This is a genomic window from Streptomyces sp. NRRL F-5650, assembly GCF_000721365.1.
GTDB lineage: Bacteria > Actinomycetota > Actinomycetes > Streptomycetales > Streptomycetaceae > Streptomyces > Streptomyces ardesiacus.
In genome coordinates, this window is the sequence record NZ_JOGV01000051.1 from 1 (window position 1) to 53478 (window position 53478).

49 protein-coding genes and 1 tRNA gene are annotated in these 53478 nt (G+C 71.0%); 31 read left to right on the forward strand and 19 right to left on the reverse strand.

Annotated elements, in window-relative coordinates:
• Positions 1–244 precede the first annotated feature (244 nt).
• Entirely contained in the window at positions 245–994 is a 750-nt protein-coding gene (locus IG88_RS0132255; RefSeq protein ID WP_051852146.1) for a hypothetical protein, read from the forward strand.
• Positions 995–1345: 351 nt separating this feature from the next.
• Here IG88_RS0132255 and IG88_RS0132260 read toward each other — a convergent pair whose 3' ends face one another.
• The 3 genes from IG88_RS0132260 to IG88_RS0132270 all read right to left on the reverse strand — a co-directional run bounded on the left by IG88_RS0132260 (position 1346) and on the right by IG88_RS0132270 (position 3110).
• The gene (locus IG88_RS0132260) at positions 1346–1957 is read right to left on the reverse strand and encodes a hypothetical protein (RefSeq protein WP_234332400.1); all 612 of its coding nucleotides are present in this window, start codon (positions 1955–1957) and stop codon (positions 1346–1348) included.
• A 49-nt stretch (positions 1958–2006) separates the two neighbouring features.
• Positions 2007–2396, reverse strand: coding sequence for a DUF6354 family protein (locus IG88_RS0132265; RefSeq protein WP_031048995.1), 390 nt, complete (start codon positions 2394–2396; stop codon positions 2007–2009).
• A gap of 81 nt (positions 2397–2477) precedes the next feature.
• Positions 2478–3110, reverse strand: coding sequence for a hypothetical protein (locus tag IG88_RS0132270; protein WP_031048997.1), 633 nt, complete (start codon positions 3108–3110; stop codon positions 2478–2480).
• A gap of 563 nt (positions 3111–3673) precedes the next feature.
• Here IG88_RS0132270 and tap point away from each other — a divergent pair.
• The 7 genes from tap to IG88_RS0132300 all read left to right on the forward strand — a co-directional run bounded on the left by tap (position 3674) and on the right by IG88_RS0132300 (position 10060).
• Positions 3674–5851, forward strand: coding sequence for a telomere-associated protein Tap (gene tap, locus IG88_RS0132275; protein WP_234332401.1), 2178 nt, complete (start codon positions 3674–3676; stop codon positions 5849–5851).
• A 22-nt stretch (positions 5852–5873) separates the two neighbouring features.
• The gene (tpg, locus tag IG88_RS0132280; RefSeq protein WP_031049000.1) at positions 5874–6452 is read left to right on the forward strand and encodes a telomere-protecting terminal protein Tpg; all 579 of its coding nucleotides are present in this window, start codon (positions 5874–5876) and stop codon (positions 6450–6452) included.
• Between the two features lie 38 nt (positions 6453–6490).
• Positions 6491–8902 (forward strand): DEAD/DEAH box helicase, encoded by a 2412-nt coding sequence (locus tag IG88_RS0132285; protein WP_051852147.1) that lies wholly within the window; start codon positions 6491–6493, stop codon positions 8900–8902.
• Positions 8903–9026: 124 nt separating this feature from the next.
• Positions 9027–9248, forward strand: coding sequence for a hypothetical protein (locus IG88_RS43580; protein ID WP_158854140.1), 222 nt, complete (start codon positions 9027–9029; stop codon positions 9246–9248).
• Positions 9245–9526, forward strand: a complete 282-nt coding sequence (locus tag IG88_RS0132290) for an HU family DNA-binding protein (protein WP_031049002.1) — start codon at positions 9245–9247, stop codon at positions 9524–9526. Before IG88_RS43580 ends, IG88_RS0132290 begins: the two co-directional genes overlap by 4 nt.
• Before the next feature lie 198 nt (positions 9527–9724).
• A complete protein-coding gene (locus IG88_RS0132295; protein WP_031049003.1) occupies positions 9725–9931 on the forward strand; it encodes a cold-shock protein in 207 nt (68 codons plus the stop codon).
• A gap of 55 nt (positions 9932–9986) precedes the next feature.
• A tRNA-Met gene (locus tag IG88_RS0132300) sits at positions 9987–10060 on the forward strand.
• A 125-nt stretch (positions 10061–10185) separates the two neighbouring features.
• On the opposite strand, the gene IG88_RS0132305 is transcribed toward IG88_RS0132300, so the two are convergent.
• On the reverse strand, positions 10186–10464 hold the full coding sequence (locus IG88_RS0132305) for a hypothetical protein (protein ID WP_031049006.1): 279 nt from the start codon (positions 10462–10464) through the stop codon (positions 10186–10188).
• 408 nt (positions 10465–10872) lie between these two features.
• Here IG88_RS0132305 and IG88_RS40435 point away from each other — a divergent pair, with 408 nt between their 5' ends.
• Positions 10873–12423: a serine/threonine-protein kinase gene (locus IG88_RS40435; RefSeq protein ID WP_051852148.1), complete on the forward strand. Its 1551-nt coding sequence runs from the start codon at positions 10873–10875 to the stop codon at positions 12421–12423.
• On the opposite strand, the gene IG88_RS0132315 is transcribed toward IG88_RS40435, so the two are convergent.
• Positions 12372–13409 (reverse strand): hypothetical protein, encoded by a 1038-nt coding sequence (locus IG88_RS0132315; RefSeq protein ID WP_031049010.1) that lies wholly within the window; start codon positions 13407–13409, stop codon positions 12372–12374. The two genes, IG88_RS40435 and IG88_RS0132315, sit on opposite strands and share 52 nt — an antisense overlap.
• Before the next feature lie 316 nt (positions 13410–13725).
• Between IG88_RS0132315 and IG88_RS0132320 the strand changes: the two genes are divergently transcribed.
• Both IG88_RS0132320 and IG88_RS43915 read left to right on the forward strand, forming a co-directional pair.
• Positions 13726–14424 (forward strand): Abi family protein, encoded by a 699-nt coding sequence (locus IG88_RS0132320; RefSeq protein WP_051852149.1) that lies wholly within the window; start codon positions 13726–13728, stop codon positions 14422–14424.
• Positions 14425–14769: 345 nt separating this feature from the next.
• Positions 14770–16296: a hypothetical protein gene (locus IG88_RS43915; protein ID WP_063760659.1), complete on the forward strand. Its 1527-nt coding sequence runs from the start codon at positions 14770–14772 to the stop codon at positions 16294–16296.
• Positions 16297–16358: 62 nt separating this feature from the next.
• On the opposite strand, the gene IG88_RS0132335 is transcribed toward IG88_RS43915, so the two are convergent.
• Positions 16359–16853: a hypothetical protein gene (locus IG88_RS0132335; protein ID WP_051852150.1), complete on the reverse strand. Its 495-nt coding sequence runs from the start codon at positions 16851–16853 to the stop codon at positions 16359–16361.
• Positions 16854–17351: 498 nt separating this feature from the next.
• Between IG88_RS0132335 and IG88_RS0132340 the strand changes: the two genes are divergently transcribed.
• From IG88_RS0132340 to IG88_RS0132355, 4 genes are all read left to right on the forward strand, one after another.
• Positions 17352–18050, forward strand: coding sequence for a hypothetical protein (locus IG88_RS0132340; protein WP_031049026.1), 699 nt, complete (start codon positions 17352–17354; stop codon positions 18048–18050).
• A gap of 212 nt (positions 18051–18262) precedes the next feature.
• Positions 18263–20326: a hypothetical protein gene (locus tag IG88_RS0132345; protein ID WP_031049029.1), complete on the forward strand. Its 2064-nt coding sequence runs from the start codon at positions 18263–18265 to the stop codon at positions 20324–20326.
• A gap of 35 nt (positions 20327–20361) precedes the next feature.
• On the forward strand, positions 20362–20850 hold the full coding sequence (locus IG88_RS0132350; protein ID WP_031049031.1) for a hypothetical protein: 489 nt from the start codon (positions 20362–20364) through the stop codon (positions 20848–20850).
• 223 nt (positions 20851–21073) lie between these two features.
• Positions 21074–21274 carry a hypothetical protein gene (locus IG88_RS0132355; RefSeq protein WP_031049033.1) on the forward strand — a complete coding sequence of 67 codons (201 nt, stop codon included), beginning with the start codon at positions 21074–21076 and terminating at the stop codon, positions 21272–21274.
• Between the two features lie 368 nt (positions 21275–21642).
• Here IG88_RS0132355 and IG88_RS0132360 read toward each other — a convergent pair whose 3' ends face one another.
• Positions 21643–22002 (reverse strand): hypothetical protein, encoded by a 360-nt coding sequence (locus IG88_RS0132360; protein WP_031049034.1) that lies wholly within the window; start codon positions 22000–22002, stop codon positions 21643–21645.
• An 8-nt stretch (positions 22003–22010) separates the two neighbouring features.
• Positions 22011–22637: a hypothetical protein gene (locus tag IG88_RS0132365; protein WP_031049036.1), complete on the reverse strand. Its 627-nt coding sequence runs from the start codon at positions 22635–22637 to the stop codon at positions 22011–22013.
• A 218-nt stretch (positions 22638–22855) separates the two neighbouring features.
• Between IG88_RS0132365 and IG88_RS0132370 the strand changes: the two genes are divergently transcribed.
• From IG88_RS0132370 to IG88_RS0132385, 4 genes are read left to right on the forward strand one after another with little or no spacing between them, the layout of a single operon-like run.
• The gene (locus IG88_RS0132370; protein WP_234332402.1) at positions 22856–26695 is read left to right on the forward strand and encodes an SNF2-related protein; all 3840 of its coding nucleotides are present in this window, start codon (positions 22856–22858) and stop codon (positions 26693–26695) included.
• Positions 26692–27894, forward strand: coding sequence for a hypothetical protein (locus IG88_RS0132375; protein WP_031049038.1), 1203 nt, complete (start codon positions 26692–26694; stop codon positions 27892–27894). The genes IG88_RS0132370 and IG88_RS0132375 overlap by 4 nt, the downstream gene beginning before the upstream one ends.
• Positions 27895–27943: 49 nt before the next feature.
• Positions 27944–28246, forward strand: a complete 303-nt coding sequence (locus IG88_RS0132380; protein WP_051852152.1) for a hypothetical protein — start codon at positions 27944–27946, stop codon at positions 28244–28246.
• Positions 28247–28272: 26 nt separating this feature from the next.
• Positions 28273–28452, forward strand: a complete 180-nt coding sequence (locus IG88_RS0132385; RefSeq protein ID WP_031049040.1) for a hypothetical protein — start codon at positions 28273–28275, stop codon at positions 28450–28452.
• 43 nt (positions 28453–28495) lie between these two features.
• On the opposite strand, the gene IG88_RS0132390 is transcribed toward IG88_RS0132385, so the two are convergent.
• Positions 28496–29221, reverse strand: coding sequence for a SpoIIE family protein phosphatase (locus IG88_RS0132390; protein ID WP_031049041.1), 726 nt, complete (start codon positions 29219–29221; stop codon positions 28496–28498).
• Between the two features lie 121 nt (positions 29222–29342).
• On the opposite strand from IG88_RS0132390, the gene IG88_RS0132395 reads away from it, so the two are divergent.
• The 4 genes from IG88_RS0132395 to IG88_RS0132410 all read left to right on the forward strand — a co-directional run bounded on the left by IG88_RS0132395 (position 29343) and on the right by IG88_RS0132410 (position 33854).
• A complete protein-coding gene (locus IG88_RS0132395) occupies positions 29343–30722 on the forward strand; it encodes an HAD family hydrolase (RefSeq protein ID WP_324609019.1) in 1380 nt (459 codons plus the stop codon).
• A gap of 176 nt (positions 30723–30898) precedes the next feature.
• Positions 30899–31864, forward strand: a complete 966-nt coding sequence (locus IG88_RS0132400) for a DNA-processing protein DprA (protein WP_031049049.1) — start codon at positions 30899–30901, stop codon at positions 31862–31864.
• Positions 31861–32604, forward strand: coding sequence for a ComF family protein (locus tag IG88_RS44620; protein WP_234332403.1), 744 nt, complete (start codon positions 31861–31863; stop codon positions 32602–32604). The genes IG88_RS0132400 and IG88_RS44620 overlap by 4 nt, the downstream gene beginning before the upstream one ends.
• Positions 32605–32960: 356 nt before the next feature.
• The gene (locus tag IG88_RS0132410; RefSeq protein ID WP_031049053.1) at positions 32961–33854 is read left to right on the forward strand and encodes a nucleotidyltransferase family protein; all 894 of its coding nucleotides are present in this window, start codon (positions 32961–32963) and stop codon (positions 33852–33854) included.
• A 175-nt stretch (positions 33855–34029) separates the two neighbouring features.
• Here IG88_RS0132410 and IG88_RS44625 read toward each other — a convergent pair whose 3' ends face one another.
• Positions 34030–35538 carry a hypothetical protein gene (locus tag IG88_RS44625; RefSeq protein ID WP_234332404.1) on the reverse strand — a complete coding sequence of 503 codons (1509 nt, stop codon included), beginning with the start codon at positions 35536–35538 and terminating at the stop codon, positions 34030–34032.
• Positions 35539–35716: 178 nt separating this feature from the next.
• Between IG88_RS44625 and IG88_RS0132425 the strand changes: the two genes are divergently transcribed.
• The 3 genes from IG88_RS0132425 (at position 35717) to IG88_RS0132435 (ending at position 38545) form a co-directional block, all read left to right on the forward strand.
• Complete coding sequence (locus IG88_RS0132425; protein ID WP_031049055.1) at positions 35717–36709, forward strand: immunity 49 family protein; 993 nt, start codon at positions 35717–35719, stop codon at positions 36707–36709.
• Between the two features lie 338 nt (positions 36710–37047).
• Positions 37048–38058, forward strand: a complete 1011-nt coding sequence (locus IG88_RS0132430; RefSeq protein ID WP_031049057.1) for a hypothetical protein — start codon at positions 37048–37050, stop codon at positions 38056–38058.
• 160 nt (positions 38059–38218) lie between these two features.
• On the forward strand, positions 38219–38545 hold the full coding sequence (locus IG88_RS0132435; protein WP_037837186.1) for a WhiB family transcriptional regulator: 327 nt from the start codon (positions 38219–38221) through the stop codon (positions 38543–38545).
• 23 nt (positions 38546–38568) lie between these two features.
• Here the strand turns inward: IG88_RS0132435 and IG88_RS0132440 are convergent, their stop codons facing one another.
• On the reverse strand, positions 38569–40386 hold the full coding sequence (locus tag IG88_RS0132440; RefSeq protein ID WP_031049059.1) for an RNA-binding domain-containing protein: 1818 nt from the start codon (positions 40384–40386) through the stop codon (positions 38569–38571).
• A 175-nt stretch (positions 40387–40561) separates the two neighbouring features.
• Between IG88_RS0132440 and IG88_RS0132445 the strand changes: the two genes are divergently transcribed.
• The gene (locus tag IG88_RS0132445) at positions 40562–42625 is read left to right on the forward strand and encodes a hypothetical protein (RefSeq protein WP_031049062.1); all 2064 of its coding nucleotides are present in this window, start codon (positions 40562–40564) and stop codon (positions 42623–42625) included.
• Between the two features lie 50 nt (positions 42626–42675).
• On the opposite strand, the gene IG88_RS0132450 is transcribed toward IG88_RS0132445, so the two are convergent.
• Positions 42676–43704 (reverse strand): hypothetical protein, encoded by a 1029-nt coding sequence (locus IG88_RS0132450; protein WP_031049063.1) that lies wholly within the window; start codon positions 43702–43704, stop codon positions 42676–42678.
• Between the two features lie 251 nt (positions 43705–43955).
• Between IG88_RS0132450 and IG88_RS40710 the strand changes: the two genes are divergently transcribed.
• Positions 43956–44756: a GNAT family N-acetyltransferase gene (locus IG88_RS40710; RefSeq protein WP_063760660.1), complete on the forward strand. Its 801-nt coding sequence runs from the start codon at positions 43956–43958 to the stop codon at positions 44754–44756.
• A 38-nt stretch (positions 44757–44794) separates the two neighbouring features.
• Here the strand turns inward: IG88_RS40710 and IG88_RS0132460 are convergent, their stop codons facing one another.
• Positions 44795–46144, reverse strand: a complete 1350-nt coding sequence (locus IG88_RS0132460; RefSeq protein WP_234332405.1) for a helix-turn-helix domain-containing protein — start codon at positions 46142–46144, stop codon at positions 44795–44797.
• Between the two features lie 189 nt (positions 46145–46333).
• Between IG88_RS0132460 and IG88_RS0132465 the strand changes: the two genes are divergently transcribed.
• Positions 46334–46879, forward strand: a complete 546-nt coding sequence (locus IG88_RS0132465) for a hypothetical protein (protein WP_031049068.1) — start codon at positions 46334–46336, stop codon at positions 46877–46879.
• Positions 46880–46963: 84 nt separating this feature from the next.
• Entirely contained in the window at positions 46964–47803 is an 840-nt protein-coding gene (locus tag IG88_RS0132470) for an HNH endonuclease (protein ID WP_031049071.1), read from the forward strand.
• A gap of 213 nt (positions 47804–48016) precedes the next feature.
• On the opposite strand, the gene IG88_RS41935 is transcribed toward IG88_RS0132470, so the two are convergent.
• From IG88_RS41935 to IG88_RS41945, 5 genes are all read right to left on the reverse strand, one after another.
• The gene (locus IG88_RS41935) at positions 48017–48469 is read right to left on the reverse strand and encodes a hypothetical protein (RefSeq protein WP_199807525.1); all 453 of its coding nucleotides are present in this window, start codon (positions 48467–48469) and stop codon (positions 48017–48019) included.
• Positions 48470–48514: 45 nt separating this feature from the next.
• Positions 48515–49624, reverse strand: coding sequence for a DUF4262 domain-containing protein (locus tag IG88_RS0132480; protein WP_031049075.1), 1110 nt, complete (start codon positions 49622–49624; stop codon positions 48515–48517).
• Between the two features lie 162 nt (positions 49625–49786).
• Positions 49787–50260, reverse strand: a complete 474-nt coding sequence (locus IG88_RS40440) for a hypothetical protein (RefSeq protein WP_051842915.1) — start codon at positions 50258–50260, stop codon at positions 49787–49789.
• A 443-nt stretch (positions 50261–50703) separates the two neighbouring features.
• A complete protein-coding gene (locus IG88_RS0132490; protein ID WP_031049077.1) occupies positions 50704–50916 on the reverse strand; it encodes a hypothetical protein in 213 nt (70 codons plus the stop codon).
• Positions 50916–51134 (reverse strand): hypothetical protein, encoded by a 219-nt coding sequence (locus IG88_RS41945; RefSeq protein WP_234332406.1) that lies wholly within the window; start codon positions 51132–51134, stop codon positions 50916–50918. Before IG88_RS41945 ends, IG88_RS0132490 begins: the two co-directional genes overlap by 1 nt.
• Positions 51135–51917: 783 nt before the next feature.
• Between IG88_RS41945 and IG88_RS0132500 the strand changes: the two genes are divergently transcribed.
• Complete coding sequence (locus IG88_RS0132500; protein ID WP_158854144.1) at positions 51918–52868, forward strand: transcriptional regulator; 951 nt, start codon at positions 51918–51920, stop codon at positions 52866–52868.
• Here IG88_RS0132500 and IG88_RS0132505 read toward each other — a convergent pair.
• Positions 52827–53348, reverse strand: coding sequence for a hypothetical protein (locus IG88_RS0132505; RefSeq protein ID WP_031049083.1), 522 nt, complete (start codon positions 53346–53348; stop codon positions 52827–52829). The two genes, IG88_RS0132500 and IG88_RS0132505, sit on opposite strands and share 42 nt — an antisense overlap.
• Positions 53349–53478 lie beyond the last annotated feature (130 nt).

Sequence of the window (53478 nt, forward strand, 5' to 3'; positions counted from 1 at the left end):
TGAAGACCCGACACCGGGTATTCATCTCCGCGGAACGGCCGAATCGTCACACCTGTCCGACACGCCTGGAAGCCCTCAACAAGATCGTGTTACGAGGTCCAAGGACGGCCGGCCCTTCCGGGACTTCACGCCGCAGGAGGGCGACCCTTTCGCCGGGTCCATCAGCGTCACCCCCTCGGGCCGACTGCTGTGCACCCTCGCTGAGTACGGGGTCTGGAGGTTCGGAAGCGTCATCACCAACCTCGTGGGCATCGCCGAGGGAGCTCTGACCGCCGAGTCCAAGCCGGCCATCCGCGCGCTCGCCTCGCTCGACCCCGAGCCGGCACACCAGAGCGCCGTCGACCTGCGCCCGCACGCCACCTATAAGGGCGATCCCATAGGGATGGCGAACCGCCCACGCCCGGCCCTGACTGAGCTCGTCGCCGCCGAGGACCGCCTCTCCAAATGGGAGCAGTCCCGCCTCGGCCGACCGGTGCCGCTCTCCGACGACCTCTTCGTCGTCCCCTTCTACGCCAGGACGTTCCGAGGTGGCAGCCGCGGCCAGCCCTTCGTCTTCGCCCTCGTCAACGACCAGGGGGAGATGACCGGACGGCTCCACGGCCTGCATGAGTGGCGCGATTCGCCCTTCACCGGCTTCTGCTTCAACCTCGCGGCCGACCCGCACCGGGGCCACGCCTTCCACCTCAACCGCTACGGCCTCTACGCCTGGGACCGGGCAGGAGCGCTCCGCGCCAAGCTGGACACCGGCACCAAGACCTTCAAGTCGCTGACCCACTTCACCCTCGGAGCCTGTGCCCCCAACGGCGACCTGCTGCTGGCCCATACCAAGCAGCACCTGATCCTGCGCGTCCCTGCCCCCGACGACCTCACCGACCTCGCGGCAACCGTTGAGGCGGCACTGCGGGCGTACGGCCGACAGCGCACGGCCCTGAAGAAGCAGTGGGGCCCGGTCAACTGGCACTGGCAGCACTCCGCGCCGCTCCACCGCATCTGATCACCCGGCCGCCACCGAGCCGCCGTTGCGGCCGGGGTACGAGCCTGTCCGCCTTGGCACGGAGGGGTGAGGCCCGTCGTGGCGGGATCGGACCTGGCGCTGGGCGAACTGACCGAACAGGCGCCCGGGCGGCGTGAGCTCATCGAGACGAACGCCCGTGTCGTCGCGAAGCCGCCGGCCCCTCGCGGGGCAGCAGGGGCCGGCGGGCGGCCTGCCGGGATGCGACCGGCTGGCCCCCATGGCGCGCTACCGCCGGGCGGAACGTGCGCGGACCAGCTGCCTTACGGGTTCCAGGTCGGCCACGGAAACGTCGCACCGCGACTGTCCGCACCCGCGCGGCGCGGGGGCGGGTCAGGAGACATGCCAGTCCCAGAGCTGGCGGGCGCTGTCGAGGGTGGGGCACCAGGTGACCTTGCGGCCGTCGCGGCAGATCTCGCCGGCACCCGGCGCGCAGCGGCACACCACGCGGAACTGGCCGGCGCGCGCGGACACAACCGCCTGCACGATCCGTCCCACGTGTACTCCGTGGGCGAGATCGAGCCGGACGGCCGCGGCGATCTGCTCCGCGGTGACCACCTCCAGCCGGTCGACGGAGTCCAGCGTGCGGCAGATGCTGCCGTCGGCCTGAGCGGATGACTTCACTGCCACCCACCGTCCAAGCCGGACCACGGCACCGACCACTGCGGCACGCTCCTGCTCGGGGTATCGCTGCATCACCAGGTCACCCCGCCGGACGTGGGGAGCATCGGCCAACCGCCGGAGCGCGCTCACCACGACCTGTGCGCTCACGCGGTCCTCGAGCCGCGCGGACTCCACGGTCCACACACCCGGACCGGGGCCGGGCTTCATCAGCTCCCACTCGCCCGCCCGGCCCTCCACCCGCACGATGTCACCGGCCCTGTACGCCTCGTCCGCCGGCCGAGTTTCGGGGGCGGCCCGGGCCCCGGACTGGGCAATCGTCACCACCTATCCAGCTCCCTTCCAGCAGTGATTCCGCACTGCGGCCCCCGGTTCAGTCCTGGGTCTTCGCTGCCTCGGCGATGACCTCGTGATGCACGCGCAGTGCCGCGGTCGCGTACTCCATGGGCGAGGGGTTGGTGCCCTGTACGTTCGTCATTGCCGCCAGGAAGCGGGCGTAGAGGGCCTGGTCGGCGTCGTCGACGACGTCCTCGATCAGCTTGAATGCGCTCGTCGCGAAGCGCTTGAGGGCCATCGGCCGCGTCTTGCGGCCGGCCGTGCCCTGCTTGTCGCGCTCGACCACGCACTCGGCGTGGGTCTCGTTCACGTCGGTCACGCGCAGAATCCGCTCGCGGGCGACCATGTCGGGGGCCATGTCCTGCCACAGCTGTCCGGCCCGGACCGGGCCGACGGTGGAAGGGACGGGGGAGGGGCTGGTGCTCACGGGAACTCCTGAACGGGGACGAAGGGTTGGGTTGGTGCCAGGCGACTGGCGCGCCCGGCGACGAGCGTATGAGGGGGCGCGTCAGGCCGTGGTCCCGGGGGCGGGAGCCTTGAGGATGCGGAGGTTCTCCGCCTGGACCTCGGCGCAGAACCGGGCGATGAGCACCCAAAGCGGCATGGACAGCCCGTCGAGCTGGTGGAGCAGCCGGGCGGCTTCGTGGATGCCGTGCTGTGCGCGGACGACGTCCATCAGGTCCACACCGCGCGTCTTGCGCTCAAGGGACCGGCCGGCGCCGAGGATACGGTCGTGGGCCTCGCGGCTGACCGTCTCCAGTCGCAGCGGATGCGCCGGAGTGAACCGGGACGGCGGGGGCGGGGCCGGGTCGAACGCGGTCGGGCGGGCCGCGCCGTATCGCGTCGCCCACAACTCCACCATGTAGACCGCGGCGGCCTGCCAGGCGGCCTCGTCGTGCTCGCCGGTGCGCGCCTGGAACGTCGCGATCGCCAGGTCGAGGAGGACCTCACCACGATCCAGCCGCGCAGTGCCGTGGCAGAGGCGGAAGTCCTCCAGAGCCTTGGCGGCGTCGATCACGTGCACCTGGGCGGCGGGGGCGTGGTCGGTGAGACTGCGGCGCATCAGGATGTCGCCGGACTCCACGACGATCCGCGATCCCGGCGCGGCGGGCTCTCCCGGCTCGGGGGACCGGAAGGGCATGGCTGTCGTACTCCTCAGCTGTCGTGTCGGACGGGGGCGAGCTGCCGACGGGGCAAGGGGGCTGACTCGTACGGGGGACACCGCGAACGCGGCCGCGCCGACCGCCTGGCCAACCAGCCATCACACTACATATTGAAACTAGATTCCACAACAACTACAGTACACACTGAAACGAAAACACGACGCTTGCACCGTCGCACCGAGTACGTTAGATTCGCGTTAGATTTTGGACTTTGAGGGTGGAGGTGGAGATGGGGGGCAGCGACCCTGTGGCAGCGGTGCTCGAGCGAATCCGGTTCGACGGCCCGGTGCCACAACTGCCGGATCCGGCGGAGCGTGCCACGCTTCGCGAAGCATTCGGCTGGACCGTGACGCAGATGGGCCAAGCCGCCGGCGTGCGCCGCGAGACCGTGTGGACCTGGGAATCGGATCCTCCTCGCACGCCGCGCGGCGAGAAAGGGCAGCGCTACGCCAGGATTCTCGCCTACTTCGCAGCCGAACTGTCTCGCGCTGATGCGGAGGGCAGCTCCGCCACCCCCGAACCTGAACCCGAGGCTGAACCGGTGCCCGTTGCGGTCGCTGCGGAGGAGGCCCCTCTCGAGCTCGACTTCGACATCGAGGACCCGCCCGAACTCGACTGGCAGAACACCGAGTCCAGCCCGGCTCACACGGAGACGGCGGAACCCGAGTTCGACACTCCCGGCTCCTGGGTCGACCTGCCCGAGGGAGTCACCCGGCTATGCGTCCGCTGCGGGCACCCGACGTCGAGTGTCGTCGGTGGCCGGCCCCGCCACGTGTACCTCCAGGCCATGGCCGCCATGGGGATGCCCCGCTGCGGCGCCCGGCCCACCGCCGGGTCCGCGCCTGCCTCCGTCCCGCAGACCGATGCGGCCTCGGCGGCGGTCACACCGGCCTCCGCAGCCCCGGCTGCCGCTTCGGCCACTGCACTTGCCGCTGCCGCACCCTCCGCCCGGCCGTCGGCCGCGCCGCACCGCCCGGGCGCCGCGCCGGCTTCTCGCCGTGTGAACCGCACGGCGAAGAAGCGGGGCGCGAAGCCGGTGCCGCCGCAGTACGCCGACGGGCCGCTGGCCGTCCTCGACGTCACCGACGGCGCCCTGACCGCGCACCTCGTCGACGGCCGCACCGTGCCGTGCCCGGCCAAGACCCTCCAGGCCCTGGCCACGTGGGCGCTGGACAAGCGGAAGATCCGCCTGGGCGCGGCCAAGGTCCACGACAACGGCTTCGACCAGGACCCGCTCCTCGTCCTCACCGAGGGCGCTGTCGCACACTTCGGCCTGCCCGCCGACCTCGCGGACCAGGAAGAACTCCGCCTGCCGGCCGACCACAAGGCCGTCAAGGGCCTCATCAAGGCCGGGTGGGAGCTCACCAAGTCGGGGTTCGGGCCCTGGCCGAGGGTCTTCAAGCGCGTCGACGGCAAGCGCCACTGCGTTCAGCTCTTCCTCACGCCCTGGGGGGCGTTGGAGGACCGCGTCTGGGGGCAGGCAGGCGACCTGCCTGCGGGCGACCTCGCCCGGATGCTCGGCACCTACGCCCGCCTGGTCATCACCCCCCGCGGCACCGTCGCCGTCACCGGCGAGGAGCTCATGACCTCGCTGCGCCCGCCCACCAAGGCCGAGTGGAGCGAGAAGGAGAACAAGTACGTCTCGGTGAAGGCGCCCCACACCCTTCACACCGTCGTCGACCCCGCTCCGTGCGAGGCCCCCGACGAGCACCCCGTCGTCGCCGCTGACTACCCGGAGGAAGGCTCCCGGCCCGCCAGCGAGGCCCTCGACGAGGAGGCGTGCATCTGGGTCCGCCCCGCCGACCTGATCACCGACGCCGAGCGGGCGTGCACCCACGTCGTCGCGCTGGACGTGCAGGTGGCGTTCCTGGCGGCGTGCCGGCGCCTCCACGTCGGCACCGGCCCGGCCATCCACTACCCCCGCAACCCCGCCTTCGACCCCGAGCTTCCCGGCTCCTGGTACGTGGACCTGTCCCACGTCGAGACCGACCCGCGCATGCCCAGCCCCTTCACCTCCAGCGGCGTACGCCCCGAAGGTCCCGGCTGGTACGCCACACCCACCGTCGCCTACGCCGTCGAGCTCGGCGCCGACGTCCGCCCGATGGAGGCCTGGGTCCGTAAGATCCACAGCCCCTACCTCCAGCCCTGGTACGAGACGCTGCGCGACGCCTACCTGACCGTGATGGCCGACCTCGGCGTCACCAAGGACCTCGATGACGAAGCCTTCCTCGCGGCGATGGCCAGCTACAAGGACGGCGATCCGCTGCTGGTCACCCTGGCGAACGCCATCAAGGCCACCGCCAAGTCCGGAATCGGCAAGCTGCGCCAGCGCCCGAACATGGGAATCGGCCACGCCTTCGGCGACCCGTGGCCGGCCCTGAAGCGGGTCACGTGGCGGCCCGACATCCGCGCCATGATCCTGTCGAAGGCGCGGACCAACATGCACCGCAAGATGCACAACCTCGCCACCACGGCGGGCCGTTACCCGCTCGCCGTCAACACCGACTGCGTCGTCTACGCCACCGACAGCCTGTCGCCGCTGTCCCTCCTCCACGGCCCCGACGGCCAGCCGATCCGCGGCGGGTTCCGCCTCGGCGTCAACCCCGGCTCCGTCAAGCACCAGGGCTCCCAGACCATCGACTGGGCGCTGGACCTGCTCGCCGACGGAGTGAACATCGCCAACGAGATCAAGGACGACTCGCTCGTCCGCGTGGCCTGAACCCCAAGGAAGCTGACTGAACGTGGGACTGATCGAAGACCGACTGGAAGAGGCCGCCGAAACCGCCTACTCCCAGCCGATCCCCAAGACCCTGGGCGCCCGGATCCGTTTCCTGCTCAAGCAGGAGAAGGGCGTCAGCCGCGCCGAGGCCGCCCGCGCGGTCGCCGAGAAGATCGGCAAGTCCCAGCGCACCGTCGAGCGCTACCGCGACGACAAGATCAAGACAGCGAAGCCCGAGACCGCCGCTCTCATCGAAGCCGAGGTCAAGAAGCTCTGGCAGCCGATCGTCAAGGCGAAGAAGTTTCAGACCGCCGTCACCACCGGCGGCATCAAGGTCGACGTCCGCGGCAAGTTCGGATTCACCTCCCCCAAGGGAAGCACCAACGACCCGCGCTACCGGCGTCTCACCCGCCGCCTGGACGCCGCCACCGCGGCCGCCCTCTTCGAGGCCAAGGCGGCCGGCGCCTCCGAAGAAGACCTCGCCCAGCTGATCGCCGACGGATTGCGCGACGACTACTTCACCGACGGCGGCACCCGCGCCGGCTCGCTTCAGAAGGTCGAGCTAACCGCCATCGACCACATCCGCTTCAGCATCACCTGACCGCCGACTGTCCCCGGCTGAGAGGACCGGCCACCACCATGACCGCGACCATCACCACCCCGCCGCCCAGGATCAGGCTGCGCCCGCACCAGTCCCAGGCCGTCCACGCAGCGCACACCGCGCTGCGCCAGACCGCCCGGACCTCCATCGTGATGGCCTGCGGCACCGGCAAGACGTACGTCGCCGCGCGCACCGCCGCCCGCGTCGCTCCCCAGGGCACCCGCCTGGTGCTGCTGCCCACCCTGGAACTCCTCGCCCAGACCATCGACGACTGGCGCACCGCCGGCATGAGCGGCCCCATCCTCGCCCTGTGCTCCAAGCGCCCCAACACCACAGGCGAAGCCGTCGCGTTCACCACCGACCCGGCCGCCCTGACCGCGACCGTCCACCAGAACCCCGGCCTGACGGTCTTCGCCACCTACCACTCCCTGCACCGCGTCCAGGACGCCCACCACCGCTTCGCCCTCCCGCCCTGGTCGCTGATCGCCATCGACGAAGCCCACCGAACCAGCGGTCACCTGGGCAAGCGCTGGGCAGCCGTCCACGACGACGAACTGATCCCCGCCCACAAGCGCCTCTACCTCACCGCCACCCCCCGCATCTGGTCGGCCGGTGAGCCCGGAGACGACGAAGACGACTCGCTCGTCGCGTCCATGGACAACCCCAACCTGTACGGCGACACCTGCTTCCGCCTCCCGCTCGCCGAGGCCATCGACATGGACCTCCTGGCCGACTACCGCGTCGTCGTCATGGAAGTGCACGAGGCGACCATCCGCGCCCGGCTCGGGATCTCCGACAAGGCCACCGAAGCCGAACTGCGCCAAGCCGCCCTCCAGATCGCCGTCCTGCGTGCCATGGCCGAGCTCGACCTGCGCCGCGTCGTCTCCTTCCACCACCGGGTCGCCGATGCCCACGCCTTCGCCGGCACCCTCCGCGAGACCGCCACGCGCCTCTACGCCCTCGACGAGACCGGCACCAGCTGTCCCGACCCGGGCGAGCTGTGGGCGACCGGCCTCGACGGCAACCAGGACCCCGCCTACCGCCGCGAGCTCCTCGACCGGTTCGACGGCCGCCCCGGCGAGTTCCTCGAGCCCGCCCACCGCACCCTGATCGCCAACGCCCGCCTTCTCGGCGAGGGCGTCAACATCCCCTCGATCGACACCGTCGTCTTCGCCGACCCCAAGGAGTCGATCGTCGACACGGTCCAGGCCGTCGGCAGGGCGCTGCGCCAGAAACCCGGCCAGGGCAAGAAAGCCACGCTCATCGTCCCCGTCTACGTCGCCCCCGGCGAAGACGCCGACGACCTCATGGGCTCCAACCTGTACCGGCCGCTCTGGCGGGTCCTCCAAGCCCTGCGCGCCCACGACGACCGCATCGCCGACCGGCTCGCCGTCCCCCAGCAGCCCGCCCACCCGGTCCCGTACGACGAGGACGAGGAGACGGGCGTGCCCGTGGACGTCGCCTTCGACCGCCCCTTCCCCGCCGACACCATCGCGCAGGCGTTCCGGCTGCGGGTCCTTCACCCCCGCGAGGCGTCCTTCCGCCGCGGCCTGGAAGCCGCCACCACCTACCACCAGACCTACGGGCATCTCGACGTCCCCCGGCTCTACGACGATGAGACCGGATTCGCGCTCGGCCGCTGGATCAACCGCGCGCGCAAGGCGTACGCGGCCGGCACCCTCAAGCCCGCTCAGCTCAAGGCCCTCGAACACCTGGGCATCATCTGGAACCTCCAGACCCAGGCCGCCGAACGCGGACTGCTCCACGCCCGCAACTGGGCCGCCCGCCACGGACACCTCGCGGCCCCCACCGGCGAGATGGCCGGCGACTTCGCCCTCGGCCGTTGGCTCACCAACCGACGGGCCGCCGCCCGCGCCCGCGCGGACAACGGACTCGAACCCGACCCCACCGACCTCGCACTCGCCGAGATCGATCCGTACTGGAACCCCGCCTGGTCGATCACCTGGCAGCGCCTCTACTACACCGCCCGCGCCTACGCCGACGCCAGCATCACCCTCGACGACCTCCCTGCCGACTTCGTAACCGACGACGACGAGCCCCTCGGCGAATGGGTCCGCGCCCAGAGCACCGACTACAGCACCCTCCACCCCGAACAGCTCCGGCTCGTGCGCGAACTCGGCATCAGCCTGATCGAACCCGCCGGCGAGCCGCCGCAGCCCACCGGCCGCGCCGCCCGCCAGCAGCGGCAGCTCGACCACGGCCTGGCGGCCGTCGCCGCCTTCCGCGCCCGTGAAGGCCACCTCCACATCCGCCAGCGCGACACCGTCACCGTCGACGGCGAGGAGTTCAAGGTCGGCCAGTGGCTGAAGAACCTCCGCAAACGCTGGGACACCCTGCTCCCCGAGCATCTCTATGCCGTCACCGAAGCCGGACTGACCCCCCACCCACCACAGCCGTCGAGGGAGGACGCCGTTTCGGCCGGCACCTGACACAGACGTCCCGGGGGAGGGCTTGCTGCCGATCCCCGACCGGTCCCGTGTCCAATCCGGCCGACGGCTGGTTGTCGGCAGTGAACGCACTTCGCGCGATCCTTGGCAGACCGGAAGGCCACTGATGACCGACCAGCACCCCGCCACCGGCCACGGCGTACGCACCGCCGCCGCACACCTGGTAGCGGCCTTCACCCACCTCGGAGCCGAGGCCATGGGCCAGGAGCGACCTGGCCGCGAGCACCGGGGCGAAGCGTTGTCAGACCCCGGTGACAGGATGGCGGCAGAAGCGTCGCGTCCGCCCAGCGGGCGCGGCAACCCGAACGTCACGGAGTACCGCACATGAACCGCAGTGAGCTGATCGCAGCCCTCTCCGAGCGCGCCGAGGTCACCCGCAAGGACGCCGACGCCGTGCTGGCGGCCCTCGCCGAGACCGTCGGCGACGTCGTCGCCAAGGGCGACGAGAAGGTCACCATCCCCGGCTTCCTGACTTTCGAGCGCACCCACCGTGCCGCTCGCACCGCCCGCAACCCGCAGACGGGCGAACCCCTTCAGATCCCCGCTGGCTACAGCGTGAAGGTCTCCGCGGGCTCCAAGCTCAAGGAAGCCGCCAAGGGGAAGTAGCCCCCGCTCACGGGCACCGGCTCATCACCGGAAGGCCTTGTGCCCCGGACGGGCAGCACAGCGGCACGCCGCGACCACGCGGAGCCGGATAGACGTGTCGCCTACGGGGTAGAACGGACGGCGGACGCCTTCCGGTGACGGACGGCCCCACCTCCAGACCAACCGGGAATCACCGGGCGACATCGAAGGACAATAGGCATGGCCAGCGGCACCGTGAAGTGGTTCAACGCCGAGAAGGGCTTCGGCTTCATCCAGCAGGACGGCGGCGGACCGGACGTCTTCGCGCACTACTCCAACATCTCCGGCAACGGCTTCCGCGAGCTCAACGAGGGCGAGCAGGTCACCTTCGACGTGACCCAGGGCCAGAAGGGCCCCCAGGCCGAGAACATCGTCCGCCGCGGCTGACCCCGGAAAATGAGCGCCGCCCCGCGACGTCCACTGTGTAAAGTGGCGCCGCCGACGCGGGGTGGAGCAGCTCGGTAGCTCGCTGGGCTCATAACCCAGAGGTCGCAGGTTCAAATCCTGTCCCCGCTACTGACCGAAGGGTCCGGATCCGTCCGGGCCCTTCGCCGTATCCGAACTCCGCACAGGCCAGGGGGCCAACGACCTTCTCGCCGCTCCTGGCGGGTGCTGACCGGCACTCTCCACACAGGCTGGCGTCACTCCGGCATCGGCGGAGGCCACAGGAGCCGGGCACGGCCGTACCGGGCCCGTGCCGCATCCGCGCTCAGACCGTGCGGGCGTCCGATCTGCTCCCAGGTAGCGCCGACCTCTCGATCCGCGATCACCGCGCACCGCACCAGCTCGCTGGTCAGGTGACGGAAGTCCGCGGCCGCGGCGCTGTGCAGTCCCGCGTCGGCCCGCTCGTTGCCGACCGCGTCGGCCACCAGCAGCTCCAGGGCCTCGCACCGAGCCCGGATCTCGCGCGAGATCTGCACCAGAGCGATCCGTGCCCGGAGGGCAGCTGCCGCCCGCCGCCGCTCCCGGTACGCCTCCTGCCGGCAGGAACGCGGACGAGGGCAGTACCGGCGTCGCCGCCCGCCGGGCAGTCCCGCACCGCACCACACACATCTGTCGTCCATATCCGAAGAGTCTCCCCGGAACCCGATGACAGCATCTGCAGCCGCCGCCGTCCGGCGGCGGCCCGCCCAACCGCCTCACCACACGGCACTGACCTGCTAAGACTTCCCATGGAACGTCGGTTGGGGCCTCGGGGTCGGCATCGCTTCACGCAGTCCCGGCAAGGCGTTTTCGTATGCTCCGGCGCACCGCGGGCACGCCCTCACCCCGCGGCGCGCCTGGAGCCAGCCGGCCCAGGGCTCGGACACGCAGGGCTGGAGGTCTTGATGCGCGGCACGACGGTCGCCGGCCGGTACCGGCTGAAGGAGCCGATCGGCAGCGGGGGCATGGGCACCGTGTGGCGGGCCGAGGACCTCCACGAGCACCACGACATCGCCCTCAAGATCATCCCGGTGGGGGAGGGGGCCCCGGTGCGGGAAGCGGCCTTCCGCCGCGAGGCACAGGTCGCCGCGCGTCTGTCCCACCCGAACGTCGTCGCCGTCCGCGACCACGGTGCCGCCAACCTCGACGACCGACGGGTCCTCTTCCTGGCTATGGACCTCGTCGGCGGGCCGCCGCTGAACACGCTCACCGGCCGCCCGCTCCCCGTCACCCAGGCTTTGACCTGGGCGATCCAGATCAGCCGGGCCCTGGAGTCGGCCCACCATCGCGGCATCGTCCACCGCGACCTCAAGCCGTCCAACATCCTCCTCGACGACGCTGACGGAACCGCGAGGCTGTGCGACTTCGGCATCGCCCGCCTGGCCGACACCACCCACCACACCCTGACCGTGACCGGCGTTGCCATCGGCACCCCCGCCTACATGTCGCCCGAGCAGGCCCGCGGCGACACCCCCCTGGGCGCGCCCAGCGACCTGTACTCGCTCGGCTGCCTCCTCCACGAGCTCCTCGCCGGCAGCGTCCCCTTCACCGGCACGGGATGGCAGGTCCTCAACCAGCACCTCAACACCGCGCCGACCCCGCTGTCCGCCCTGCGCCCCGGCGTCCCCCGCGAGCTCGAGCAGCTGGTCCTGGAGCTCCTCGACAAGGACCCCGACCGCAGGCCGACCGCGGCCTACACCCGCAGCCGCCTCACCCAGCTTCACGCGGCCCTGGCCGCCATCGCTGACGCACCCACAGCCGTGCCGACCCAGCAGCTGCCCACGCCCACCCTCGTCGTAGCCGTCCCCGACACCGCGGCCCAGGACTGCAGCGGCCCGAGGACGGGCCGCACGGCCCTCCACGCGGGGGCTGTCACCGCTGCCGCGATCGCCGGTGAGCTCTCCCTGACCACAGCGTTCCCGACTACCTGGTCGGTCGCCCTCGGCAGCGCCGTCGGACTGCTGCTCGCGGGCGCCTACTGCCTCGACCCGCCCCGGCCACATGCCGCACAAGAACTGCGGATCACGACCGCCGGCCTGCTGACCATGCTGATCCTGACCGGCGGCGCAGTCCTCGCGACGCTCATCGCAGCCCCTTCCCACTGGAAGTCCGCCCTGGCGCTGGCCTTCATGGGTGGGCCCGCGCTCGTCGCAGGCGCCACGGCCGTGCGCCGGCTGATCGAGGGTGCCCTTCGACGGCGTACGGGCTGGAGCGCCGACCTGGCCACCACCGCCGGCGCCCTGCACACGACCATCCTGCTGCTTGCCGCCCATCACGCCGGCTTCTCGGCCCTCGCCCTCGCCCTCATCGGTGTCCTGCTGTGGCCGGTCGCCGCACTGCTGACCGCAGTGGTCACTCCCGGCTGGGCCGGACATGGAGATTCCGCGGAGGGAGAGAGGACGGCTCAGATCGGGCGGGCACCGAGCGGGCGGCCCCAGTCAGCGGTCGCGGCGTAGCGGTTGAGGACCTCGGTGATCCGGGGCGCGGCTTCCAGGCTGAGCCCGCCGGCGGTGACGGTGACGCGGTGGCACGGCGGGGGACGGCCCTCGGGGTTGTAGTCGGTGTACTTCCCGTCGTCGTGCCGCATGAGGTCGGGGACGACGTCGACGAGTCCGAAGGCCTGGAGCGCCTGGTGGGTCTCGAAGGCCTCCCGGGTCAGGCCGTAGGCGCCGGCGCGCTCCGCTCCGGTGACGTAGGGCTCCTCGTGCTGGGGATTCTGGTTGACGTCGAGCCACATCAGGTAGGCGGCGATCTCGCTGGGGGTCAGCAGATGCACCCAGCCGCGGCTGAAGAACTCGGTCGGGATGTCGATGCACGGCTCCTTCGCCGTGGGCACCCGGTAGGTGATGGGGGCGTTGTCCGTGCTCTGGCCGCTGTCGCACAGCAGGCTGAAGTCGCGGAACGGCTGGTACTCGCCGCGGTGCGGCAGGTCGAGCAGGTGCTGGTCGTTGAGGGTCTTGAGAGCCTCGGTGATCTGCCGGAGCTTGTTCGCCTTCGGGCTAGCGACATAGCCGGTGCCACCCCGGTGCCGGGCGAACGCGCAGACCAGCCGTTCGAGAGAGAACGGCTGCTCGCGGCCGTGCTCGATGGGGAGGTTGCAGTGCCACTGCCGCCCGGGGGCCGCCTGGCACGCGGCGGCGAACAGCAGCAGCAGGTGCAGTCGGCCGGTGACCCCGCGCGGTGCGATCAGCCGTCCGGCCGGGGGCCGCTTCTCGCGGGGCAGGCCGTTGCGCTCCGTCTCGACCTCGAGCGGAACGGAATGACGGAGATAAGGGCGGCGTACACGGACCACCGCGGGAGCGCGACCTGATGCCGACAGCTCTTCGGCGGCCGCGGAGGCGTCCGCGACCATGCCGCTCCCGGTGAGCGCCGCCAGCGTCTCGCGACGGGTCTTCACCGCCTCCGCGGCCGCCGCGGCCGCATCACGAACGTGCCGGACCACGGCACCCCTCCCGAACTGCATCGTTTTGATAGCTACGGATTGACCTGTATGTTGCGCCTCATCGTCCGCTCCATCGAGAGGTGAGCCGTCATACAGGTCAAGCCGTAGAGCCAGTATACGGAAGCGGACCGGAACCGGGGGTTTCATGGTGTGTACGCGAGCAGCAGGCCCCGACGTAGGTCAGGGACCCGCCCGGCCCGCGGAGAGGCGTACCGGGCCCGGAAACGTCTTAGCCCCGGCGACATGATCACGAAGATCAGCGGTCCACCGGGGCTTGTCACCCATGACTATACCCGACTTCTCAGCAGGAGGAACCGTGACGCACGCATCCCCGGCCCCCGCGCCGGGGCCGTGGGTGGAGAACTGGCTCAGCCCCGCCCGGCACAGCATCTACCTGAGCGCCGCCGGCGGCGACCTCGTCCGCGCCCTGGCGCTGTACGAGTGGAACACGGCCCTGACCTGCGCGGTCCTCCGCGACCTGAGCCACTTCGAGATCGCTCTGCGTAACGCGTACGCCGGAGCCCTGGACGCAACCTGGACTGGTGCGACGCACTGGCTCGACGACCCGGCCAGCCCGCTTCGGGCCCCGCTGATCCGTGTCAAAAAGGGCGGCCGCCGCGGCCCGCGGCAGGTCGACATCAACGACAAGACCCGCAGCGCCATCGACAGCGCCCGCAAGCGCTACGGTCGCACGGCCCCGCCGGGAAAGGTCATCGCCGATCTGTCGCTGGGAGTGTGGCGGTACCTGTCCACCTCCGCCCACGAGAAGACGCTGTGGGTCCCCCACCTCCACTTCGCGTTCCCGCCCGGCACCAACCGCGCGACGGTCGACCAGCTCATCGGTGACCTGCACGAGCTGCGCAACCGGGCGGCCCACTGGGAACCGCTGCTGACCGTCCCCGTCGACGTTCGGATGAAGGACCTGCTGACGGTCACCGGCCTGCTGGGTCCCGACCTCGCCGCCTACATCCAGCACTCCAGCCACGTCACCCCGATGCTCGCCCAGCGTCCGTAACCGCCATCGGCGCGGCGGAAGACTCCTTCGTCCAACGCCGCGCCCAGACCGTGACTCCCGCACTCGTGACCGGTCCGATCCCGACAGCTGGCAGACGATTCCGCCCGAACTCCCGGCCGCGGGCCCGGAGCGGAATTGCCGGGGCCCGGCGTGTCACCGGGCCCCGGTCCGCCGTTACCCACACCCGAGCCCGCGGACTGAACTCCGGGCCAACGGGCGGAGGCGGGCACCGAATCCCACCAGCGGCCAAGCGATCACCGGCGTCGATGTCAGTGGTCGCCCTTATGCTGCGCCGCACAGCGAGGCACGACCCCGCTCACCCTTCACGAGCGGGGAGTTGGACCCATGGCGCGCATCGGCCGACCGCGGAAGGACCCCCGCGAGCCGGAAGAGATCATGCGGGCGGCGGGCCTGGAACCGCTGGAGCCCTACCCCGGCAGCTCCGCCCCGTGGCGGTGCCGTCATACGGCGTGCGGGCGGGAGGTAACCCCCCGCCTGAGCAACGTCACCAAGGGCCAGCGCGGCTGCGTGTACTGCTCCGGGCGGGCCCGTATCGAGCCCGAGGCGGCGGCCGGCGTGATGCGGGCGGCCGGCCTGGAGCCCCTAGAGCCCTATCCCGGCAGTGACCGTAAGTGGCGGTGCCGCCATGTCGCCTGCGGGCGCGAGGTCACACCCACCTACGTCCGGATCAACTCCGGTACGGGGCCCTGCCGGTGGTGCGCACCGAACGCGCCGGTCGCCCCCGACGTCGCCGCGGCCGACATGCGGGCAGCGGGCCTGGAACCCCTGGGCCCGTACCCGGGAGTGGACACGCCCTGGCCCGTCCGTTGCCGGACGTGCGGGGAGCCCGGAGCCCCCACGCTGGGCTCCATCCGGCAGGGGCAGGGCGGCTGCTACCCCTGTGGCCGGCGCAAGGCCAACGCGACGATGCGCCACGTCGCCGAGACCGCGGCCGCCGTGATGCGGGCGGCCGGCCTGGAGCCGCTGGAGCCCTACCCCGGGACCGCGTTCCCGTGGAAGAGCCGCTGCGCCAAGTGCGGGTCCATCGTCTCCCCGCGCCTGGGTTCCCTGACCGGCCGGAGCCGGCGTCCGGCCTGCAAGCGGTGCGCCGACCGGGCCCACGGTGAGGCGCAGCGCCACGACGAGGACCTGGCCGTCGCCGAGATGCGCGAGCACGGATTCGAACCCCAGGAACCGTACCGTGGGGTCAAGTACCCCTGGCGGTGCCTGTGCCACGGCTGCGGCACTATCACCTCGCCGACCTTCGGATCCATCCTCGCCGGCCAGAGCGGATGCCGGCGCTGCGCCGACCTCCGCGCCGGCGCCGCCCGACGGGAAGACCCCGAGCGCGCCGCCGCCTCCATGCGCGAGGCCGGCCTCGAGCCCCTGGAGCCCTACACCACGACCATGACGCCCTGGCGCTGCCGCTGCACCACCTGCGGCCGCACCTCGACCCCCACTCTGGCCAAGATCCGCAGCGGCCGCGGATGCAAGTACTGCGCCCGCTTCGGCTTCGACCGCGCCGCGCCCGCCCGCGTCTACGTCGTCACCCACGCACAGCACGGCGCCGTCAAGATCGGCGTCGCCGGCGCCCTTCAGCGCAACGACCGCATTGCCCAGCACCGCCGCCTCGGATGGACCCTGTTCTACGAACACCACGTGCCCACCGGCGACGACGCCCTGTCCGTGGAGCAGACGATCCTGCGGCGCCTGCGCGCCGCCGGCCACGGTGTCTTCCTCACCGCGGTCCAGATGCCCAACGGCTGGACCGAGACGTTCGATGCCACCCGCGTCACGGCCGCCCAGCTTCGGGACGCGATCCGAGAACACCAGGTCACGCCGGCCCCTCCCGAGCCGCTGACCCTGTTCTAGCCGCCGGGCTGGGCCGGGGGACGGAGTGAACCTCGGCGGCGCGGGCGGCAGATGGGGGCGGGCTATGCCGCGCCCTGGAGCGGGAGGGCCGCCGCCGCGGCCTGCTTGGCGGACTCCAGCGCCTTGGTGAACGTCGAGGCGACGGCGGCGGCCTCGTCGGTCAGCACATCGATCTCGGTGACCGCCAGGTCGTCCGTCGCGGTGCGGGCAAGGAGGTCGAGGAGCTCGTCGCTGCCCGCCGCCAGCCGCTCGATCTCCCGTACCTCGGCGTAGCGGGCGTCGGCCTCGGCGACCTGTGAGGCGTACGCCTCCAGCGCCTCCACCCGCCGCTCGATGCCGTGCAGGCTCGTCGCGAGCACACGCCCGCGAGAGGTGAGAAGTTCGGCCAGCGTGTCGTTGTCTGCCGTGTGCGGTGCCCGTTGGCCCTTGCGTGCCACGCGGCTGCAACTCCTCAGGTCGTGGGCGATCGCCCACTCCTGACGAGGGAAGACCGCCTCGTTGCGCTGGGTGTCGAGCCACTTCTCGCGGTGCACCTTCGAGTCGAGCACGGCCGTCATCGCGCACACTGCGAGCGAAGCCTCTCCATCCGAGTCTCGGAAAAGCGTCGCTACTGCTCACACGCCTGCCGCGAGGCCGCCTATCGGGCACGACGGCGCGAACGGGAAGCGATCCCCATCGTGACCTGCGAGGCATGCCAGAACCCCATCGGCAGGTTCCCCAACAGACGCTGGTGCTCGAAGCGGTGCAGTGGATGGGCCTGGCAGAAGAGCATGGGCCTGTCCGCCCTGCCCTTTCCCGGCGCACCACACCCAGATCAGTCCCTCGGCTGCCTCGATTGCGGCATACCCATCGAGCCGGGCCAAGGCGGACGTCTCCGCAAGTACTGCTCGAACCGATGCGTCGCCCGCGCTTATCGCCGCCGGAAAAAGCAGGCAGCGACGGCCACCCAGACCCTACGATCCCCGGTGGAATCGCCAGAATAGGGGAGCAGCATGACCGGGTGCGTCTTCTGCGGAGCGCCAGCCAACAGCAACGAACACGTCATACCGAAGTGGGTGACCAAGATTCCGCGCGAGGGCATCCCCGACATCTACCAGAAGTCAGTCGTCGTCGACCTCGACGGCACCATCCTCAGGGATGTCCGCCATCGCTTCGGGGAAATGACCGCCAAGTGCGTGTGCAGGGACTGCAACAGCGGCTGGATGAATGACCTGGAGGAGGGCGTCCGGCCGTTCCTTCTCCCCCTCATCCTGGGCACCGACGAGTTCGTGGTCATCCTGGACCGACAGATGCAGTCCGACCTCGCCGCCTGGGCGATGAAGACAATCATGATGTTCTCCTTCACCAATCCGAAGGAGCACCATGGGGTGATACCTGCGGCCGACTTCGCCTACCTCTGTCGCTATCGGCGCCTGTCCACCCGCCGCATGATCGCCCGTGCCTTCCACATGCCGATCCGCGCCTACGGGACGGACGAGGAAGTCCTGTTCGAGTGGCATCTACGCAAGTCAGTCAGGCCCAAGGGCATCGTCGGCTTCCTGCGCCTGGGTCACTTCGGGATCCAGGTGTGCTCGATGCGCCTGCCCGGCGACAGGCGGCTGAACAAGTTCGAGGAGTTCCCCAATGCCATGCCGCTTTGGCCGCCGACCGAGCGGTGGGTGTGGCCTCCGGAAGAGAAGTGCGATGAGGGGATGATGGACGCCGTGATCCACGGCGGCCACGCGCGTCCTTTCGGTACGAGCAAGAAGCAGTGAGTGCTGTCCCCGGTCTGGGTCGCGCACGACCCAGCCGCATGAAGCTGGCTCATCGGTCCAACTTCAGTGACAAACGATCCAGGTTCGATGACAGAGGACACTTCGCCCGGCGTCCGAACGATCCCGGAAACTCGTCCGCTCTGACTGTCACACCGCGCGCCGTCCGCACACCTGTACCAGGTGACAGCGGACCTCACAGCGGGAGCAGCACCGTGACGCACACCGACACTCTCACCCCGTACACGCCCCGGCTACAGCAGGGCCTTCGCACGACCGACACGGCCGTCTCCCCGGTCGCCCTGCGCCAGATGGCCACGGGCGAATCCGAAGAGACGGCCCGAGCCGAGCTCGCGGACTTCGAGCACCTCATCCCGACGCCAGCGCCCGAACAGGCCCGGGGCGAGGCACGGATCTTCCGAGCGCTGATCACCGCCTACGGCCGTCACCGCCCCACCCTCACAGGCGGCCCGTTCGGCATCCGCAGCCTCACCCCCCGCACCGACGAACTGGTGGTGCGGATCGCGCCCGCCCAGCTGGACCGGTGGATCGACGCCCTCGCCCACCGGCCGGGCGGGACAGGCGTCGCAGGCCTGCGCTGGGCCGGCCTGCGAGAGGGGATTGCCCTGACGCTGCCCGGGATGAGGATGGTCCTCGCCGGCATCAGCGAGACCGACTGGCGTTCCGCGCTCGGCCGCCGGTCCGCCGACCAGAGCAGCCTGATGCCGCACTGGATCCCCCAGTTCCGCGGCGAACCCGAGTACGCAGCCGCCCAGGACGCCGAACTCGCGGGCCTCGCCGACCACCTGTGCGCCACCTTGCGCCGGATCCGGCTCCTCGACGCCCTCACTCGTATCAGCGGTCACGTCCACCTGTTCACCACCCGACACCACGGCGACCTCCACCTGAGCGAGGCATGCGAGGCCACCCCCACCGTCCTGCCGCTGTGGACCTCCCGGTCCGTCCCCCTGGCCCTGTGGCCCGCCGGACCGATCCCCGCTCCGGGCCCTGCCGACCCACGCGCAGATGTCCTTGACCTCCTCACCGAGATCGAACCCGCCCGCGCCCCGTCCGTCACCGCCGATCACCCCGCCGCCCGCGCCCTCTGCCACATCGCCGGCCTCACTACGGACCCTGTTCTGGTCCAGGCCGCCGAGCACGCTCTCGACGTCGCCACCCGTGTCCTCGCCGACCCCGCCCACGCCAGCGTGTACGCCGCCGGCGGCTGGGCAGGCAGCTGCCGCACGTACCCCGCAGGCACGGTCCACGGAAGCGACCCATGCCTCCCGCCAGGCGCCGTGGCCGTCACCGACCTCCCCGAGGAAGCCCTCCAGCGCCTCGGTCGGCACTTCTCCAGCCGGCCGTCGGACACCTCCCGCGCCGACCTCGCCGGCGCCGGCCGGGAGGAGCTCGTCCACCTGCTCGACTGGGCGCTCGCCGTCGCGACCCGCCCCGCCAACCGGCCGGACTGGACCCGCGAGAGGACCGACGGCACGCTTCAGCACACCCAGCCGCTGCCCGACCGCGACGGCCTCCTGACCCTGACTGCCACAACCACCGGCGTCTACCGCGTCAGCCTGGACGCACTGGGTCTTAGCGACCTCGCCGACGAGGACGACACCGTGGAATGGGAACGCGAGGCCGCGCCCTCGCAGAGTGCCGCCGTCCTGCTCGCCGAACACGCCGCGATCGAGGCCGCCGTCTGCCTGCCCTTCCAGCGCGAACACCGCAAGCAGCGCCTCCTGCTGCCCGCGGCGGTGCCGGCCGAGCCGACGATCCGCTCCGTCATCGCCGGAGCCGACTACGTTCTGGGGTTCTTCACCTTCGCCAGCGTCCTCGGCCTCCTCCACGAGCGCGTGGGCTCCACCCAGGGAGCAGCCGACGGCCACTGGCGAAACGACACCCCGCCCGACGGCCCGGCCACCCTCTCCGCTCTCATCAGCGACTGGTGCGCGCTGCCCTCACCCCACCACGGCGAAGCCGCCAACACCGCCACCGTCGACAGCCCCACCTACCTCCGCCACCTCGCTGCCCACCGCGCCGCGCTCGACCCGTTCGTCACCCGCTACCTTGCCGCCGCCGACAGCCTCCCGGGTGCGCGCACCTTCGAAGAGCGTCACCTCGTCGGCTTCGCAGCCCTGCGCACCACCGACCTGTCCGCCCTGGCCCGCACAGAAGTACGCCCCACCGGCGAACGGCTCCTCCGCCTGGTCAGGTCCATCCCACAGGACCCTGCCCAGCTGACCGCCTGGTACGAACACCACCTCGACCAGGCCTGAACCCCGCCGACCCGGGAAGAAGGAGCAACCGCACGATGAGCGATCAACTGCCGGACCCGACAGCGTTCGTAGGCGCCATCGGACGCGGGAAGGCGCCGCTGCGGGTGACGCCGACGCCGACCAGTACACGGCCGTGCTCAGGCGCGCACACCGTCGAATGCCGCGAACTCGGCCCGGAGGCCGCCGGTCAGAAGTTCGGACCGTTCGCGGACACCTCCGACGACCGTGTGACCGTGCTCGTGGACGAGCAACAGATTTGGGACCGCTACCCCGGCCACGACGAGCTCCACCGGCGGGCGCACGCGGTCCGTGAGCGAGGACCAGCGGTGGACGTCGTCATGGTGCTGCCCAAGCCGGCCACGCTGTTCATGGACGAGATGGCCCACGTCGTCAGCAAGGTCGCCGAGCCCACCTGCGGCCCAGCGCCGGCCGGGCCCACCCGCTGGGTGTACGAGCCGAGTCGGCCACTGCGACCGGTCTGGTGGTCTCCGAGAGGTGAGCGTGAAGCGGTGGACGAGCGGTGACGGTTCGGGCCCGGAGGCGGTGGTCGACGCGTTCGCATCGGCGGACGTGGCACGGGCGAGCGTGCCAGGAGCGGCGGGCGGTCGGGAGCGAGGGGGGCTTGACGTGGGAATGCGGCCCGAGGAAATCTCCTCGGGCCGCAGTTCGGAATCTGTATACGCTTTCGCAGCCGGTCTGTGTGCCGGCCTTCAGCCGGGCCCGGCCCGGGACGAATCAGGGGACGAGATGACCACCACGAAGACCTCAAGCCCGGCAGCGGCAGCGCCCGGCCGGACGCCGGGCACCCTGGGCGACCTCTTCAGCGACGAGGCGTCCGCGGTGACGCGGGCCGTGCCCGGCGCGGCCCGGAACCTGCCGCGGCCACTGGACACCTTGACCTGGCAGGAGCCCCCCGCCCTGGAGGATGCGGACGACGACGCGCGGTGACCGCATGGCCCGGGGCACGTCGCCTCTCACGTTCGGCTGATCCGCCCAGACGCCGGACCACGGTCAGCAGTTGTGCCAAGCGGAGTGGTCCTTGTTCCACTGCTCCCGGGCCCGGGCCGCTCCACAGAGCACGGCACTCCCCGTACCACGGCTGGTCTGCCACCCTCACCTGAGCCAGCCCCAGCGCGCCGGTCACCCACGGGATCCGACGGCCAGCCCATGGACGGGTCCTCGAACTCTGAGGGCGTTCGGGCGGGTTCTGGCTGCCGCTGCGTGCCGGTCCGGTGCTGTCGCGGACAGGTACGACGGCACCGGACCGGGCCGTGTGGAGGGGGTTAGGCGGGCACCGGCCAGGGCGGTGAGGGGGGCTACTCGCCCCGGGTGCTCCATCCGAAGAAGCACCAGGTCGACTCGTCTCCCGGGGTGCGCAGCAGCAGTGCGGCGGCGCCGGATCTGACGATCGGGTCGTAGTCCTCGATCAGGCGGTCGGCGAGCCAGTCGGCGTCGTCCTCGCCCAGCGGCCCGCCGTCTTGGCCGTCGAAGCAGCCGTCCGCGCGCAGCCGGTCGCGGCTGTCGGCGACCTTCACCTGGGTCACCTTCGACAGGTCCGCGCGCGGCCGGAACGGGTCGTGCGGCTGCTCGCGGTCCAGGGCGGCAAAGGCGGCGAATGCCGCTTCGGGCGTCGGCCCGCTCGCCGTGAAGCGGAACAGCATGGGGTCCGTGATCATGTCAGTCCTCACATCTGGGGGGCGGGCGCCTGGTTCTTGGCCTGTTGGCCGGGGCCGTTGTTGAGGGCGTGCACGAACCGGCCCAGAGCGACGGGGATGGTTCCTTCCAGCTCCCGTGCGCCCTTTTGCCCGGCGACCGACAGGCGGGGCTGCCCGCCGCGGGCGCGCACGATGTGGAAGTCGCGCTGGTTGAGATCGACGGCGTGGACGATCCGGACTTCCTGGCGGATGGGCAGGAGATGGTTCACCCGCTCACCGCTGTCCCGCAGCATGCGCAGTTCCGGCGGGAGTTCGACGTCGGTCGGCTTGTTCCACCCCTCGAACATGAACCCAACAGCGAAGACGGAGTCCTCATGGACCTCGCTGGGGACGAGGAGGGGCGGCACGGGCGGAAGCGCCTCGGCGTGGTACTTCAGTGCGTCGGCGGGGTTGATCCCCATCGGGTTCCAGACAACCTCCGGGATGAACTCCACCTCCACGCGCGGGGGTCGGAGGCTGAGCATGAACAGGCGGGGAGGGCGGTCCCAGCCCTGTTGTTCGCCGAGCCGGGCTTCGATGTCGGTCAGGACGGAGGCGACCATGTCGGAGGCCGGGTCGTGCGACGGGGGCGTGGCGGGCTGGGGAGCTCGGGGCATGGAGAAGCCACCTTTCGGCCCGGCCGCACAAGAAGGCGGCCGCAGCGAATGCGATCAGGGGAGAGGAAGAGGGCCGGGCTGGCCCGGCGACGAGATCAATCTACATATCGAAACGCGAATACACAATAAGTCTGTCTGTGTGTACGGCACGAACCTGACGCCTACGCAGGTCACAATGGGAGTGGTCTCGACGGCGTCCGGCTACTGGGGGAGTGTCTTTGTCCATCGACCGTCTGCAGCCCATCAGCCCTGCAGCGCTGGCCGCCCGTACGCCACGACCCCAGATCCCGCCCTCCCGCGCCGAGACCGCCGAGGGCCCGCCCTTGTCCCTGATGGACGCGGAGGCCTTCCGCAGCACGCTGCAACGCGCTGTCGCCCAAGGCGCCCCCGCGGCGGCGATCGCCGCCGAAGCCGTCCGCCGCATCACCCGGGGGCACCTCGACGTCGCCGCCCTGCGGACGGTGCTCCTCGATACGGCCGAAGCACAGATCTGGGCGCCCGTACGGCAAGCCGCCATCAAGGCCGTTGCCGCCAGCCCGGCCCTGGCGCCGAGCATCATCTCCATGCACGCCCAGCTGCTGCGCACGCCGTCCGCGACCGTCCGGGAAGGACAGGGAGACGACGGCCAGCCGTGCTTCGTCGCGCAGGCCGCCTTCGCTCCCGCCGGCCGCGACATCACCGGCAGCATCCAACAGGCCCGCACCCGCAAGGGCGCCAGGCAGCAGGCCATGACCAGCCTCGTCGCCGCGCTCGCCGACCTGCCCGACCCCCTCGCCGATCGCGCGGTGCCCGACTGGAACTGGGACACGCCCGCCGCGCCCCAGGCGCCCGCGCCAGCAGGGGAAGCCAACCCCCTCTCGGTCCTGAACGAGTTCCACCAGGCCGGCCACATCACCCGGCCCGACTACCGGACCCCGACACCGACGCCCACCGGCTTCACGGCCACGGTCACCGCCGTCCACCGCGGCCAGCAGCTCACCGGCGAAGGAGCCGGCCCCAGCAAACGCCACGCCCGGGCCGAAGCAGCCGACCGCCTCCTGAAGGCCCTGCAGACCGCCCTCGGCGCCGACCCCCCGGCCGCGACCGAACCCGCGGCGGCCGCGCCGACCCCGCCCGCGCTCCCCATGCCGCCCGCGCCGGCAGACCGCCAGGAGCCGCCGCCCGCCCTCCCCGCCGGCCCGGCCGACCTGTTCGCCGCCCGCAGCGTGCTCGAGCAGGCCCTCGCCGACGGCGCCGCCCTGACCCTGCTGCCCGCACGCCACCCCGGCCGGGCCGCGTGGATGCTGTTCCAGCCCGACGGCACACCCCTGCCCACACCCCGCCGCCTGCCGCCGCCACTGCAGCCGGTCACCCGCGACCTCGTCCTCGCCGGCGCCGGCGGCATCATGCCGCGCCGCGCCACCGTGACCGGCATCGCCGTCCCCGTCGGCCTCGCCCTGCCCGCGCTGCTCACCCCCCGGGAAGGCGAACACCCCTCCGTCACCGGGTGGCGGCCCGCTCTCCGCCTGGCCGTGGCGTGCGTGGCCCAGCAGCGCGTCTACCCCGCCCTGACCGCCGACGGCCAAGGCTGCTGGCGCATCGGCCCGGTCACCGAAGCGCTGCGCACCGCCGTCACCGAGGCCGCGGCCCGGATGGCACCCGAGGGCCACTGCCTCCTCGCAGGCCAGAGCCCCCTGCGAGTCCTCGCACCCGAACACGCCCTCTGGCCCCTGCTCGACGCCGTCGCCGACGCGATGGTCCGCACCCCCAGTGCCGCCCCGCTCCTGGGCCCCGGCCCGTTCACCAGCACCCCGGCCCCCGAGCCCGAGCCCACACCCGAACTGTGGGCCTGGGCCGACGCGATCGAGGACGCCGCCGACCCCTGTCCCGCTCCCCGCCTCACGCTGCGCATCAAGGAGCCCGAGGCCAGCGAGCAGACCCCGACCGCCCAAGCCGTCCTGCACCTGGCCGCCGACGACCAGGACGAACCCGTGTCGGCGAGCAGCATCTGGGACGGACAGCACACCCACCCCGCCCTGACGCCTGCCGTGCTGCCCGGCGTACGCCGGGCGCTGCGCCGCGGCGCCCGCCACTTCCCGCCGCTCGGCGACCTCGCCGCACAGGAACGGCCCCGCCGCCTCCCCCTGTCCGCCGAGGACCTGGCCCTTCTCCACGACCACGCCGCCGCCCCGCTCGCCGCGGCCGGCATCACCGTCCACTGGCCGCCTGCTCTCGTTGGCGCGCTCACCGCCACCGCCGTCATCGGCACCCACGACGGCGCCGACGAGTTCACCCCCGGCAGCGGCTTCCTGGCCCTGAACCGTCTCGTGGACTGCCGCTGGCACATCAGCCTCGACGGCGACCCGCTGACCGAGGACGAGATGACCGCCCTCGCCGACGCCGCCTGGCCGCTGATCCGCATGCGCGGCCGCTGGCTGCTCATCGACCCCGACACCGCCCGCCGCGCCCGCCACCGCGACCTCGCGCCGCTGCCCTCCCTCGACGCGCTCGCCGCCGCCCTGTCCGGAACCCTCACCCTCGACGGCGAGAACCTCGACGTACGGGCCGCCGGCACGCTGGCCACCCTCGTCGACGCCCTGCGCCAGGCTCCCGACGATCCCCGGCCCGTGCCACCGCCGACCGGTCTGAACGCGAACTTGCGCCACTACCAGCAGCGGGCCCTGACCTGGCTCGCGCACACCCTCGGCCTGGGCTTCGGCGCGCTCCTCGCCGACGACATGGGCCTGGGCAAGACGCTGACGACCATCGCCTTGCACCTCCACCGCGCCGAAACGGCCGGCGCAGCCGCCGGCCCGACCCTCGTGGTCTGCCCGGCCTCCCTCATCACGAACTGGCAGCGCGAGATCGCCCGCTTCGCCCCGGACACCGCTGTCGTCCGCTACCACGGCACCACCCGGACCCTCGACACCGATGCGCTCGACCACACCACGGTCGTCATCACGACGTACGGCACGCTGCGCCGCGACCCTGCCGTCGCCGCCACCCAGTGGGGCCTGGTCGTGGCCGACGAGGCCCAGCACATCAAGAACCCCGCCTCCGCCACGGCCAAGGCGCTCCGCGACGTCCCCGCCCTGGCCCGGCTCGCCGTCACCGGCACCCCCGTCGAGAACACCCTCACCGAGCTGTGGGCCATCCTCGACTGGACCAACTCGGGCCTCTTCGGCACCCGCGCCGCCTTCCGCGCCCGCTACGGCACCGTCGAGAAGGACCCCGACGCGCCCGCCGCAGCAGGGCTCGCCCGGCTCATCGCCCCGTTCATGCTTCGCCGGCGCAAGACCGACCCCGGCATCGCCCCCGAACTGCCCGGCAAGATCCACCACCACCGTGTCGTGGCCCTGACCGACGAGCAGACCGGTCTGTACGAGGCGATCGTCCGCGACACCATGCACAAGATCGCGACCAGTAGCGGGATCGAACGCCGCGGCCTGGTCCTGAAGCTGCTCCAGGCCCTGCGCCAGATCTGCAACGCCCCCACCCTCTACCTCAAGGAACCCCTGGACGACGCCGAGCCGGCCGGCCTCGCCCGCCGCTCGGGCAAGCTCGCCGCCTTGGACGACCTCACGGCAACCCTCGCCGACCGGGGCGAAGCCTCCCTCGTCTTCACCGGCTACGTCCAGATGGGCCGCATCCTCGAACACCACCTGCGCGCCCGCGGCCGCTCCGTCCGCTTCCTCCACGGCGGCACCCCGCCGGCCCGCCGCCAGCACCTCGTCGACGCTTTCCAGCACGACCCCGACCCCGCCCCGGTGTTCATCCTGTCCGTCAAGGCGGCCGGCACCGGCTTGACGCTGACCCGGGCCGAGCACGTCATCCATTACGACCGGCCCTGGAACCCGGCGGTCGAGGACCAGGCCACCGACCGCGCCCACCGCATCGGACAGCACCGCACCGTCCAGGTCCACCACCTGATCACCGAGGGCACCGTCGAGGACCACATCAACGAACTCCTCGCCCGCAAACGCGCCCTGACCGACGCCGTCCTCACCTCCGGCGAAGGCGCCCTGACCGAACTCGACGACTCCGAACTCGCCGCCCTCGTCACTCTGGGAACCCGATGACCGGCACCGCCCGATCCCTAGCGCCCCTGGCCGGAGCGTGGAAGCAGGCCTTCCACCTCGCCACCAACGGCTCCGGCTCCTACGGCAAGGGCCTCAACCTCGCGCGCAACGGCGCCGTCGCTCAGATCCACACCCAGCCCGGCAGGATCAGCGCCCCTGTCGCCGCGAAGAAGGCCACCCACCAGGCCGTGATCCACCTCCCCGAGCTGACCGCCACCCAATGGGAATCGCTGGCCGCCCGGCTCGCCGACGACCCTCAGGCCGTCGCCGACCTCGTCGCCAACCGGATCCCCGCCACGATCGCCGACTCCGGCCACGCCGGCGGCATCTCCATCACCCCGCCCTCCGACGGCATCACCTTCTCCTGCTCCTGCCCCACCGGCCGGACCCACCGCGTCTGCGACCACAGCGCAGCCCTCGGCCACGCCGTCGCCGAACGCCTCACCAACAGCCCCTCCTTGCTGCTCGGCGCCCGCGGCATGACCGCCCGCGCCCTCGCCGCCCACGTACGCGACCTCGTCGACGGCGCCGACCCCGGTCCCCTCCCCGCAGACACCAACGGCACCGTGCGCGCCGCCCAGCTCTACTCGCTGGCCGCCCACCGCCCCCCACAGACGGCGCCGGACCTCGACCTCGACACCGTCACCACCCTCACCTACACCGACGCACCCCTCCCCGGGCCCCGAGCCCAGGACCTGGCACACATGACCGCCGACGCCGCCGCCCGCGCCCGGACCCTCCTGACCGACACCACTGCTGCGCCCCACGACGAGTTGGCCGACATCCTCCGGATCCTCGCCAGCCCCGACGGCGCGGACTATCTCGCGGCCGCCCAGCGCGCCACCGGCATCCCCGAAGCCACCCTGCGGGCGATGATGATCGGCTACCGCCACGGCGGCCCGGCCGGCGCCCACGCCACCCTCGCCGCCACCCCAGCAACCAGGGACGTCCTGGAACAGGCACGAGAGACCCTCCACTCCTCCCGTGCTGTCGGCCTCGGGACCATCACCATCGACGGCGATGCGCTCACCGACACGACCGCCGGCGTTCAGATCCGCCCGGGCCCCGACGGCCGCTGGTATCCCTTCACCGTCTGGCGCGCTGGCGAATGGCGCCCCGCGCCCGGACCTTGCGACGATCCCGCCGAAGCATTCCGCGCCGCACGGCGCACCCGCGCTGCACGACCGCTCAGGCGATAGCCCAACCGACGACCCGACCAGACGTCCCGAGCCCGAAAGACCTCACCACATGCCCCTGGACCAGCAGACCGGCGTACGCCTCTATCAGTTCATCGTCGACCGGCTCGAGGAACGGCGCCGCGAGCAATACCCCAACGGCCGCGACGAGTACGAGTCCGACTGGACCGCAGCCCACGATCTGGAGAAGGACTTCGCTACGGCCGTACACGCCGACGACCTCGCCACAGCCGAGCAGCTCCTCCAGGAGCTCATCAACATGGCCGCTCCGTGGCGAAGCCATCCTCAACACCCGGACAGTCACACCGAAGACGGGAGCCAGCCCGACAACGCCGTGCTGGGCAACCGGGCATGAGGCGGCAGTGGATCCTTCCGTGCGGCATGGTCGCCACGATGGTGGTGCTCACACCCACCGCGATCCGCACCCAGAGCGCGTCGTGGACCATCGGGTGGTCGGCCATCCTCCTCGGGGCCGTCGCCGTGCTGCTGCTACTCGGCCTGGCTGAACGCCTCACCCCGCCGCCGGACCGACCCGAGCCCCGCGACCTCCCGGAAGCCTGACCCGCCCCGACCCGCCGTTCCCCGCCCCAGGCAAGGGCGGCCCTCAGCCCTCCGCCCGGAGCAGGACGATCACGGTGGCGTCGTCGCGGTACCCGCTCTCGTCCTCGGCAGCCGCCGCGACCAAGGCGTCCGCGAGCAACTGCGGGCCGGCCGCGTACATGCGACACAGCCGGGCCAGCACCTCCAGGGGCACCTGGTCGGAGACCCCGTCGGACACCAGCAGCACCAACGGGACCTCCGAGGGGACCTGCACCTGCCGGCACGTCGCCGCCCCGGCCTGGGCCAGCCCGAGCCGCGACCAGTTGTCGTGGAGCTCCGCCGCGAGCTCCACCGCCGCGCCCCCGTTGATCCGCAGCCACTCACCCATCGTCTGGTCGGTCGACCACTGCCTGAGCGAGACCCCGTCCCACCCGTACGCCCTGCAGTCCCCGATCCAGTGGACGCTGGTCGGCTGTCCCGGCTGCGCGCAGGCGAAGACCGCGGACGCGTGCGGGGGCCGGTCGTAGGCCGCGGCCATCTGCCCGGCCGCCATCAGGCCGGCCAGCCCGCCCACCACGGTCCCGATGTGGGTGATCACCGCCGGGGTGATCGCCGCGTACCGGACCACCTCCGGATGATGGCCGGCCCCGTCGACCACTGCGGCACTCACCATCTCCCCGCGGCGCTGCACGTCGGCTCCGTCCGCGCAGGGCGGCTCCGTCCCAGGCCGCTGGGCCAGTCCCACCACGATCTTCTCGACGGTCACTGTGCGGGTGTTCTGCTCTTCCATCGTCCATGCCTCCGTTCCGGGGGCCGGGGTGACCCTCGTGCCCTACAGGCCGCTCGGAGCAGAGGGGTGGGTTATTTAACGTAGTTGAGGCTGGTGTGACGCCTGTGGCGGCGATTCCGTCGTGGACGAAGTCGTACGGGCGGCTGCCACGGGAGCGGGGGATTCGGAAACCGAAGGTGCGCGGTCAGACCGGCTGAGATCATGGCAAGAGGGTCAGCTCATGACCATGGCACAGCAGTGGGGGCGGCGGATGGACGAGACGAGCACGGTGCGCGCGGTCGCGATCGACTACAAGGCGGTCCTGCGCTCGCCCGGACGCCCCCACGACGGGATCGCCGACTTCCTGCAGTGGCTCGACGAACACGACATCTCCTTCGTGCTGCTCACGACCGACTCCATCGACGCCGAAGCCGCCCTGAGGGCCGCCGGTCTGCCCGCCCCCGCCCTCCACCTGTGCCGTGACGACATCCCCGGCCGGCCGGCCCGCGGCAGCGGTGCCTGGCTGCTGACGGTCGCCGACCGCCTCAAGCTGCGCACGAATCAGATCGCCATGGTGGGAACCTCGGAGTGGGACTGGCGCACCGGCATCAACGCCGGCGTCGTCCACGTCCACGCCCGCTGGGCTAGCCACGTCCGCGACAACAAGGGCATGCTCACCTTGTCGGCCGACGAGCCGGCGGACGTCGGCGAACTCCTGGAGCACTTCCTCCTGGACGAGCCCCGCTGGGCCTTCAGCCACGACGACGACGCCCGCTCCTTCAAGATCCGCTCGCTGCTGCCTCCCAACGTGCGCTTCCCCCAGGCCCCCGGCCGGACCTTCGAGCTCCAGGACATCTTCACCCGCGGCCGCACGATCACCGTTGGCACCCAGGACGCCCGCGACATCCTGATGCTGCGCCTGCTGTCCTCCGCCTACCTCGACGGCACCCTGCCCCACCGCAGCCTCTTCTGCGTCTACCCCAGCAGCTCCCCGGGCAAGGTCAGCCAGCAGCTCGCTGGCTTCCTCACCAAGGCGAAGGTGATGGTCGGCTCCTACTACCGCGAGGACCTCCTCGAGCGCGTCGCCCAGGCCCCGGACACCAGCTGGGAGCGGGCGAAGAAGAACTGGGGCCAGGTGAGCACGGCGGACATCTCGATCGGCGCACAGGCCCGCACCGTCCGGATCAACCCCAAGTACAAGGGCAAGCTCAAGGGCAAGACGGTGATCGTCTTTGACGACTTCACCACCGAAGGCAAGTCCATTGAGTGGGCTCGCACCCTCCTGGCCAGCGCCAAGGCAGCACAGGTCATCGCCCTGACCATCGGCAAGTACGGCGCCTCCCGCCACACCGCCTACCAGCTGCGCCCCGGCACGACGATCGATCCGTACCAGGTCAGCTACCACCTGGCGGCCACGAACTTCGTGACGACGTCCGTCACTGGAGCCGCAGGTCCGGGCCCCGACGACGCTCTGAAGGCCACGATGTCCCACTTCATCGCCGCCGAGCAGACCGCTGATTGATCTTGCCCGCCGTCCGGCCTTCGGAGCTGGCGCCCCCCGTGGCGACCGGACCCGAGGATCGAGCCGACCGTGCCCTTCCCTCCCGTACGCGGACCGCGTACGCCATGATGGAAGTGGCCCGAGAACCTCGCTTCATCCTTCGAACATCCCGGGGCCACGAGTAGAAGGACACCTTGATGGACCTCGATATCACCGCTGACCAGCACGATCTGCTGACCCTGTGCGCGTTGCGCGCTGGCGACGCCACCCTCGACTGGAGCCTGATCGCCCGCGGCGCCCAGAGCCCCGAGGGCTTGGCCGCGCTCATGGACGGACAACTGCACGAGGACTCCCGTGCCGCGGCCAAGAACCGCCCCCTGCTGCAGCAGGCCCTGACCTCCGGCCTGGACGACGCCCGCGCCCGCGTCGATGACGAGCTCGCCGCCGCCGGCAAGACCGGCGCGCGCCTGGTCACCGTCCTGGACAAGGACTACCCGGCGAACCTCAGGGTGATCGGCAACCTGCCGCCGTTCCTCTTCTACCGCGGCGAGCTCGACCAGCGCGATGCCCGCTCCATCGCGATCGTCGGCACCCGCCAGGCCTCCGAGGACGGCCTGCGGCGGGCGGCCCGGATGGCCCGCGAGCTCGTCGACCACGACGTCGTGATCGCCAGCGGTCTCGCCAAGGGCATCGACGCAGCCGCCCACCAAGCCACGCTCACCGCCGACGGCCGGACCTTCGCCGTCATGGGCACCGGCATCGCCGCCCCGATCTACCCGGCCGAGAACCGTCCCCTCGCCAAGGCGATCCTCGCCGCCGGAGGCGCGCTGCTGAGCCAGTTCTGGCCCACCAGCCCTCCGGCGAAGTACACCTTCCCCCGCCGCAACGTCGTCACGTCCGGCACCACCCTGGGCAGCGTCGTCATCGAGGCCTCCAGCACGTCGGGCGCCAAGATGCAGGCGCGCCTGGCGGCCGAGCACGGCAAGCTCGTCTTCCTGATCCGCTCCCTCGCCGACACCCAGCCCTGGGCCAAGAAGATGCTGGAGGAGGGCCGGGCGATCCTGGTCACCGCCTCCAGCGACATCACAGACCGCCTCGGCCAGGCCGCGGACATCCAGGCCGCCGGACAGCAGCGCCAGCAGCTCGCCCTGGCCGGCCTGTGACGGCAGGTCTCCCGGATCCGGCAGGCTTCCCCAACTGCCCGGTATGCGCCTACCGCATCACCGGCACCGCCCGCCTGTGCTCCGACTGCGCCGGCCGCACCCTCCAGCCCGTCGCCGAGCCCCACTGCCCGGTCTGCTCCCAGGCCGTCGCGCCCGGCAGGCCGTGCGGGAACCGGGTGTGCGCGCTGTCGGAGGCCGAGCGGGGGTTCTCCCGCGTCGACGCGGTGGCCATGTACTCCGGAGCCCTGCGCGACAAGATCCACAAGCTCAAGTACGAGGGGAGAGCCGGCTGGGCGTTGATCTTCGGTCGGCTCCTCGTCGGCTGGATGGAAAGCCACCCCGAGGCGATGCACGGCGTCGACCACGTTGTCGGGAACCCCACCCACACGGGCCGCCAGCCTCTCCAGCACATCGAGGCGATCATGGACGCCGCCTACACGGAGGACGTGACGCGGGTCTTCCCGCTCAGCCCACCGGGGGCCCACCGGCTGGTGAAACATGCCGAGACGCCCCGGTCCGCGAACCGGACTCTGGACGAGAAGCGCGCGGCCGCAGTCGCGCACGCCGCCGCCCTGACCTGGACCGGAGACACTGGCGACATCAAGGGGGCCACCATCCTCCTCGTCGACGACGTCTTCACCAGCGGATCCCAGCTCCAGCACGTCGCGCGCCGACTCCGGGCAAACGGCGCCGTCGACGTCCGGGGACTTGTGCTCGCACGAGTCCCCTGGAGCGGATGACCGCGCCGACGCTCCGGCCCGTCTCCGCGGCATCCCGCTCTTCCGCCCAGACCGAGTCCGCGCCACGCCCCGTGATCCGAATCCCCGAATATGTGCGATAAGAGGCCAGTTGGCGCGGTACGTTGAGCAGCAGTCCCCCCGGACGCCGCGTCCCCCCGTGCGTTGCGTCCGGGGGCATACTCCGCCGGATCCGGCCTGATCACCGGCCACGACCGTCCCGCCACGACGTACACAGCTCTCGACCGCGCGCCTCGTCAGGACCACTCCTCACCCCTCTGAGGGATGGCCATCGGCGGGTGGAATTCAACGTCCTCGTCCGCCACTACCCTGGTGGCCAGCGGGATCGAGGGAGCCACATGAAGCGAACGCGAGCTGTCGAACTGATCGAAGCGATGCTTCACAGGCTCGACGGCCCCCAGGAATGGCCCCTCAACCTGGTCCGGCGGGTGTGGCTGTTCGGCAGCTTCGCACGCGGCGCCACCGAGCCCCACGACGTCGACGTCGCTGTTCGGTTCGAGCGCGACGAACGGATGAACCAGGCCGTCGTCCAGGCCATCTTCTCCGGCGGCAACCCCTACGCGCCGCTGCGCCGCGCGCTCGCCGGGTCATCCCGCGGGCTGCAGTTCCAGTTCGAGGACGCGGCGCGTGAGCAACTGGAGGCCGAAGGGACCCTCATGCTCCCGCTGTGGCAACGGGGTGACACGCTCACCGAAGCTCTCGGCGTGCTCCACGCGATCGACGAGGATCCCGAAGCCGGCCGGGCCGAGCGCCACGACATGATCGACGCTTTCGAAGGCCTCGACCGGCACATCCCCCGCCCGATCCGGGCAGAACTGATCGAGTGGCAGCAGCAAGAGGCCATCACCATCTCGCGCATCACGCTCTCCGACGCGCCGGACGACACCGACCTGCTGGCGACCCCGGACATGCGCTGGGCCTTCCGCCGGTGGAACGACGACAGCCCGCTGCGCCGCGCTGCCCTGGCGGGTCTGGCCCTCATGAAGGAACTCGCGGTCGACCTCGACGACGTCGAGCTGGCCGGTCAGCGGCTGCCTACACCGCGACGCCTCGCGGGACACCGGAGTGAACCCCGCTGGTGGGTCAACTGGAAGTGGCAGGGCTACCAGAGCATCCCGTACTGCGTCACCCGCGCCGACGGCTGGCTGGAGGTAGTACAGCCCACGCGGGCGCGACCGCTGAACGCGTTGGTGATCAAACCCGGACCCAAGGCAGCAGCTTTCCGACGCTGACCACCCGAGCCGGCAGCCTGCGCTCGGTACGTTGGCGGTCAATCCCTGCACACTGTGTTCCCCGATGCGCGGCGTCCAGGGGCATACTCGCCGGATCCGGCGTGACCATCGGCTGCCGCCCATCTAATCCCGGAAACCCCGCCACTCGTCTTCCCTCCATCCGGGGCCCAGCGCGTTATCGGCTCCTCGGTAGCAGAGCTCGCAGACGTGGGTAGCGGGCGAGCAGCCGGGCCAGGTGGGTGCTGAGGCGGCCCGGCTTGAGGGCGGCAGCGACGTGGGCAAGCCAGAAGTCCTCCACGGTGCGCCTGGCGTGCGTCAGCGCGTCCTGGGACGGCGTGGTCTCGTCGTGGTCGGGAAGGTGCCGGCCGTAGACGGGAATCACCTCGATGCCGGCGGCACGCAGCGCGCACAGGCGGTGCTGGCCGTTGGTCAGATTCTGCTGTCCGGTGTCCCACCAGATGTGGCCCCCTCCGATGAGGGAGCGAAACCAGGCGCGGTCCCGCTCGCTCAGGTCCGTGGCGCGGTAGAGCCGGTCCTGTTCGTCGCTGTCGGGTTCGGCGCGGGCGAAGGCGAGCACGGCCGCGGTGATCGCCCTCCAGTCGTCGGCCTGATGGTAGGGGCAGGCGGCGAAGTCCTGATCGCCGAGCCGGGCGAACAGCTCGGCGTGGGCGGTCTTGCTGTGACCCTTGGGGTAGGTGGCAGCCAGGGCCTTCGCCCGCTCACCGTAGGGACACTTGAACAGGCCATGCGGCCAGGGAAGCTGGGAGGCGGCGACGGGGCGTATGCCGGTGACGCCGTCCAGGTGCAGAGCCCGCTGGGCGGGGCTGCTGAACCTGCTGGGGTACAGAGCGGCCTCCGAGCCAGGCGGCTCCGGCCGTAGACGGGCATCGGCGTGGAGCTGCTCGGTGAGGTCGGGTTCGGTGACACCGGCCAGTTCGTAGAAGGGACCCTCGTGCCAGGCTTCGTCCTCGTCGGAGCGGCGACGCTCCGGGTTGGGCTGGATCAGGACGGTCACCTGAACCTCGGGCAGCACGAGGATGCCGGACAGGCCGTGGACCGAGGCGAGGGTAAGGCGACCGCGCGCCCAGGCAGGATCGTTCAGCACCGCGTCGAGGGCGTCACCGGCGAGGTGGCCGATCCATTCGACACGGTGAAATCCTTCGTCGATACGCATGTCCCACTTCGGGTGCCGCAGGGCATGGATCTGCAGGTAGTCACCAACCATGACCATATGGGCGGGTTTCTCGAACGAGGCTGCCCGCTGGCGCGGCGGCTGCGGCTCGGACGCGGCGGCCGGCGCCACGAGGTCGGGGCCGTGGATGGTGCTGCGAAAGGGGTGCGGTCCGGCGGCCAAGCGGCTTCCGGTGAACAAGGGCTCTGGTGTCTCTGGCCACCAGGGATGGGCGGAATCCCAGCGGGCCCGGCCGCTGTCGACCTCGCCGAGGGTCCACTGATCACCCTCACGCAACATGACCGGACCCGGCATGCCGTGACAGAACACGACCGCGATCTGCCGGGTTGCCCGGGTACGCAGGTGGGTGGAGCCGGGAGCCAGGAAACCGATGTCGGTGATGACCTCCACCCGCTCGATCCGGGCGAACCCCTCGCCGTCCGGCACGCCGTCGACGGCCATCCGTTCCGAAGCGATCTGGAGGTAGTCCCCCGGGCGAAGCGCGGTACTCACGTGCGGAACGGTCATCCCCTACCCCCGGTGCGCCGCCTCACAGTGCGGCGGTCTGTGATCTCCTCGTGTATACCGCACCGGACCAACATCTCCTGCCCGGCCTCGCGAGCTAAGTGCTGTCAGTGGCCGTTGATAACGTGCTCCGTCCAGTCGTGGAGTTCATGAAGGGACGGGGTCCGTGCGGGATGTGACATGCCATCAGATCAGCAAGCAGCGGTTGGCCGAGGCGCTCGACGACATCGACGGGCGTGCCTACACACGGTGGCACTCGCTGCGGTACGGCAGCATCTCGCCGACGCTGATCCGGGCCATGGCGGACGAACTGCTCGACCATGTCGCCGCGCGAACGGTGACGGAGCCGGGGCTCGACGCTGCGGCCGGCACGGTCGCCGTCACCGCCGCGGAGTGTGTGCACGGAGTGCTGAGCATCATGTGCTTCCCGGACGGGGACCAGGAGATCCGGTTCCCCCTCGTCGGGGAGCGGATCAGCACGGACCCGTACGACGACGAGTTCGGGGACGGGCCCATCACCTTCCGGGACGTCGTCAAGGAGGCGCCCACCGCTCGGACATGGCTCGACATGTTCGAGATGTGTGTCGTCAGCGGGCATGTGTGGGATTGGGAGCGGGTCACCGGGCTGCTGCTGCGCGGCGACTACGCGCCCGCCATCCGTGACGGCGTGCCCTACAACCGGTACACCTCCGTCTCCGACCCCGCCGACCTGGCCGCCATGGACGCCCTGTGCCCCTATCTCACCGAGGCGGCCGGGCATCTGCCCCGCGACTGGCCCACGGTTCCGCTGCGCAAGCCGGACGCCAAGGAGCGCGCGGAGGCCGCCCGGCGGCTCGACGAGGTCGGTGACGCGTTGAGCGCGGACCAGCGGCTGCTCCGCGTACTCCTCGACGACGACCAGCACGCCTTCGAGGACGCCCTCGTCGCCCGGCTGGTCGCGTACCGGGAGAGCATCGAGGCCGATGCCGGTGATCCCGCGCCCCGGTCCCTCCACCCCCTCGGCACCCTCGCCCTGGCCTGCCTCGCCGTCCAGGTCCATGGGTGGGAACTCGGTGTCCGGTCCGGGTATCTGCCGTACGGTCTGCTGGGATCGCCGGACGCGCCGCGCCGGGCGGCGGAGGGGAACCGCAACAACTTGGGCTACTGGGCCGCCAAGTAGGCCACCCGGGGCGCGGAAGTGGGCCTGGCCCGACATCCAGGACATCGTCGTGGAGACGGACTCGTCCCCACCGAGGCAGCGCGTACGTATGTGCGATAGCAGTCGGCGCCCCGAGCCGACGAACGGCGTGGCGCCCCCGTCGAGTCGAGCCCGAGGGATACGGTGGCGCCCTGCGGCATCGGTCTGCTGCTCCTCACGCGAACCTCGGCCCACTGGTTCAAGGCGGAGGCGAAGAAGCTCGGCTTCGATCAGAACCATCTCACCGACCGCACCACCGCACACCAGTGCCTGTTCCTCACGCTCCGCGGGCCGACGGAGCGGAGCGAAAGGTACCCGCCATGTCGGCCACCCAGACCAGCAGCCGGGCCCGGACGTACGCCCTCTACACCGGAGCTCCCCGCCAGCTCGCCTGCGAGGTCGTCGCCGGCCTCCCGCGGCGCGCCCCTCTCATCCCGGCTCCCGCCCACCACGAGCAACTCCTCCTCGAGTCCGAGGTGTTCTACTGGGTTCTCGGCTCCCAGCGGAACTTCTTCGAGTTCCCCTTCGGTATCCAGTACGTGAAGCCCACCGCGGACGGCATCAGGCTCCACCTGGAGAGCAACGCGAGCCTCGACAGCCTGCTGGCTGGCCTGCTGCCCGGGCGGGTGAGCGTGGGTACCGGCGACGACGAGATCCACGGCCTCAACGGGTGCCGGATCACGGCACGAAGCGAGCGCGGCATCGAGCTTCGCCGCCTCGGACAGCCGACCAGCATCCGGCTCACCGGACCCTCCCGACGCGCCTTCCAGAAGGCCGAAGCCGCGCTCGCCGAGCGCATCCGTGACCACGGCGGCGAGGCCAGCTGGCTCGCTGGCGACACCTGGACCGCCCACGAACGCCGTTGGGAAGACGAGCGCCAGCCACTGCCCTACGAAGAATCCACCTGGCGTGACGCGGCCTGGCTCCCCAGCGGGCTGCTGCGCCGCCTCGGCCTCCTGCACACCGTCGCCGTCCCTCAAGTCGTCACCGGCCACGAGTCCCGGCTGGGGGAGTGGTGGGTCCTGGAGCTGGACCACGATGCCGACACCGGCCTGCGTCGCGCCGAGTTGGTCCAGGCCCTCACCGACCCGGAGCACGGTCTTCCGCTGGAACTGCGAGGACACCGTGACCTGGCCCCCGGCAAAAGCCTCGGCCTGATCCTCCTGAAGTCCCCGGACAACACCGCCACCCTCCAACTGCGCTACGACCGCTTCGACTACCCGGTCAAGCCCGAGCGGGCCGAGATGTTCGCCGCGATCCGGCGACGGATCAGCACCGTGACGGGCGAGGCCCCGCTCCCGGCGATGCCCGGCTGCTCGGCCCCCGGCTGAGACGCCAAGCACCACCAGGACCGCCGTCAAGCCCCCGTCACCCGAACGGATTGCCGTCTCTCGGCGATCTCCTACGCCCTGTGTTCGTGCCGTACCGTTTCCGGACTGCGCCTGCCCGGGGGAGGGTAGGGGGCCGGATTAGGGAGAGGACGGCATCGGGGTGGTCGGGGATGATCAGGACTGGAGTGAGCACGCGGCCTGCCGAACCGCCGATCCCGACGAGCTGTTCGTCGAAGGCGCGGCACAGAACAAGGCCAAGGCCATCTGCACCGGCTGCCCGGTGCGCACCGAGTGCCTTGCCCACGCCCTCGACCACCGGATCGAGCACGGAATCTGGGGCGGCATGACCGAGCGCGAACGCCGAGCCCTCCTGCGACGGCGCCCACTGGTCACGTCCTGGCGTCGCCTGCTCGAGGCCGCCCGCTCCGAACACGACCGACTCGCCCGCCCCGACGATGAAGCACTGGCCTGGAAGGCCGCCGGGTGACGCCCCCGTCCCCGGCGAGAGTCCTACAGCAGGTCAACCTCGGCGTCGACGTACCCGAACGCGTGGGCCATGTGCACCAGCGCCTCCCGTAGCAGGCGCTGCCGCTCGGCTCGGTCCATGGCCGGCGCCGCGGTGATGGCGACGGCCAGCTGCGACCTGGGGCCGCCGTCGTTCGGACCGAGCGGAGCCAGGTCGATGAGTGTGTCCAGTCCCGGCAGGACGCCGTTGTCGGCGGGCTGTTCGCACGTCATCCGTAGTTCGCTGCTGGGCGGGGCGGCCCACGACAGTCCGGCCGGGTCGCCGACGACGTCGGGCAGCAGCTCGGCGGCCGTCTCCCACGCGGCCAGCAGCACGGCCTGGACCTCGTCGAGGCCCAACTGCGTGTCCCAGCCGGGACCGAGGGCCGCTGCCCACGCCTCCGGGTTCTCGATCAGGACGTCCGCGCAGGCGACCACGGTGGACTCCATCGTGGTGGGCAGGGCGAGCATGACGGAGGCCTTCACGGCCGGGCCGCCGTCCGGCCCGGCGATCGTGCACGTGTAGCCGATGGAACGGCCCGAGTTGCCGAAGGGCCCCGGCTCCCAGCGAGCGGCGGGCAACTCCGCGCCCCTGCGCCGGGACAGCATCGTCACCGCGCCGGCCACCGCGCTGTACGGAAGCTGCTGTTCGAGCTGCGTGCGCCGGGATTTGCTGATCTCCAGCGTGCTCGCCTCGGCCCAGGGCAGGTTCACCAGGGCTCGCAGGCGCAGCGACGGCGTCTGGCCGGCGGTCCCGATCGAGGCAGAGCGGCCCTGGTTCAGGCTGAAGCGGGGGAGCGGCTGCCACCGCCACACGCCACGCCCCGAGCACGTCAAGCGGCCCGCGCCCCACGATCCGCCCTCGAGGTCCACGCTTCGGGCGTCGGCCGGGATCACCCACGAGGTGTCCGTGCCCGCGGGAGGGCGGGGCAAGCCGACGGCCGCGAGCGGGTCCTGGCCGCCCGGCGCGCGCCGCCCTGTTTCGACGATCGTCTGCCAGACCGGCTCGGCGACGACAACCGGAGGGCGCCCGGCCACCAGGCACAGCACCCAGCCCGGCTCGCCGTCGACCTCATGCCGCAGGTCCTGCAGCGCGGCCGCGCCCTGCGTCCACGCCTCCCCGGCCGGCTCTCCCAGCCCCGCCTCGGTCAGCTGCTCGTAGGCCGCCCTCATCTCCCGCTCACGATCGGGCAGGCCTTGGCCGACGCGCAGCCCGCTGCCGGGCCCGGCTTCGGAGACGGCTTGCCGTACGAGCTCGGTGAGGGCCTGGGCGGTGGGCATGCCGGAGGCCCGGACACCGGCGGAGAGCAGCTGCTGGATCTCGGTCCGCGGCAACCAGTACGTGCTGTCGCCGTCCCGCATCGGAACGGCGACCGTGTCGGTGCGAGGCGAACCGGGCTTGCCCAGCGGTGCCGGTACGACGAAGAGCGTGTCGACAGCCTGCGCGGGGACGTCGATGAACGCCACCCGCTCTCCGTCGCTACCGGACCATCCGACCCGCACGCCGCGCGGAGCCGGGACGATCCGCTGACGGAGCAGCTTGCGGATCTGGTCCGCGTTCACCGCGGCCGGGTCGAGGCCGACGATTTGGTCCAGGACCTCTTCGTCATGCTCCAGGCGGGTGGCGATGCCGATGACGATGACCCCGCCACCCCCGTTGGCGAACGCCGCGACGTCCTTGGTGATCTCCTCGACCGCCTTGGGGTCCGCCAGTTGGTACGGGCCGCTCTTTGCGTCGAGCCACTGTGTCTCGTGCAGTCCGAGCAGAGAGTCCGGCTCGTGGGCGTCCAGCGCGGCCAGCACGCCCTTCAGATCCTTCACCACCCCGGCAGTATCCACCGCTACACACTGCGGCCACCAGATCGGAAGTTCACGCTTACGTACGGCCGTTAATCCGTCGTCCGGCTCCGCTTACAAAAAAGTTCTCGACGGCTGTCACACGCACCGGCGATCCCACACCTGTAGCAGGTGAGACCGCTACCGACGTAGGAGAGCAAAGATGATCACCGACCCTCGACCTCGACGCATTGGTCGGGATGTCTTCCACGACGACGAGGAGCCTGAGTACACCTTCCCCGGGGAGGTACGCCGATGGGCCACGGGTGAGCCCTTCCGGCTGGCCAGCGAAGAGTGCCAGGAAGACACTTTGATTCCCACTGCGGTCGAGAGTCAGGCCATGGGTGAGGCACTCCTGCTCGATGCCCTGCTCTCCGAGTACGGTCTGCACCGACCGGCGCTGACCGGCGGCCCGTTCGGGATCATCATGGTGACCCCACGGCCTCGCGAGATCCTGATCCGCGTGGCGCCGCGGCAACTCCCCCGTTGGGCAGCAACAGCCCTGCGCACCGTCCCTGCGGGAGCGGCATTGCGTTGGTCTGCCGAGGAGCACGGCATCGCATTGACCCTCGTCGGCGCCCGCGTAGTGCTTGTCGCTACGTCAGAGTCCGACTGGCGCGCGGCCATGAACTGGACAGAACACTCCGCCGGCCAAACGGGCAGTGCGCCGGCCCACGACAACCGCATCGATTATCTGTCACCGATCGTTCCCCTGCTCTCGGCCACCCTGCGCCGCATCCACCTCCTGACTGACTCCGAGGTGGGCAGTCCGACGATCGAACTGCTCATTGCCGAGCACCGCGGTGAGCCCTACCTGTACGACGCCACTGGCGGAGCCCCCTCGGCGGTACCGCTGTGGCAATCGGTGGCCGTCCCGCTCGAGCTGTGGCCGTCAGCTCCGGCCTACCGTTCACCGACCGCCGTCAATGTCCGCGCGGCGATAAGCCGACTGATGAGTGAGGCGGGTGACGGCCTCGGGTTTCTGATTCCCGACTTCTCCGAAGCGCTGTGCAAGGTGGCAGGAGTACCCGCCGTGCCGCTGACCCTGCGCGCGGCCCAGGCAGCACTAACGGTTGCCGAGGAGGCGCTGGCCGATCCGCACTTCGTCTCCCTCTTCGACGGTGGCGGATGGGCAGCCAACCGTCGCCGAGACCTGGACATCGCCTGGGTCGCTCATACTGACGAGGCCGTAACCCCGCCCGGCGCAGAACGGCTGGTCGAAGCATTCACTGGAGACCTGGACATGCTCGGCATGCTGACCCTGTCCGAGGAGCACGCCCTCACAGAGTCGCTCACCGCTGCAGGAGAACTTGAAGACGACGTCGCCGCCCTTGGACAGGACACGCTGATCTGGCTCTTGGACTGGGCCCTGGCAGCAGCCACTCGGCCAGCAACGCCCTGGTCCTGGTACCGACCTGAAGGGTCCAAGGCCTTGCACTTGAACGTGCCGACGAGCCATCCCGACGGCGTCCTGCAACTGAAGGCGGAAGCGGACTCCTACACGGTGAGCGTCGCTGCGCCCTCCCTGCGCGAGAACGAGTACGTGCACACGTGGGAGAAGCGCGACGCCCCCTCCGCGGCCGCCGCGATCCTGCTCGCCGAGAGCGCAGCGAGGACCGCCGGCGTTGCGATGCACTACATGCGTGACCCGCGCAAGAGGCGGCTCCTGCTCCCCCGACCGGTCGATGAGCAGACCGACCTGACCATCCACGGCGTGATCGTCGCCGCCCACGCCGACGCCATCCTCAGCTTCTCCGGCCTGGCGTCGATGCTGTCGAGGCTGCGCTATCGCGCACACACCGCAGCGAGCGCGGCCGAGGGACACTGGCGTCGCGATGCTGCGGACCCCGACGACCCCGACGACTACACACGCTCCCTCCTGGGGTACGTCCAAGTCTGGTGCGGCACGCCCGGAACACACGATGGGGAACCAGCAAACACGGCATTGCCTGACAGCCCTGAGTACCGACGCCACCTCGCGGCGCACCGCGCTGCCATGGACCCATTCGTCACCTGCTACCTCACGGCCGCCGCACAAGTCGAAGATGCCGAGGACTTCGACGACCGTCACCGCGCCGGCGCTGCGGCCCTGCGCAATGCCGACCTGGAGCAACTGGCCGCCAGCGATCCTCGGTCCGTGCCTCAGCGGGTCCTGACCGCCATCTCCGCCATTCCCCTCGCCGCCGATGAGATCGACGCCTGGTACGAGGCCTACTTCGAGGACTGACTGAGTCGGCGGCGGTTACGGTCATCGGTCGTGTCCCTCGCCTCCTACACCTACACGCCGTTACCGCCCGCCTCGTCGGCAACCTGGAGAGTTCCGCGGGCGCCGAACACGGTGTGGAACACCACCTGCCCGCTGCTGGACGCAGCGTCACTGAACCAGCGGCTGGAGCGAAGTGCCTGGGCGACGCATTCGGCCAATGCGTCACCGACGGGCGCGACGGACGTATCGGGCGCCACCAGCTCGGGCAGGTCATCCAGGTCCATGCCGTACTGCTCAAGGTGCTGGATGAGCAGGTGGGCCAGGGCACGCGACGGGTCGCTGGTGTGGCGCTGCCCGTCGTCGGGGTCCATCAGCCCGGGGAAGACCACGGCGCGGGTGAAGAAGTCGCACAGAGCCCCGAACACCTCCGGGTCCGGGGAGTGGCTGCGGTCATCGCGAGCCTTGAGGGCCCAGTGCAGGATGATGTCCACGTGCGCACGCCGGGCCCGCTCCGCCGCGTCCGGCCCGCCGGCGTCACTGGACCCGTGGGCGGCGTCCCCGTCGGCCCCGGCGGTGCCGCCGGCCTCCACGGGAAATTGCCCCGCGACGGGCAGAACGTCGTCCAGCTCGGCCTGCCACCGGTCGAACGTCGCGGCTTCCTCCTCCTCACGCTGATAGGCCGCGTCGTATTTGTCGTCGCCGAGGATCGCGGCCGAGTCCGCCCACCTCACGAGGATCGCGGCGTGCTCCCACCGGTCCTCGGATGCGGGAAGCTGGTCGCGGCGCCCGTCCATGAGAGCCGGCAGCAGCGCGATGATCGCCTCCGGCGCCGCCAGCACCGGCACCGGCAACGCGATGAGCTTGTCACCGCCTCGCTCCCGGTACGCCCAGCCCGTCGACGAGTTCCACACCAGCTCCAGCCCGTCAGGCCACTCCTCGCCGGTCAGCTCCGCAGTGCCGCCGATCCACGACCACCAGGCCTCCGTCGTACCCCGCGCTTCTGCCCGGCGCACCGCGAATTCGGCATCTGCGTAGCCGCCGCGTGCAAGAGCGCCCTCGATGACGCGCGGGTACTTCTTCCAGCCCCTGAACTGGTCCACGGTGTGCCCTCTCCTGCTGCTGCGAACGGCATTGCCTCTGTCCCGGTCAGCCTGCCAGCCGCCACCGACACCACCCCCGCCGGCAGTCGAACGCGAACCGAAAGCGCGATCGGCCGTTCGACCCCTGCGGCCGCCCCGACACCCGCCAGGACCGGCCGCCGAGCCGGCGGCCGTAGGCTCCATCCATCCGCCGGTGCCGTCTCCGCAAGAAGCCGGCCTGGGCGCAGCCGTACGCTGCCAAGGTGGCACCCATGGAATCCGTCGACACCGCCCTGGGCCGTGTCTGGCCCGCCCAGTTGCGCACCCACCGTCTCCTCCTGCGGCCGGTCACACGGGAAGACGGCCCCCTGGTGAGCGAGTTGTTGACCGACGACCGTGTCCGCGCGCACCTTGGCGGTCCGGTCACGGAGGGGCGCGTCGCCGCCCGGCCAGCCGCCTATCCGACGACGGCCGGCGCGTGGACCGTCGTCCGCGTCGCCGACGAGCGGCCGATCGGCCTGGTGATCATCGGCGCCGACCACCGGTGCGAGGGCCGCGCCGAAGTCTCCTACCAGTTGCTCCCCGCGGCCTGGGGCGAAGGGCTGGGCAGGGAGGCCGTCGCGGCAGCCGTCAGCTGGTGGACGGACGCCGTCCCCGGCGGTGGCCCGCTGGTCGCGGTCACCCAGAAGGCCAACCGCGCCTCGTGCCGCCTGCTCGAGGCGATCGGCATGACCGTCGTCGACGAGCTCGACGAGGACGGTGCGCGCCAGTGCGTCTACACCCCCGCGGGCGACCAGGACGACAGCGACCTGCGCTGGTTCCGCCTGCTCGCCGCGCGCCGGGACGCCGTCGAGCGTCGCCGAGGCGCCCAGGCACGCGCGAGCGCGGCCGGCCAGAACCTTCCCGACGACCTCGCGGCTCTCACCCCCGAGGAACTGGCCCGACTGTGCCCCGCCCGCCACGGCGCCTACGGCCGGATCTGCGCCCGCATGGCCGATCACACGCCGGACCTTCACCTGGGCCGGGCACAGGACGGCGCGTGGATCGCCTGGCTGACGACGGCTGACGCCTGACCGCCCGACCGGGCGCGGCCGAGGGAGCGCGTCGGCGCTCAGAACTCGTCAGGGCGCATGGGGACGAGTTCGGCGACCTCGAACTGGGTCGTCTCGGGGTGCAGTTCGAGGAACCGGTCGATGACCTGGGCATGCGCCTGGCCGGTGAACAGGTCCAACGCCACGGGGTCGAGGGGACCGTCGTCCAGCTGCAGGTATGTCATAGCCAGATGGGCGCCGTGGTGCAGAGCGTCCTTCTCGGTGGGGTAGGTCCAGGTGCTCAGCTCGCGTTCCGGCTCGCTGCGGTGCAGCAGAACCCACGGCCCGCCGGCCGCCCCCTTGGGCGCGTCGGCCAGGGCCCGGCAGGTGCGGCACCACGACGCGTTCGCGGCAAGCCGCTCCGCCGAACCGGCACCCCACACCGGCTCCGGCACGACGACGCGCGCGACATCCGGCCGTACGGGCAGGGGCTGCGGCTTGCGGGTGAGCAGTTCGGGGACCCGGTAGGCGGTGCGGGCGCGGCCCTTCCTTCCGGCCGGAGGCTGCCACAGTGCCCGCGGCCACGGCTCGTCGAGCGTCACCGAGGGGCTGGGGCTGAGGGGATGGCCGAGGTCGACCAGGTCCCCGTCGGACGGGGTCGGATCCTCGCCCGGAGGCAGCGGCAGCAGCCACCCGGCCGCGTCCTTCACCCAGGACTGCCCGCAGCCGCACCAGTGCACGGCGGCATCCTGCTCGGCGGGGCTGTCGTACCAGTCCGGCTCCTCTCGGCCCAGCCCAAGGCGCGCCATGGCGGTCGGCTTCTCGCACGGGCAGGACGCGACCCGGTACAGCTGCACATCGGGCTGCTCGTCGCGTGAAGCGTGCAGCCACGCCGGATGGACACCCAGTGCCCTGGCCAGTGCCACCCGCTCTCGATCCCCGGGTCGGGAGCGGCCCGCCGCCCAGTGTCCGATCTGGTGCGCGCCGACGCCGACGTCGTCGCCCAGGCTGACCGCGGTCTTCGCGGCCGCCTCCTGCCATAGCCGCAGGCGCCGCGCGAGGGGGGACAGCTCCAGCAGCGCCCATACCGGGTGGTCACCCTGCGGCTCGACGTGATCCGGATCGTCCTCCCACACCTCGTGAAGCTCGTTGTAGGAAAAGGCGTGCTCGGCCAGCGTCTCGGTCACCCACCGGCGCACTGCGGCGTCGTCCGCCCACTGCTCATCGGTGGCCTCCCGAGCCGCGGCGTCCGCGTTCTCCGCCAGCACCAGCTCTTCGTGCAGTGGGAACACCAACTCCTCGACGCCCAGCAGCGCCCGGGAGGCGACGACACGGCGAGCCGGCTCCGGCGCCGCGCCGCTCAGCACACCCGACAGCACGTCGACGGCCCGAATCACCAGCCGGTCCTGCTGCTTTCCCCACCTGCTCACTTGGACCCCCTCCCGCGGCCGCCGCGGCCCCGCACGTGCCACATCATCCCGGCCACGACACGGACGCGGGCGACAACGCCCGAAGTTCACCCACACCAGAACAGGCCCGCCCCGCACCCCGGACAGCCAGCGGCGCCCGGCATCAGACCCAGCACAACCGCCAGCTACGCGGCCACATACGCTGTGCCGATGCCCGTCGTACCCCCGCTCTTCAGCGATGCCGAGACCGACCACCCCGCCATCGCCCAGTGGTGCTCCACCATCCTGGCCGGCGACACCGCCCGCCTGCTCCTCCTGGGACCACACTGGTCCGGCAAGTCCCACGCCGCTTACGCCGGGCTGCGCCGTCTTCTCGCCTCCGGCTACCGCGAGGAGAACATCACCGTCCACCAGGCCCACGATCTCGGGCGCAGCTACGAACCCAGCTTGATCGAGAACACCACCGTCGTCACGGTCATTGACGACCTGACCCTCTCCGTCGACCTGGTGCGCGAGGCCAAGGTGCCGCTGAAGCCCGACACACCCGACGTCCAGGCCATGATGGCCCTGGAAGCGGGAGCACTCGCAGATGCCGTCGCCCGCCTGAGCCTGCTGCCGCGGCGCTCTTGGCTCCTGATCGCCTCGAACCTCGACTGCCTCGTCGAGGCGGTCGGCCAAGAGACCGCCGAGCGCCTCGTCGCCGTCGCCGAGCAGGCCGAACTCGCCCCCCGCCCCCGGCCGACCCTGCGCTGGTAGCAGCCGGACAGCCAGCACGCCCGCCGCACCTCAACCCGCTGGACTACGCTGCGCGTTGTCGTCAGGGCGAAGGAAGGGCGGGCTGTGGCCAAGCGGACGAACGGCTCCGACAAGAACCGCAAGGAGCCGGTGTCCGGCGTCGCGCGCCGACTGTGGGCGTTCTCCGGCAACGAATGCGCCTGGGGCGACCCACACTGCTCAACGCGGCTGGTCACAGATGAAGGCGCCTGGGTCGGCAAGATCGCCCACATCATCGGCGCCGAGCCCGGCAGCGCCCGGCACGAGGCATGGGACGGCAAGGACGTCGAACAGCTGCGGGACTTCGACAACCTGATGCTGCTGTGCGGGGTGCACCACGACCTGATCGACAGCAGCGTCACCCGGCACGACTACACGGTCGGGTACCTGCGGGCAGTCAAACAGAAGCACGAGGCCAAGTACCGGTACACGCTCGACGACATCGAGGCCGAGTTCCGCGACACGGTCAACGGCTCCCTGGTCCAGCCCGCCACCACCATGCGCCGCTTCTTCGCCTGGGAGGATGCCAACCAGGATCCGGAGGACGAACAGGACTTCCTCGAGCTGGTCAACCGCTTCGCGGGGCGTGTCGGCGGCCTTACGCGGATGGCCCGACAGGTGCTCGCCCTCGTCGTGCACGAGGAGACCACGGACTTCGAGCTGGTGCTGAGGCGTTTCTCGGCGGACCGTACGACGCTGCTCAGCGTCGTACGCGAGCTCCAGAAGGCGGAGATGGTCTGCCTCCACGCCGAGGAGTACGACGAGGACCGCGGACAGCTTTCCCTGCTCGGTGGCGCTCTGGAGGGCGTCCCCGAAATGTGGGACGAGCTTCGGGGCTTCTGCCGCGACGAGAACGTCGACGTGAAGGAGATCCTGGTGGACCTCGACTTCTCCCGCCTGGACTGAGCCGCCCGTGATCAACCGACGGGAGTGGCGGCCCCGGCCGTACTGCGTCCCGTCACGGGGACCGGGGCCTGTCCCGCACTCTCCATTCCGGCACGGGCCACAGCGAGCCTAACGGGAGCGCCGAGAGCCCCTGCCCGAATCTCCACCAGCTCGACTCACCGGCCGGGACGAGGTACCGAGGACGAGCACGGCGAGGAGACTGCCGCAAGGCATTCACGCCGCCGGCTTCCGTACAGGACCGGTTCCGCGAGCGGCGACACCGGCGGCACCGTCCTCGCCGTCCTGGACGTGCTCCGTGTCGGGTTCGCCGGGCTTGGCGGTGGCACCGTAGAAGCCACCGAAGGCCTCGACACCTCTCTTCCCCTCCAGTTGGGCGAGCAGCGCCGCCGCGGCCACGCCGCGCGCCAGTTCGCTCGCGGTCCGGACCACACGGTTCTGCGCGCGTCCCGACCGAGGACGACCATCGCTGAACTGCAGCACGTCACCGTTCTCGCCCAGGCTGCCACCAGCGCGCTCGGCCTCGCCACGTAGCCACGCCTTGGCCTGCTCGCGCGAATGGCCCCGTTGCCTGAGCTTGTACGCGATGTCAGCGCCGCAGAGCGGAACGGCGAAGTCCAGGAAGAGCCGCAGCTCGTCAATAGCATTCAATGGTTCAGGCTGGCGCATAGAAGAATCTCCTAGAACATAAAGAGTCGGAAACCTGAAATAGGGCTAAAGAAGTGGCTGGGTTCCAGGAGAAAGCGAGCAGGAAGCGTCATTCGGAAAGACGCCGTCACTATCGGGCCACACGGCCTGCCAATACGGCACGGCAATCTCCTGGCCGTACACCGCACGCAGCATCGCGAAGGGCTCCAAGGACTCCACGGGGCGCATGAGCAGTTGGAATCCGTCCGCAAGAAGCCCGTTCAGCACCTCACCGGAAACCGGACCAGACGATCCGGCGAACCGCTCGACGACGGAATGGAGTACGCCCTGCATCACCCGGACGTCCAGGCCGGTCATCACGAACTCCTGCCCCAGAGACTCGTGCAGACCGATGGTGTAGCAATAGGCGGCAGAACCCTCATCACCAAGAACCGGCTGGATAGCGAACCCGTGCTCCGCGATCACGGCCCGCAGCCGAGCAACGTACGCCGCCATGAAGTCGGGCGGACATACCGGGCACTCCTCATCTCCGCAAGAATCGTGAGGGCGGCCCTTCGGCAAGACATTGGCCGCGGCATCGGGTGTGAAATCGAGATCGCGGACGACCAGCTGGGACGGGTCACCGTCCGGACGGAATGACTCCAGAGCCGGGAGATCGATCAGGCCCCAGTCGCCCTGCGACAGGTCACCCCCCAGGCACGACCACCCGTAGGCCCGGCCGCTCGCGTCGTCGACCTCAACGACGTACCACTGGCCCCAGGCGGAGGAGTACCGGAGGCGGACCACCCTGTGCTCATGCGGCTCCAAGGCCGTTGCCCACAGAGCCGGGATCTCGGCCAGCACCTCCGGAGCCGGGTAGAAGCCGTGGCCGCGCTCCTCGCGCCACAGCTCGGGCGGCCGCGTCCCGACCGGAGCGCCCCCCTGCGCAGAGCCCTCGGGGTCGGGCTGGGCGCGGAAGATGGCCTGCTCCACATCCGGGTGATAGATCGAGACCTCCTCGCCGTCCCAGCGCACGGCGTACGCCTCCAGGTCACCGGGCAAAGCGAGCAGTTCGGGGACGGTCTCCATCGCTCTGAGGAAGAGGGCGATGAACAGCTCTTCGCGTCCTCCGGCATCGGCAGAGACGGTGGTTCGCTCCCAGGAGTGCCCGAGGAAGCGCATGCGGATGTCCGCCATGATCAGTTCTCCAGTGAATCGTGGGGTGGGGAGGCCGACGAGGGCCTGGCCGAGGGCGTGCGTCGCCGCTCAGGCGATCGCGGAGCGGCGACGCTGCGTCTCCGCGCGCATCACGGGCCAGCCGGCCCCGACGGAGTGAGAAGAGGGAGGAGCGAGCCCGGATCAGGAGGCTGACGACTGCTGGGCCCGGTACTTGCCCACCACGGCGAGCACGGCGACGCCGAGCAGGTCGGCCCCCTCACCCGCCATCCAGTCGCCGAGTGTCGCTTCCGGGCTGCTGCTGAGCCGCTGGATGAGCTCGTGCACGCCGACATGGGGAGCGCCCTCGGCATCGCAACCAGCCTCGAAGTGCCCGAAGTCGGGGGCGTACGCGTGGTAGTGCCCGTCGGCGCTCCAGTGAGGGTCCTGCCACAGCTCGAACACGGCGTTCGGGGCGTCCTCCTCCAGCCGCGCGGCGACTTCCTCGCAGAGGCCCAGTGCGGCGTCCCGGGCGCGGTAGACCTGCCCCAGCGTGAGGGCCTCGGCGGGACCACGCTCATACTCGCCGCGAAGTTTGTGCTCCCGCATGAGGTCGAGAAGCGCGACGACCTCGCCAGCGGGAATCGAATGGATGCGGAGCTGCAGATCAGCAGACACGATTCTTCCTAGGATCGAGCGCCACGGCGGGCGCGCATGAAGAGGGGCAGCACCGCGGGCGTTGTCGGCAGCGGTGAAGTAGAGGGGCTTCGGTCACTCGGCCGGCGCCCTCGCACCTGCGGGGGAGTGGGACCTGTCGGCGTTTGGTGTGTGGGCGGCTCTTCGGCCGTCCGGCGTTACGTCGAAGGCCTGGTTGAGAGCAGCCGTCAGAACCGCGATGCCTCACGCCGCCAGCTGCGCGTCTCGGCGCGGCGAACCAGACGGCGGAACCAGGGCCCCTTTTCGCCCTCATCGCTGTACCGGCCCGGCAGGATCTTGCTCCCCACGGAGCCGGTCCGAGCGTTCTTGACCTTGCGACGCCTCGCGGGACGCTTCTTTGCCCCGGTTCCCGGGACGGGGGTGCTCATGTTGAGATCAACGCCGCATCTGTTTGCCCCGATGCCTTACGCGGCGTCGTTTTCGGCGCAGTCGGGGCAGTCGTCGGGACAGCGGTCTTGGGTGCCGTAGGTGTGAACCGCACAGCGCACACAGGGGTCGACGGAGGCGACGTAGTCGCCGTCGTCGGTACGGGTTTCTCCGGCCCAGTCGTCAGCCGGGATCCCAGTCGGTTCGTTGCAGTGGCCGCAGTTGACCTCGCCGGGACGGTAGATGGCCATCAGCCCTCACCGACCATCACCGGCACGCCTGACGTCCGGCACTCCTGGCCGCGCACGAAGTGGCGATCCAGTCGGCCGTTGATCAGATCGACAACCGCACCGCACCCGGCGGCCGGGCAGCGGACGGCCATGACCCGGCCCTCGTCGTCAAGGAGGGGCATTTCGGATGCGATGGCCATCGCGGTCTGCTCGCCCTTCAGGCGTACGGAGAAGGTCACCGCGCCGCCGTCCTCTACGTCATCGAGACACGACTGGCACAGGGGTCGCCTACGCGCTCGGGCCGTGGCCTCTGGCGACGGAGTCACACGGTGACCGTCGGGAGAGATGCCGGGCGGCAGGCCCGTCTCGGGGTCGATCAAGAGGCTCGGGGCGGTGTGTCGTTCCAGTTCGTGAAACATCGTCGGGTGGCCGCAACAGGGGCACTTCATCAGATAGAACACGCGAGCTCTCACGATCGTCGGAGTGGTGTGGGTAGGCGCGGACGGCCCCCATGGGGAAAGACCGCTTTTGTGTGGGGCTGCTCCAGGAGATCCAGCCGGTGACCTCGGACGCTTCGTCTTTCTCGACGAGGCCGCGGGCGGCGGTCTGCTGGGCGGGTGGCTTTTCGGCCGGTTCTTCGGCTGGCCTTACGAGAACAACAGTACACACTGAAACGCGAATACGCAACAGGGCACCCATGTAAGACGCGGCGCCGTCCGGCCGCCAGCCCGTACGAGAACGAGGGCCGTCTGCCTCGGTGCCCCGGGCCAGGTGCCGGAAGGCGCGAGAGGCCCATCCGATCGCCGCCGTCCCTAGACCGCGCTGCCCTCCGGGCCGCCGCCGTACAGCCGTCTGCCCGCCCTCGTCACCGGCCCCGGCGCGCCAGTGCAGAAAGGGGCGCGCGGAGCCGACCGGGTGTGCGCCCTGCCCGAGGCACGGCCGGACCCGTATCGTCGCAAGATCGGGCCGAAGACCCCGGGGGCGCCCGGGACACAGCGGCAGGGGAGGACGGTGGCGTGGTCGTGGAGCGCAGGAGGGTACTGGGCACCGGGCTCTGCGCGGCGGTGCTATGGACGGGCGGCACGACACCGGTGCTGGCCGGCGGGCACGGCCAGCACCTGGCCGAGGGGGATCTGCCGGCCGCGCGCAGGCTGTTCGCCGCCGGCAGGTACGACCGGCTCCACCAGGTGCTCCCTGGGATGGTGGCCCGCGCGAGCGAGAGCGAGCGAACGGGCCCGGTCGGCGCCGGCCGGGCGGCGGGGGTATGGGTGCTCGTCTCTCAACTGGCGGTGAAGGAAGGCGAGATGGACATGGCGGCCGCCTTCGCGGTCCGGGCTGGGACGGCGGCCCGGCGCTCGGGCCGACCGGTACTCCTCGCGGCTGCCGCGCGCGCGGCCGCGACACCGCTGCGCCGTACGGGCCGCGCGGACACGGCCCTGCAGCTGCTCGGGGAAGCGCACGATGCGCTGGACACCGCTCTCCGGCCGGCCGCGGCCGTCTTGGACGCGTCCGGCATGGTGGCCCTGACCGCGGCATACACCGCCGCACAGGCCCAAATGCCCTCCGCCGCCGAGCAGTTCGCGTCCCTGGCCGAACACACCGCGGTCCGCCTCCTCCGCGACCGCGGACGGCTACCGGCGGGCGGGGAGCTGTCACCAGCGCAGTGCCTGCTGTACCGGGTCGGCATCCACCAGAAGCTCGGCGACGTCGACCGCGCCCTGGCGTACGCCGCGGGCCTGGAACCGACTGCGCTGCCCACGCCGGAGCGCCGAGCCCGCGCGGCGACCGACACCGCCCGCGCCCTGCTGGCCGCCGGCGACGTGCCGACCGCGTTCGCCCAGCTACAACTCGTGGAGCGGGCCGCACCGCAAGAGGCCCGCCGCCCCTCCGTACGCGCGCTGTCGGCCGAGGTCGCCGCGCGCCGACCGGACCTACCCGGCCTCACCGCCTTCGCCCGCCGCACCGCCACCTGACTGCCCCGCCGACCGAGTCCCCACCGCGCCCTCCTCGTACAGTCTGATCAGGGTCGAACAGACCGTGCAGGCTGTTGCCGGGAACTTCTCCAGCTCCGAGTGGACGCGGCAGTTGCCAGCCGCGTCGACCGGCCAGCCGTGGCGGTGCTCCAGCCAGTCGTTGTAGTCCATGCCGGTCAGCCCGAGGAACTCGTACTGCTCAATCGGCTGCGCCTCCCACTGCTCACGCAGCCTGTCCATGAACTCCTGACGATTCACTGTGCTGGTGTCCTGGGATGTGGAGGTAATACAGCTCCGCACCGCGTCGGCTCCGCACTGGTAGCCGATGGTGATGGCATTAGCGATGATCAGTACGAGCTCCGGATCGTCCACCCATTCGGACTGTGTCCACATCACGATCTCCCCCTCGTCGTCGGAGAGGTAGATGGAGTCGGCGTCGAGAACTACGTGAAACCCGCGATCGGGCGCAGCGCTGGTCATAGGTGAGGGCTCCTCTGTGCGGTGGCGATGGTGGTGGGGCCCGGGCCCGGCCCCCTGGGAAGGAGGGGGTGTTGGGGCCGGGCCCGGGGTGGGCGCGGGTGGGTCCTGGGGGGTCGGACCGGTCCTGCCC

What these genes read in the sequence shown, in the direction of transcription:
- IG88_RS0132270 (WP_031048997.1), bottom strand. Translation starts at nt 3,110, where the DNA reads ATGCCCTTCCGGTCCCCCGAGCCGGGAGAGCCCGCCGCGCCGGGATCG.
- IG88_RS0132285 (WP_051852147.1), top strand. Translation starts at nt 6,491, where the DNA reads ATGACCGCGACCATCACCACCCCGCCGCCCAGGATCAGGCTGCGCCCG.
- IG88_RS43580 (WP_158854140.1), top strand. Translation starts at nt 9,027, where the DNA reads ATGACCGACCAGCACCCCGCCACCGGCCACGGCGTACGCACCGCCGCC.
- IG88_RS0132290 (WP_031049002.1), top strand. Translation starts at nt 9,245, where the DNA reads ATGAACCGCAGTGAGCTGATCGCAGCCCTCTCCGAGCGCGCCGAGGTC.
- IG88_RS0132295 (WP_031049003.1), top strand. Translation starts at nt 9,725, where the DNA reads ATGGCCAGCGGCACCGTGAAGTGGTTCAACGCCGAGAAGGGCTTCGGC.
- IG88_RS40435 (WP_051852148.1), top strand. Translation starts at nt 10,873, where the DNA reads ATGCGCGGCACGACGGTCGCCGGCCGGTACCGGCTGAAGGAGCCGATC.
- IG88_RS43915 (WP_063760659.1), top strand. Translation starts at nt 14,770, where the DNA reads ATGGCGCGCATCGGCCGACCGCGGAAGGACCCCCGCGAGCCGGAAGAG.
- IG88_RS0132335 (WP_051852150.1), bottom strand. Translation starts at nt 16,853, where the DNA reads ATGACGGCCGTGCTCGACTCGAAGGTGCACCGCGAGAAGTGGCTCGAC.
- IG88_RS0132350 (WP_031049031.1), top strand. Translation starts at nt 20,362, where the DNA reads ATGAGCGATCAACTGCCGGACCCGACAGCGTTCGTAGGCGCCATCGGA.
- IG88_RS0132355 (WP_031049033.1), top strand. Translation starts at nt 21,074, where the DNA reads ATGACCACCACGAAGACCTCAAGCCCGGCAGCGGCAGCGCCCGGCCGG.
- IG88_RS0132360 (WP_031049034.1), bottom strand. Translation starts at nt 22,002, where the DNA reads ATGATCACGGACCCCATGCTGTTCCGCTTCACGGCGAGCGGGCCGACG.
- IG88_RS0132365 (WP_031049036.1), bottom strand. Translation starts at nt 22,637, where the DNA reads ATGCCCCGAGCTCCCCAGCCCGCCACGCCCCCGTCGCACGACCCGGCC.
- IG88_RS0132375 (WP_031049038.1), top strand. Translation starts at nt 26,692, where the DNA reads ATGACCGGCACCGCCCGATCCCTAGCGCCCCTGGCCGGAGCGTGGAAG.
- IG88_RS0132380 (WP_051852152.1), top strand. Translation starts at nt 27,944, where the DNA reads ATGCCCCTGGACCAGCAGACCGGCGTACGCCTCTATCAGTTCATCGTC.
- IG88_RS0132385 (WP_031049040.1), top strand. Translation starts at nt 28,273, where the DNA reads ATGGTCGCCACGATGGTGGTGCTCACACCCACCGCGATCCGCACCCAG.
- IG88_RS0132390 (WP_031049041.1), bottom strand. Translation starts at nt 29,221, where the DNA reads ATGGAAGAGCAGAACACCCGCACAGTGACCGTCGAGAAGATCGTGGTG.
- IG88_RS0132400 (WP_031049049.1), top strand. Translation starts at nt 30,899, where the DNA reads ATGGACCTCGATATCACCGCTGACCAGCACGATCTGCTGACCCTGTGC.
- IG88_RS0132410 (WP_031049053.1), top strand. Translation starts at nt 32,961, where the DNA reads ATGAAGCGAACGCGAGCTGTCGAACTGATCGAAGCGATGCTTCACAGG.
- IG88_RS0132430 (WP_031049057.1), top strand. Translation starts at nt 37,048, where the DNA reads ATGTCGGCCACCCAGACCAGCAGCCGGGCCCGGACGTACGCCCTCTAC.
- IG88_RS0132445 (WP_031049062.1), top strand. Translation starts at nt 40,562, where the DNA reads ATGATCACCGACCCTCGACCTCGACGCATTGGTCGGGATGTCTTCCAC.
- IG88_RS40710 (WP_063760660.1), top strand. Translation starts at nt 43,956, where the DNA reads ATGGAATCCGTCGACACCGCCCTGGGCCGTGTCTGGCCCGCCCAGTTG.
- IG88_RS0132465 (WP_031049068.1), top strand. Translation starts at nt 46,334, where the DNA reads ATGCCCGTCGTACCCCCGCTCTTCAGCGATGCCGAGACCGACCACCCC.
- IG88_RS41935 (WP_199807525.1), bottom strand. Translation starts at nt 48,469, where the DNA reads ATGCGCCAGCCTGAACCATTGAATGCTATTGACGAGCTGCGGCTCTTC.
- IG88_RS0132480 (WP_031049075.1), bottom strand. Translation starts at nt 49,624, where the DNA reads ATGGCGGACATCCGCATGCGCTTCCTCGGGCACTCCTGGGAGCGAACC.
- IG88_RS0132490 (WP_031049077.1), bottom strand. Translation starts at nt 50,916, where the DNA reads ATGGCCATCTACCGTCCCGGCGAGGTCAACTGCGGCCACTGCAACGAA.
- IG88_RS0132505 (WP_031049083.1), bottom strand. Translation starts at nt 53,348, where the DNA reads ATGACCAGCGCTGCGCCCGATCGCGGGTTTCACGTAGTTCTCGACGCC.